This is a genomic window from Chryseobacterium salviniae (genome assembly GCF_035819015.1).
GTDB lineage: Bacteria > Bacteroidota > Bacteroidia > Flavobacteriales > Weeksellaceae > Chryseobacterium > Chryseobacterium salviniae.
In genome coordinates this window covers 115,343-173,013 of the sequence record NZ_JAYLAA010000001.1, presented here as the reverse complement: position 1 = coordinate 173,013, position 57,671 = coordinate 115,343, and the positions used below count along the sequence as shown (strand labels likewise).

The window sequence follows — 57,671 nt, the reverse complement described above, 5'->3', positions numbered from 1 at the left end:
GGGCTTTTATGCTTCTATCTTTGCTTTGATTTTTTCTATAACAGGATTGTTTTATGCTTTTTTTGTGGTTCAGGCAGCCATTTACTTTATTTTCTCAGGCGGCAAAACTGCTTATCCAGACTTTTCATCAATCAAAACCAAAGCTCCGATTGAAATGAGAACAGAAGGAACTTTAGACAAAATCAGCAATACTGTAAAAGCAAAATACCCAAATTCGTATGGTTTTTCCATTGATCTTGGCCATGAGCATATAGATGATCACGAACATCCTAACTTTGAAGTCTACGTAAAACATTTATCCTATTCCTATCATAAAAGCAGCAGCCTTATTTTTGATGAAAACTCCGGAGAATTGCTTCATACGCACGACATGAAAGACAAAAATTTCGGTGAAAAAGCAGTAGGCGCCAACTATGACATCCACGTAGGATCAATTCTGGGACTGCCTACTAAAATTATCGCATTTATTGTAAGCCTTATCTGTGCCTCATTACCGGTGACCGGATTTATGATCTGGTGGGGAAGAAGAAAAAAGAAAAAGATAAAAACAACATAATATTTTTTTAAATAAAATGCTGCTTAATCGTCTAATATAATATCTTTTTTATAATTTTAGCCTTTTAGAATTATTAAGAAGAGAAATGTCATTAGTAGATTTGTCAAAACAGGTTGCGTTGGGAATTGATATCGGCGGAACGAATACAAAATTTGGAGTGGTAAACCACAGAGGCGAAGTGCTGGAAAAAGGAAATATCCGTACCGATGCCTATCCTACCGTGGAAGAATATATTGACGCTTTATACGAAGCCGTTCATCCTCTGATCGAGAGCCACGGAAAAAATAAAAATTTTGATGGAATAGGAGTAGGCGCTCCCAATGCCAATTACTATACAGGAACCATTGAACAGGCCCCAAACCTTCCCTGGAAAGGAATTATTCCTTTTGCGGAACTAATGAAAGCCAAATTCGGGCTTCCTTGTACCATAACCAACGATGCCAATGCAGCAGCTATCGGAGAAATGCTCTTCGGTGCAGCAAGGGGAATGAAGGATTTTATTATGATTACCTTGGGAACAGGGGTAGGAAGCGGAATTGTTGCCGGCGGAAAACTGATCTACGGACATGACGGGTTTGCAGGAGAACTGGGACATACCATTGTAAAACCAGGCGGAAGGAAACACTGGAGCACAGGTTCCGAAGGTAGCCTTGAAGCTTATGCATCCGCTACAGGAATTGCCATTACTGCAAAAAAAATGCGTGCAGAATTCCCGGAATCGATGCTGACTCAATATCCTGAAGAAGCCATCAATTCTAAAACCGTACACGAATGCGCATTAAAAGGAGACCCTATTTCCATAGAAGTTTTCAGGTATACCGGACAAAAACTAGGCGAAGCGTTGGCCAATTTTGTCATGTTCTCTTCTCCTGAAGCGATCCTTCTTTTCGGAGGCGTTATAAAAGCCGGTGATTTTATTTTAAAGCCTACAAAACTTCACATGGAAAGAAATTTACTTCCTATTTTCAGAAATAAAGTGAAGCTGGTATTCAGTGAGCTTGATGAAGCAGATGCTGCTATTTTGGGGGCAAGTGCTTTGGTTTGGGAAAAATAATTAGAAATAATTTAATTTAAATACTATTGAGCATCCTTTTCTGGGATGCTTTTTTTAATTCCTCTATTTGTAGATAATAGTTCTTAAACGCAAAGAATAATCATTACACCCTTTTGATTCTAGAAGGTAATAAATTGCAACGCAAAGCTAAATAAACACAAGCTTCATCAATCGGCATACTGATTCACTCATTACTTCTTAAGGATACTAAAAAACTTTTTGCTAAAAACCTGCATTTTATACATTTTTCTTCTTTTTTAGTTACAAATAATTTGTCTTATCTATTAAAACAATTTGTGATTATACGATTTTCAGGCATATAATTTGAAAAACTTTTCCTTATTTTTGATTGGTTTTTTCTCCATTATTCCTTAACGAGAAAATTCAAATACAATAATCAACTTAGAATGGATAACAATAATTTAGAACAAATTACTTTCGGAGGCGGATGTTTCTGGTGTGTGGAAAGCTGTTTCAATATGCTGAAAGGTGTACAGTCTGCCATTTCAGGATACTCAGGAGGGCATAAAGACAATCCCACTTATGAAGAGGTATGCACAGGAGAAACTGGTCATGCAGAAGTAGTGCAGATCACTTATGATCCGTCGGTTATTTCTTATGAGCAGTTAATGGATGTATTCTTTTTCCTTCACGATCCTACACAACTGAACAGACAGGGCAATGACATCGGTACCCAATACCGTTCGGTAATTTATTATAAAGATGAAGCTGAAAAAGCAAAAGCCGAACAAGCCATTGAAACCTCTAAACAGTCCGGAAGATGGCAGGGAACTTATGTTACGGAATTAACCAAATTCGATAAATTCTGGCCGGCAGAACAGTATCACCAGGGATATTATAATGAAAATCCTACACAGCCTTACTGCAGTGCCGTGGTTGGGCCTAAAATCCAGAAATTCAAAAAGCATTTCGGCGAATTGGGAATGCTGAACGCGGAATAGTAAATAAATTCAAACCTTCAAGGTTTTAAAAACCTTGAAGGTTTAGAATAAATAAAGCGAAGAGATCAATTCTCTTCGCTTTTTTAAATAACTAATAGTAAGTCTATGAAAATATGTTAATATCCCGGATTTTGTGTAAAATCTTTTGAAGCATCAATCGTTGCCTGAGGAATCGGGAAAATTCTTCTGTAAGGCTGAGATGCCGGTTTTGCTGTCCCCGGAAGATCAAACTTTCCGAATCGGATCATTGCTTTTCTTCGGTACATTTCCCAGTACAGTTCAAACCCTGATTCTCTGAACAATATATTTGCATCAAGAGTAGTTAAGGCAACACCCGGAGCATTATTCTTTAAAGCGTCATTGGTTCTGCTGGTTCTCAGTTTATTAACATCAGCCAATGCTGCCGTTACATTTCCGCTTCTGAAATAAGCTTCCGCTCTCATCATGTAAATAGTACCCAATCTGTATAAAGGAACATCCATTCCACTTGTTCCGTTATTTCCGTAACCGGGATCAAATTCAAACTTGAAATTCCTTACCCCTCTGTTGATTTGGGACTGGGTAAATACGGCTTCCGAAGGATTATCAAAATTCAGTTCCGGCGTGAAATCGGCGGCAAGTGTCGTATTTTTTTCAGTGAATAATTTGTACACTTTAATTCTTCCGTCTGCCGTCATATCAAAACTACCGTTTGAAAGAATTTTAGGCCCGTACTGCTGCCCAACCTGCAAACCTCTGTTGAAATGGAACCAAGGCTTTCCTGTTCCTTCTACTTTGCTTGTTGATGGTACACTTACATCGGTTCCGTCATTTCTGAACCAGGTTCCGTCTTCGTACTGATACGATCTCTGGAAACGAGGGTCATCATGATTTCCGTTCCATGAATAATAAAATTCAGGAGTTACACAAGAAGCATTGGTTCCCCTGTTATCCGGTGACGGCTTCTGAATTCTTTCCATCGACATATAGGCAAGGTCATTATCAGAACCTTTATCAGAACCCGCAAATTTCTTCTGAACAACCGAGAAAATCATTTCCTTGCTGTTGTCATTATTAATATCAAAGTTGTGGAAATAATTGGATTCTAAACTGAATAAAGAATTATTAATCAATAAATTAGAATACTGAATTACTTTATCCATATCCGTTCCTCCTCCGTTCACAGCCTGTTCCGTGAAATTGAAAGAACTCGCCGTTTTATTTTTCAGAACAGCCCTGTTCAGGTACATATCTGCCAACAATGCATAAGCTGCCTGTTTTGTGAATCTTCCAGCATGGGTATTCTGGGTTTTGATATCTGCTAAATTAGGAATCAGCCCTTCTACTTCTTTAATCAGCTCATCAATGGTAGCGTCTGCTTTTCTGATCTGAATCGGCGCATTGATGTTATCCGGATCTCTATAAGGAGCCTGCCCGAACAAATCGATGGTTGTATACGTGTAGAATGCTAATAATCCTTTTGCTTCAGCCAAAAACAATGCTTTGTTGGTTCCCGTACTTTTGTTCGCACTTGAGATGGCCGTTAAAGACTTTGTAATCCCGAAATTCAACTGGTTCCAGGTGTTCTTTACTACGTCGCTGTTGGCATCCCAGGTAAACTCATGCATCGCTCTCCATTTACCGCCGTCTCCCCAGTCGCTTCCTCTTGTTGGTAAAAGCGCTTCATCCGTAGAATATTCCTGTAAGGCAAAAACACTTCCATGATCTACAAAAGTACCTTCTCCAAGCTGGCTGTAAGCCGCAGCCAAAGCCGCTTCAGGATCTGCCACTTCAGCACCCAATACTTCGTCGATTACTTTTTCATCCAGATTGGTACAGCCTGTTAAAGCCAATACTGCAACGGAGAATATGATTTTATTGATGGTTAAAAATTTAGATTTCATAATTTTTTAGCTTAATTAAAATTTAACAGTAGCTCCCAAAATGAATGTCTTTGCAGACGGATACGTTGTATAATCAATTCCCAGAGACTGGTTTCCTCCCACCTGCTTATTGGTGTCAACAAGCGGATCATACCCCGAATAATTGGTAATGGTGAATAGATTCTGTGCGCTGATATACAAATTGATGCTTTTCAGGAATTTCAGCTGATTGATATCAAAAGTGTATCCTAATCTTACGTTATTCAGACGAAGAAAATCTGATTTTTCAAGGTATAAAGAAGACAGCTGCGGCTGATTGGTGAAGCTTGCCCCGGATTCGTAATAACTTTTCAATACGTTTCTGTCTGAAGCTAAATTGTTGATGTTCAAATCTAAAGCAGTATTGTTTACCAGATAACCTCCGGTTTGCCCGATGAATGAGAAAGCAAAATCAAAGTTCTTATATTTCATGTAAGAATTGATCCCGAAAGTAAAATTAGGAATCGCTCCTTCAAAGATCTTTCTGTCATTCTGATCGATTCTTCCGTCTGAATTCAGGTCTTCATAAATGTATTTTCCATTCGCATCGATTCCCTGGTAATTATACATGTAGAACGATCCTGCTTCATACCCGTTTCTGTAAATATTGGCAGTAACCCCTGAAAGTCCCGGTCCGGAAACCTCTCCTGAATAAATAGCAGAAACCGGAAGGTCTCTCACCTCATTATTAACGGTTGCTCCGTTTACATCAACATTCCAGGTAAAGCTTTCGTTTCTTACAATTTCCGAGCCTAAAGAGAATTCGAAACCTTTATTCACGATTTTTGCATCGACATTTCTCCAAACAGTACTTGTAGGACTTAATGGGCTCGAAGGAATATTTAAGATAGGATCTTTTGTTGTTTTGTGGTAATATTCCAATGATCCGTATAACTTGTTTCGCCATAGGCTGAAATCTGCCCCGATATTGCTTTGCTCTACAACTTCCCATTTCAGGTCAGGGTTCACCGTTCTGTTAATAGATACTCCGTTAATCAAATTTAAATTAGAATATAAATAATATCCTGAACCCTGTGTAAGGGAAGAACTCGCCTGTGTAATCTTGTTCGGAACTTCCTGGTTTCCTGTTTGTCCCCAGCTTCCTCTTAATTTTAATTCATTAATAATTCGGGAATCCTTCAGGAAATTTTCGTTAGAAACCGTCCAGCCTACGGCAACAGATGGAAAGTAGCCGTATTTATTGTTATCTCCGAAACGCGTAGAACCGTCTGCTCTTAAAGATGCCGTTAATAAATATTTCTTGTCGAAATTATAATTAACCCTTCCGAAATAAGACTGCAATTCATTTTCCTGAGCATACCCTGCTCCCGGAACAAAAGCCGTTCCTGAATATCCCGGATTAATTTCCGGAGCAATTCCCGCTCCCTGCGCAGCAATATCTCTCACTCCGAAATACGTTCCTGTATTTTTGAATTTCTGATAAGAGAACCCGGCAAGTGCATTGAAATTATGCCTGTTCAGGTTAAAATCATAGGTCAGGTAATGCTCCAAAAGGACGTTGTAAGAATCAAGATTAGCTTGTACGTAAAGCCCTTTAGGAGTTCTGTCGGTAACGTTTGGATACATGGTTGTATTTCTTTCCGACATGGTTTTATCAACTCCTAAATTGAATTTATAATTAAGTCCCGGTAAAATTCTCAGTGTTGCTTCCGTATTACCCAATATCCTGAAGGTATTGGTTTTATCATTATATACACTCAGCAAATACAATGGATTGTAATGTGCATTCATATTGAAATTGGTAAAATTTCCGGTCTCATCGTATACGGAACGTGTAGGATTCGCCATGAGGGCGTGGATGATCAGCTGGCCATCGGATCCGGCATTTCCTCCATTCGGAATTCCGGTTTCTTTGATGTCACTCGCCGTAAGATTTAGTTTTACCTTTAATCTTTTATTATCGAAGAAAGATTCTTCTGCATTTAAACGGGCAGTTGTTCTCTTAAAGCTGCTGTTTAAAACAATACCATCCTGATCCATATGAGAAAGGGATGCGAAATAACTTCCTGTTTCCGTAGCTTTTGAGAATGAAACGGAATGATTGGATGAAACGGCATTTCTATAAATTTCATCCTGCCAGTCTGTATTTCCTCCGTGATCGTATAATTTGTTGATTCCTGCTGCTCTGTATTCTTCTGCCGTTAAAAGATCAAGCTTTTTAATGACGGAAGAAAAACCTAAATAGGTATCATAGGTAAAAATCGGCTCTCCTCTTTTTCCTCTTTTTGTCGTTACCAGCACAACACCATTTGACCCTCTTGCTCCATAGATTGCTGCAGCCGAAGCATCTTTTAATACCGTGATAGATTCTATATCAGAAGTATTTAAAAAATTTAACGGATTTTTAGCCTGTACATTTCCCAAACCTACATTCGGGCTTTGTGCGCTTACCGGATCATTATTCAACGGAACGCCGTCTACAACGAATAAAGGTGTGCTTCCGCTTCTGATGGACCCGATTCCCCTGATGGAAACATTCACTCCAGCTCCCGGTTCACCGCTGGTCTGTACAATACGTACACCTGCGATTTTTCCCTGCATAAGGTTGTCTACAGAAATATTCATCCCTTCTCTGAAGTTTTCTGCTTTCAATTGGCTGATGGCTCCTGTTAAATCAGATTTTTTTTGAGATCCGTATCCTACAAGGGTTACTTCTTCAATAGCTGTTTCTCCTTTCTTTGATTTCAGCTGAACCGAAACAGTAGTTCCCGAAATTTTTGTGGTCTGAATCTCATATCCTTCATAAGAAATGGATAATGTTTGCCCGACATTCGCAGAAATCGTAAAGTTCCCGGAATCATCGGTAGTAGCCTGGGTTCCGGTTTCAATAACAGTAACTGTTGCTCCTGCGATAGCGGCACCTTCCTGGTCGGTTACATTTCCGGTAATGGTTTCGCTTACCTGAAAAGCGGTAATGTAATTTGCAGAAAGGCTTTCTGCATAGGTTTGATTTGCCAACAGGAAAATCATTGCAACCGGAATTAGTTTTTTTAAACTAAAAGAGTTAATTTTGTGATACATATCATTAAGTAAAGTAATTACATGACGTTACATTGCTTGATAAATAGCCGCTGTTGTTGCCGCAACAGTGGTTTTTTATTTCTGCCCGTCGTTAGTTTTTATTTCGGGATACAAAGTAAAAACGTTTAACCTGAAAACAGTTTAACATAATATTATCTTAAAATCAATAAAATATCAACTCTTCATTTTTTCATACACTTGTTCTTTAATTATCAGCGACTTAGTAAACAAGGGAGTTGTGCTCATTTACATAATCTTAAAAAACACTTAACATAATATATAAGCCAGGCTTTCATTAGACTTCCTAATTTCGCCAAAGAAAATTGAAGCAATGAAAAAGGTAGTTTTGTTAGGATTATATTTATCTTCCCTACAGCTTTTCCAATCACAGACACATGATTTTAATGATTTAAAAATAAATCAGATACAGGTAATAGGTTCGCACAACTCGTACAAAAAGGCAATTTTACCGGAAGTGTATAGCTATTTATCCCAAAAAGACTCGTTAAATTTCCTTCCGAGAATTCAGTATGAGCATATTCCTATTCCCCAACAGCTCGACCTTGGATTAAGAAACCTAGAAATAGATGTTTATGCAGACAGCAAAGGCGGGAAATATGCGCATCCTAAAATTTTAGATCTGGTTAAAACCTCTCAGCCTTTCGATCCTGAAGGTAAAATGAAAAAGCCGGGCTTTAAAATGATTCATATTACAGACATTGATTATCAGACCCAGTATTATACACTTGAAGACTGCCTGAAAGATTTAAAAAAATGGTCTGATGCACATCCCGATCACGATCCGGTTTTCATCACTCTGGAACCGAAAGACGGAAATGCCAACCAGTTCGGAACAGAACCGGAACATTACACCTCAAAGCTTTTTGATGATCTTGATAATGAGATTAAAAAATATTTAGGAAAAAATAAAATTATTACTCCCGATGATATCCGCGGTTCTTACAAGACTTTAAATGAAGCGGTTTTACATAAAAACTGGCCTAAAGTAAAAGACGCTAAAGGAAAGTTCCTGTTTGTTCTCGACAACAACAGTGACAACAGAGACCTTTACATGAAAGGGCATCCTTCGCTGAAAGGCAGAATGATTTTTACCAATTCCGAGCCTGGAACTGCTGAATCTGCAGTATTATTCAGAAATGATCCTAATCCTGAAATTGCCACACTGGTAAAGCAAGGCTATATCATCAGAACCCGGGCAGATGCAGATACGATGGAAGCCCGAAAAGAAGATTATTCAAGATTTGAAAAAGCCAAAGAAAGTGGCGCGCAGATTATTACGACAGATTATTATCAGCCGAGCAAACTTTTTAAATCCAGCTATAAAATCAGTTTTGATAATAACTCTTACGAAAGAAAAAATCCCGTGAACGGAAATTAGAACATTTTTACTATTAGATTTATATTGGAAAGGCTTTCAGAGATCTGAAAGCCTTTCCTGCTTTTTCCGGCGGATCATTTCCGTATGCGGAATATCATCTTCCAGATATTTCTTTCCGGTATCTTCAAAACCGAATTCTCCATAGAATTTTAATAAATAATCCTGCGCGGAAATTTTTATTTCATCCGTACGGAAACGTGCCTCAATGGTTTCAATTGCATAAGCTATGAGCTGCCTACCAAGATTTTTGCCTCTCCCGTTTTCAGTAGTGAGCACTCTGCCTATTGAAGCTTCAGGATATTTTATGCCTTTATCAAAAATACGGCAGTTAGCAAGCACTTCACCGTCCTGTTCTGCCCAGATATGGACTGCCTTCTGATCATAATCATCCAGATCCGGATACGGACAGTTTTGTTCTACTACAAAAACATTGATTCTTGCTTTTAAAACATTATACAGTTCAGGAACCGTAAATTCTTCAAAAGTTTTGATTTTCCAGATAATATTACTCATCGAAACTTACATTATTATTAGCAAGGAATTCATTGGTATTCTGGATAAAATGGAGAATTTCGTCACAACCCTGCTTCTTTTCTGCTGAGGTTACATAGATTTCCGGAAGATCTTCCCATGTTTTATGAAGCTCTGTCTTGTAATCTTCTACATTTTGTAAAGCAGCGTTGGGTTTAAGCTTATCCACTTTGGTAAAAACAATGGAAAAAGGCACCCCGCTTTCCCCACACCATTGGATGAATTCCATATCAATAGTCTGAGGCTTGTGACGGGAATCTACCAGCACAAAAAGATTAACCAGATTTTTCCTGTTCAGAATATAATTGGTAATCAGCTTTTCAAAATCTTTACGGATCGATTTGGAAACTTTAGCATAACCGTAACCCGGTAAATCGGTAAGATACCAGCTCTCATTCACTAAAAAATGGTTAATGAGCTGTGTCTTTCCGGGTGTCTGCGAAGTTTTGGCCAGATCTTTATGATTCATCATAGCGTTGATGAGGGAAGATTTTCCCACATTGGATCTTCCGATAAAAGCATATTCGGGAATATTGGGTTCCGGGCAGTCCTGCCATTTACCGCTGCTCTTTACGAAAGTTGCTGTCTTAATAACCATCTTGAAAATATTTTAGAAAAACAAACCATTAAGAATGTTCTTAATGGCCTGCTTGTATTTTAATTTAAACTTTATCTTTTAACCAGCTGTACAGAATCTCATTGAATTCATCCGGCTTTTCCATCATGGCCGCGTGCCCGCATTCGTCTATCCAAAACAGATCGGAATTCGGAATGAATTTGTGCATGTCTTCCGCTACTTCAGGAGGCGTTACATTATCCTGCTTCCCCCAGATCAGGCAGGTCGGCGTAAGGATTTTTGGAAGATCGTGAAGCATATTGTGTTTGATGGCGCTTCTTGCCAGCATAACGGTTTTGATGCCTTTCATCCTATCGTTCACTACTGAAAAAACTTCATCCACAAGATCCTCCGTTGCAACAGCAGGGTTATAAAAAACTTCTTCCGTTTTCTTCCTGATATAAGAACGATCATTCTTTCTTGGAAAACTATCCCCGAAAGTTCTTTCATACAATCCTGAACTTCCTGTGAGTACAAGATTTTTGATAAGATCCGGTCTTGCCAGCGTTAAAATCAGCCCAACATGCCCTCCCATTGAGTTTCCTACAATAGTTACAGGCGATTCCACATGCGTTTCAATGAATTTGGCAATATATTTTGCTAATGTTGTAAGATTTGTATTGAGTACCGGCAAATCGTAGATTGGCAACTGGGGAACATATACTTTGAATCCCCTGTTTGAAAAAAAATCAACCATCTTATCGAAATTGCTCAACCCACCCATTAATCCGTGCAACAGCACCAATGGATGTCCTTCTCCCGCCTCAATGAAGGTGTATTTCTTTTCTTTTTTTGTACTAAATATCATAAAATGCCTTAATAAAGCCTTGCAAAAATACAAATTAAACCTCAAAAATATTTTGATAAGCCTAATTTAAAATAAAAATAATATACCAAACTCTATTTTAAAATATTTTTTCTTAAACTCTTTGCTATGGCTTAAATAACAACTTATACAACAACCTCCATACCAGTTTATTAAGCATCTGAAATTCAATCTTTAACAAAACTTATCAACATTAAGGCAAAAAGTGGGAAAAAGTGGGAACTTTTGGAAATTATTATATAAATTTGTCCCAAATGAAAAATTTCATTGGAACATATGAGTGTAAAATCGATGATAAAGGACGCTTAAAGCTACCTTCTTCTTTGATTAAACAAATGGAGAACTTCGACGATAAAACGTTTGTAGTCAAAAGATCCGTGTTCCAATCATGCCTGGAAGTTTATCCTATGAATGCGTGGGATAAAGTGATGGGTAAAATTAATAAACTAAACAGATTCATTAAAAAGAATGCTGATTTCATTAGAATGTTTACGGCAGGCGTAAAAACAGTAGAGCTGGATAATGCTGGAAGGCTTCAGATCTCAAAAGATTTGATGACTTTCGCAAACCTTCAGAAAGATATTGTCATTACAAGCGCAGGAGAACTCTTCGAAATATGGGATAAAGAAGCTTATGAAAAAGTAATTTCCATCAACGAAGAAGACTTTGCAAGCCTTGCCGAAGATGTGATGGGCGCTTTCGATGAAGAATAAACAAAGCTGATTATTAATAAAAGCTAAAAAACACAACTTAACATGTATCATAACCCCGTTTTGTTGAAGCAAAGTGTTGATGATTTGGTGACGAATCCAGACGGAACATACGTGGACTGTACCTTTGGCGGCGGCGGCCACTCAAGAGAAATATTGAGCAGGCTCTCTGATAAAGGAAAGCTTTTCAGCTTTGATCAGGATCTCGATGCGCTTAAAAATACCATTGATGACCCGAGGTTTACATTAATCAATCAGAATTTCAGATTCCTGGAAAATTCCCTGCTGATGCATGGTGTTTCTCAGGCAGATGGTGTCTTAGCAGATCTGGGCGTTTCATCCCACCAGTTTGACGAGGCAGACCGAGGCTTTTCCACAAGAAGCAATGCGCCATTGGATATGAGAATGAATGTCATGCAGAGCCTTGATGCCAAAAGAGTAATTAATGATTACGATGAAGAGCAGCTTGCCGATATATTTTATCATTATGGCGAGCTGAGAGAAGCGAGAAAGCTTGCGAGAGATATCGTTCATCACCGGAAAACCAAAAGCATAGAAACCACGGAAGACCTGAAAAAACTTTTCAGCTATATTCCGCCGCATAAGGTAAATAAATTTTATGCTCAGCTGTTTCAGGCAATAAGGATTGAAGTAAATCAGGAGCTGGAAGTATTGAAAGAGATGCTTGTTCAGGCTTATAATGTTTTAAAACCCGAAGGAAGACTGGTTGTCATCTCATACCACTCTCTGGAAGACAGGCTGGTAAAAAGATTTTTGAAAAACGGAATGTTTGAAGGAGAACCCGAAAGAGACATTTATGGAAATTATAAAAAAACATTTGAGCTGGTAAAAAGCAAAGCGATTATCCCGGATGAAAAAGAAATCGAGGAAAACTCAAGAGCCAGAAGTGCTAAAATGAGAACAGGAATAAAAGTTTAAAAGTGAATAGAAGAATTGTCAATATTGAATTAAATTGACAATTCATCAGCAAAACAACTCGAAAATTCCCCTCCTTTGGAGGGGTGGCGAAAATTCGAAAGAATTTTTGACGGGGTGGTTAACAAAAGTTAAATAATAAAATCAGACAAAGTCTGTGGCAAAAAGAACAACATATCGTCCTCAGAAGAAACTCACTTTTATAGACATTATAAAAGGAAATTTCCTGAACCGCGATGAGCTCAAAATACATTACCGGTATTTTCTCCTGTTGTTTGTGCTGATGATGGCCATGATTTACAGCAACCACCTGGTAAATAAAAAGATAAAAATTGTTAATGCCTTAAAGGAAGAAACAGAAGAATATAAATCACGAAACGCTTATGCACAAAGTAAGCTGATCAAAGTAAAAATGGAGTCTGAATTGGGGAAAGAAGTCGCCCGGGATTCTTTAATGACCCTGGAAAGCCATCCTCACAAATTGCTCATAAAACTGGACAGTACAGATGCAAAAACAAAATGAATACGATAACAAGCGTAAAAAAACGTTACGTTGGGGCTACCTCTTTGCAGTGGTAGCTTTGTGCGTGTTTGTCATGTTTTTAGCAAGAATTGTAATCCTTCAGAATACGAATGTTCAGGAAATTAAAGACGATTATATCAATAAAAATTACCGTGAAGCAACCCTTAAGGCTGCCCGTGGAAATCTCTTCGCTTCAGACGGCTCCATCCTTGCCACAACTGTAATGCGCTACGATATTTATCTTGATTTTAAAACAATGAAAGATACTATTTACACCAACAATATCGGTGCATTGACGGATTCTCTAAGCAAAATGTTCGGAAAACCAAGAGGTGAATTCAGGAAAAAATTTGATGAGCAGAGAAGAAAAAACAACCAGTATTACATGTTGGTAAAAGGTCTTGATTTTGATCAGTATGACAGAATCCGCAAGTTTCCTATCTTCAAAAAAGGTAAAAATAAAGGTGGATTTATTGTCGACAGGAACTACAAAAGAGAACTGGCCACTTCCGAAATAGGAGCCGGAACCATTGGGATGGATAACGGAAAATACAGTTCAGGACTTGAAGGTGCTTTTTCAAAATATCTAAGAGGAACCGACGGAAAAAGACTGGAACAGAGAATCAACTCCTCCCAGTGGAAACCGATTGACTTCTGGAAGGTTCAGGAACCAATTGACGGAGAAGATGTTTACACAACATTAGATCTTAGAATTCAGGATATTGCACACTCGGCCTTGCAAAAACAGCTTATCAACTTCGAAGCAAAACACGGAACCGTAATTGTTATGGAAGTAGAGACAGGGAAAGTCCGCGCTATGGTTAATTTAAGAAGAAACGATGACGGAGAATATGTTGATTCCTACAATTATGCTTTAAAAGACAACATCGAGCCGGGATCTACCTTTAAAACCATTTCCCTTCTTGCCGCAATGGACGATGGTTTTATTGACGAAAATACAACCGTAGATGTAGGAAACGGAGTCTGGGTATATGCCAAGCAAAGAATTTCAGACGGGCACGGGCACGGTACTTATGACATCAGTGATGTTCTGGCAAAATCCAGCAACGTAGGATCTGCAAAACTCATCACCAAATATTATGCTGAAAAACCGCAAATTTTTCTTGATCATTTAAAACGCTGGAAATTATTTGATAAAATGGATATCGAACTTCCGGGAATTACAAAGCCAAGAATTGTAACGCCGGAAAGCAAAAGATGGAATGCCGCAACATTAGCATCCATCGCCTACGGATATTCCACCAACATCAACTTATTACAGCTGACAACGTTTTACAACGGCGTTGCCAACAACGGTAAAATGCTGAAGCCTTTATTCATCGATAAAATCATGAAGGATGGTAAAGTATCCTATACCGCTAAACCCGAAGTAATGGTCAGCAGAATGGCTTCCGATAAAGCAATCAAAATGATGACACATGCTTTAACCAAAGCTGTGGAAAAAGGAACCGCAAAAAGTATTTTCACCCCGAACCTGAAAATGGCAGGAAAAACAGGAACCGCAAGATTCGAGTACTGGCTTCCTGGCCCCATGAAATACCGTTCCTCTTTTGCAGGTTTTTATCCGGCTGATAAACCAAAATACACCTGTTATGTAATGATCAGTGAGCCGAATACAGCAAAAGGGTTTTACGGAGCAACGGTTGCCGCACCGGTATTTAAAGAAATTGCAGGAAAAACATTCCTGAAAACACCGCAAAATATCGAAAGAGAAATGCTGGTCGACAAAAAGGTGAACCTTAATAAAATGGTTGAACCTAATGTAAAAGTAGCCGTTAACAATAAACAAATGCCCAATGTTGTCGGGCTGATCGGGAAAAATGTCATCCCACAGCTGGAGAATTTAGGCTATCGGGTCGATTTTAAAGGCGTGGGAAGAATTAAAGAACAATTCCCATTGGAAGGCACAACCATCAGTAAAAACCAGAGAATTTATTTATCTCTGCAAAATTAAAAGAATGATTCCTGAAAGGACAATTTAAAATAGGATAGGATGTAAATCCTATAAAAAAATGAAAACATGCAATTAGTTGATTTATTAAGAAGAATTCCAGTTATAGAAATTCATGGTGACGAAAGCCGTGAAGTTTCAGAATTGGTTTTCGACAGCAGAAAGGTTACCGACAACTCTTTGTATATCGCAATGAGAGGAACGGTGGTGGACGGACATTCATTTATTGCATCTTCTGTTGAAAAAGGCGCAAAAGCTATCGTCTGTGAAGAATTCCCTGAAAATCCGGATGAAAACGTAACCTATGTTAAAGTAAAAGATTCATCTAAAACCCTGGCACAGTTAGCTTCCAATTTTTACGGAAACCCTTCCGAAAAATTACAATTGATCGGCGTTACGGGAACCAACGGGAAAACCTCAGTTTCTACACTGCTTTTTGATGTTTTTAAAAATTTAGGGTATGATTCTGCATTACTTTCCACAGTGGAAATAAGAATTGCAGATCAGGTAATTCCTGCAACCCACACGACTCCGGATGTGATTACCATTAATAAAATTCTGGCACAGGCTGTGGAAGAAGGATGCGAATTTGCCTTTATGGAAGTAAGCTCTCACGGAATTGCCCAAAACAGGATTGAAGGGCTTCATTTTAAAATCGCCGGATTTACCAACCTTACTCACGATCATCTGGATTATCACAAAACTTTCGATGAATATTTAAAAACAAAGAAAAGGTTTTTTGATGAGTTAGATGCAAATGCTGTTGCCATCACCAATATTGATGATAAAAACGGGAACGTCATGCTTCAGAATACAAAGGCAACAAAAAAGTCTTATGCTCTGAAAACCATGGCAGATTACCACGGAAGACTACTGGAAGTAGACTTCAACGGAATGCTTCTGAATTTCAACGGAAAAGAATTCTGGACAACCCTGACAGGAAAGTTCAATGTCTATAATTTGTTGTTGGTTTTCGGAATTGCTTCAGAACTCGGTTTTGAACAGGAAGAAATTCTGCAGGCGATTAGTCAGCTGAAAAGAGTTTCCGGCAGGTTTGAAACGTTCAAATCAGATGGCGGAATTATTTTTATCGTAGACTATGCGCATACTCCGGATGCTTTAGAAAACATTCTGGACAGCATCAACGATATCCGAACAAAGAACGAAAGGCTGATTACGGTTTTCGGCTGCGGAGGCGACAGGGATCATGCCAAAAGACCTGAAATGGGGAATATTGCCACGAAAAAATCGACACTGGCCATCATCACCTCAGACAACCCGAGAACGGAAGATCCGGCAGCAATTATCAAAGAAATTGAAGCGGGTGTGGAACCTCAGAACTTCAGCAAATACACTTCTATACCGGACAGAAAGGAAGCGATTAAAATGGCGATAAAATTTGCGGAACCGAAAGACATTGTACTGGTTGCCGGAAAAGGGCACGAAAACTATCAGGAAATCAAGGGTGTGAAACATCATTTTGACGATAAAGAAACGATTAATGAACTTTGGAAATTGATGAGCAAGTAAAATTTATAATCGGTAATTGATTAATGCTAATTGGTTTTATCATTCATCAATCATCATTAATCATCTATTAAAATTTGAAAAAATGCTATACTATCTATACGAATATCTAACCGACCACGACATCCATATCCCCGGACTTGGATTGTTAAAATACATCTCTTTCCGTGCAGGAATGGCCGTTCTGTTTTCATTAACCATTGCCCTTATTTTTGGAAAAAGAATTATCAATTTCCTGAGAGCAAAACAAATGGGCGAACTGGTACGTGATCTTGGGTTAGATGGGCAGAAGCAAAAAGAAGGAACCCCTACAATGGGAGGGCTGATAATCATTCTGGCTACATTGATCCCTGTACTGCTATTCACAAAAATCACCAATATCTATATTGTCCTTCTCATTGTTTCAGTTATTTGGATGGGTGCCATTGGTTTCCTTGACGATTATCTGAAAAAAATAAAAAAGAACAAAGACGGCCTCAGTGGTAAATTTAAAATCGTAGGCCAGGTTGGATTAGGGTTAATTGTCGGAGTTACCATGTATTTCCACCCCGATATTACCGTTAAAAGAAAATATGCAGACGCCAAAGTCGTAAACCGCAATAATGTAGAGCAAAACTTCATGCCTACGGAAAAAATTGCCGTTTCTACCGTTCCTTTTGCTAAAAATAATGAGTTTGATTACAGTGGAATGCTGTTTTGGATGAATGATAAAGACGCTCACGAATGGGCATGGATTGTTTTCATCCCGATTGTGATCTTCATTGTAACAGCAGTTTCAAACGGCGCCAATATCACCGACGGAATCGATGGACTTGCAGCAGGAACCAGTACGGTTATTTTACTTACACTGGGACTGTTTGCTTACCTTTCAGGGAATATCATTTTTGCTGATTATCTGAATATTATGTTCCTCCCCAATATGGGTGAAACTACCATTTTTGTCGTTGCCATGGTAGGAGCCGTCATCGGTTTCTTCTGGTACAACACCTATCCTGCCCAGGTTTTTATGGGAGATACAGGAAGTTTGATGCTGGGGGGCGCCATCGCTGTTTTAGCGATTATTTTAAGAAAAGAATTGATGATTCCTGTATTGTGCGGAATTTTTTTAATAGAAAACATTTCCGTAATGCTGCAGGTAGTGGTTTTCAAATACAGAAAAAGAAAATACGGGCTGGAATATGCCCAAAATAATAGATTATTCAGAATGTCACCCCTTCACCATCATTATCAGAAAGGCGGTTTTCACGAAAGTAAAATCGTTAACAGAATGATAATCATCGGTGTTATGCTGGCAATTGTATGTCTCATTACATTAAAGATGAGATAAGAAATTAATTTAAAATTGAATGATTCGATTTAAACTCAGAATCATTCAGTCATTAAATCAAAAAGATATGAAAATAGTTGTTTTAGGAGGAGGAGAAAGCGGTTGCGGTGCTGCTTATTTGGCTAAAAAACAAGGCCTGGAAGTTTTTCTTTCAGACCAGGGATCTATTAAAGACCACTATAAGCAATTTCTTACAGAGAACGAAATCGAATTTGAAGAAGAAAACCACAATGAAGAAAAAATCCTGAATGCAGACTGGATCGTAAAAAGCCCGGGAATTCCCAAAAAGGCAGACATTATCCATAAAATTCATGATAAAGGAATAAGACTTTCGTCCGAAATTGAATTTGCTTCAGAATTTACCGATGCTAAAATCATCGCAATCACAGGAAGCAACGGAAAAACAACAACTACGTCATTAATCTACTACATCCTCAAAAATGACGGATTGAATGTAGGGTTGGGCGGAAACATCGGGTACAGCTTTGCGAAACAGGTTGCCGAGGAAAACTACGATTATTATGTATTGGAAGTAAGCTCATTCCAGCTTGACGATATTCAAAATTTCAGGCCATATATTTCCTTATTGCTGAATTTGTCACAGGATCATCTTGATCAGTATAATTACAACTATGAAGAATATGCTTTAGCCAAATTCAGAATAACCGAAAACCAGGAAAATGACAATTTCTTCATCTACAACAAAGATGACGAAATGAGCAAAAATATCCTTGAAAAACTGGAAGTTAAAGCGAAAATGATTCCGTTCTCCACAAAAGAAAAGCTGTCTGAAGGAGGTTTTGTTGATGATGAAAATATCATAGTGAAAATGAAAGATAAATTTTCCATGAAAATCGAAGAATTATCTCTCTTGGGAAATCACAATGTAGCCAATAGCCTTGCTGCGTCTATCGCTGGTAAGATATTGGAAATCAATGATGAAAGTATTAGAAATTCATTAATGACCTTTCAGGCCGTTGAACACAGGCTGGAATTTGTAACGGAAATTGACGGAGTAAAATACATTAATGACAGCAAGGCCACCAATGTTAACGCAACCTACTATGCTTTGGAAAGCATGAAAAACCCAACCGTATGGATCGTTGGCGGTGTAGACAAAGGAAACGACTATACCGAAATTGAAGAGCTGGTCAAAAGAAAAGTAAAAGCAATAGTATGCTTGGGAATTGATAATGAGAAAATTATAAATTTCTTTAGAGACAAAGAGTTTATTTATGACACTTCAAGCATGGAAGAAGCGGTAAAAATTTCAAAATCTCTGGCAAAAAAAGGAGATACGGTTTTACTCTCACCATGCTGTGCAAGCTTTGATTTATTTAAAAGCTATGAAGACAGAGGCCAGCAATTTAAAGAACAGGTATTAAAAAAATAAATAGAGTCCCCAAAACTCCCTCTCCTTTGGAGAGGGTTGGGGTGAGGATATTATGAACGAACAAGACACAGAAAACAGATTTGAATTCCTGAAGGGCGATAAAGTACTTTGGATGGTCATTCTTGTGATCTCCATCTTCTCTATTTTCCCGGTTTATTCTGCAAGCTCAAATCTGGAATATATCGTAAACAACGGGACCACAACAGGCCACGTTATCAAGCATATGTTCTTTGTGGTCTTAGGCCTTTCGATTATGAGAGTGGTAGGAATGGTGAAATACGAATACATCGGCAAACTCAGCAGCATCCTGCTTGGTTTAATGATTATTCTCCTGATTGTCACCATGTTTACAGGACAAACCATTGATGGAGCAAGTGCCTCAAGATGGCTAAAAATTCCGGGAACACCGATTTCGTTTCAGCCTTCTTCGTTTGCTTTCCTCATGCTGATTATTTACCTCTGCCGGTATCTGACCAAAAAAATCACCAGAGAAAGGCTTCCGATTGAAAACATCATGTACATTTTCGGGCCTATCCTGCTTGTTTTCGTTCTCGTAGCAAAAGACAACGGATCCACGGCACTCATGATTTTAATGGTTTCAGTGGTTGTGTTGGTTATCGGGCAGCTTCACTGGAAATATATTGCAGGCTTTATATCTGCATCATTTGTTGCAATTGTTTTGTTTTTGATTATTGCACTCAATACAAACCTCATCGGTGGAAACAGAGTACATACCTGGATGAGCCGTATTGAAACATTTACCTCAACCAAAGCAAAAACAGCCGACGTTGATGATGAAAGTCTGAAAGCCAAAAATTATCAGGTCATGCAGGCTAAGGCTGCCATTGTTCATGGCGGAATTACAGGAATGGGACCAGGGAAAAGTGCATTAAAGCAAATGCTTCCACAATCTGCCTCTGACTTTATCTTTGCCGTGATTGTTGAAGAATACGGGCTTATTGGCGCTGCTTTTCTGATCAGCATGTATCTGATTATGATGATCCGGATTGTAATGATCGCCAGCAAAATGCCTGCCTTCTTCGGATCGCTTCTGGTGCTCAGTCTTGGAGTGATGATCTTTGTACAGCTTTCGGTAAATATTGCGGTAGCCGTCAATCTCATTCCAGTCACCGGTCAGCCGCTCCCGTTGATCAGTTACGGAGGAACTTCCATGCTGGTAACCTATTTACAGTTGGGAATAATTTTAAATATAAGCTCCAGAATCCAGATTTATGATGAAGAAGGACTGGGCAAAAAACAAAGCATTGCCGAAATAAACGATATTGCTTAAGATGACAGGGAGTCCCGAAGGACGACATAAACCAGGATAGGATAAATCCTATTTAAAATAAAAAGAATCAGAATTTGATTAAATAATAAAAATGAACAATCAACCAGCCAACAGCCAGAAGCCAAGAGCCATCCGAGTTTTATTAAGCGGAGGCGGAACAGGAGGTCACATCTTCCCGGCCATTGCGATTGCAGACGAAATCAAAAAAAGATTTCCGGATGCAGAATTTTTGTTCATTGGCGCCAGCGGCAAAATGGAAATGGAAAAAGTTCCCCAAGCCGGCTACAAAATAGAAGGCATTGATATTGCCGGTATCAACCGTGGAAATATCATTTCTAATTTAGGCTTGCCTTTTAAGATTTTAAAAAGTTTATCTAAATCAAAAAAGATCATTAAAAATTTTGCTCCCGACTTTGCGATTGGAACAGGAGGCTTTGCCAGCGGACCGGCTTTGTATGAAGCAAGCAAATTGAGAATCCCGATTTTCATTCAGGAACAGAATGCACATGCAGGTGTGACGAATAAGATTTTAAGTAAAAAAGCAAAAGCAGTATTCACGGCATTTCCTAAAGTAGATGGTTTTCCGGGAGAGAAAACAAAGTTTTTAGGAAACCCAATCCGATCAACGATCATTTCAGGAATGCAGGAAACAAACCTTGCCAAAGAAAAAATGGGACTTGATAAAGATAAACTGACGATTCTATCTGTAGGTGGCTCTTTAGGTTCAAGAACATTGAACAACGGATGGAAAGAAAACCTTGAAAACCTGAAACAAAAAGGGTATCAATTGATCTGGCAGACCGGAAAATCAGATTACGGTGAATTGTCTTCCAGCCTCCAGCTTCCTGATTCCGTTCAACTGAAAGAATTCATCAAAGATATGGAAACGGCGTATTCTGCGGCAGATGTCATTGTATCACGAGCAGGAGCCATTGCCATTTCGGAGCTGGCGGTAGCACAGAAACCAGTTTTGCTGGTTCCTTTTCCTTTTGCAGCAGAAGATCATCAAACCAAAAATGCAATGAATCTGGTGGAAAAGAATGCCGCGAGAATGGTAAAAGACTCTGAAATGCAGGAAAAATTCTGGAATACGCTTTCAGAAATCTGCGAAAATGAAAATATAAGAAAAGAAATGTCTCAGAATCTGCAATATTTTGCCAGGCCAAATGCTGCCGAAGAAATTGTAAATGAGATTTTTAAGGTGATAAATAATTAAAGCACCTGTTATTCTGAATGAAACATCGTGAATGAAAATCTATAATGTTGAGATTCTTCGTTCCTCAGAATGACAGAATGAAAATTTGAATTAAATAAATGAACAATTTACAAACATATCAGAATTTTTACTTCGTGGGGATCGGAGGGATCGGAATGAGTGCTCTGGCACGGTATTTCCATGCTTCGGGCAAAAAAGTGTCGGGTTATGATAAAACCAACACCAAGCTTACCCAGGCTCTTATGAACGAAGGAATTGATATTGTTTTTAACGATCATATTGACGAAAAAATTACCTCCTTTCATAAAGAAAATACATTGGTGATTTATACACCTGCCATTAAGACTTTAGGAATTTTGGATTATTTCAATAATCATCAGTTTGAAGTCCTGAAACGTGCAAAAGTATTGGGGTTAATTACGGAAAATACAGATTGTATAGCCATTGCAGGAACCCACGGAAAGACAACGACTTCTACCTTGGTTTCGCATTTATGCAAAGAAGCAGATTTACCGTTTTCCTGTTTCCTGGGTGGAATTTCTGAGAATTTCAAGTCAAATTTTCTCTATAACGGAACGCAATACTCTGTAGTGGAAGCAGACGAATATGACCGCAGTTTTCTTACCCTCTCTCCGGATTGGGCAGTTATCACCTCCACCGATGCAGACCACCTGGATATTTACGGCGACAAAAATACGATCGAAGAAGGGTTTAAGCAGTTTGCCGCGCTTGTTCCGAACGACAAACAGCTTTTCGTAAGGAAAGGAATCGACATCGGAAGGCCGCATCTTACCTATGCTGTTAATGAAACTGCAGATTATTATTCAGACAACCTACGGATGGAGAATGATACGATCTATTTTGATTTTCACACTCCGGAAGAAACAGTAGGAGATTTTGCGTGGGAAATTCCGGGAATCCATAATGTGGAAAACGCAACCGTGGCTTTGGCAATTCTTCATCATCTGGGAGTGGATTTTGAGACCTTGAAAAAAGCAATTATCAATTTCAAAGGGATTAAAAGAAGATATACCAAACACAGATATGAGAACGGTAAAATTTACATTGACGATTACGCTCACCACCCGACTGAAATTAACGCAGTAATGAGCTCGATCAGAACTTTTTACCCGGAAAAAAAACTGCTGGTAGTTTTCCAGCCGCACCTATTCAGCAGAACAAGAGATTTCGCAGACGGCTTTGCAGAAAGCCTAAGCATGGCAGATGAATTGATCTTGCTTGATATTTATCCGGCAAGAGAGCTCCAGGAAAACTTTGAAGGCATTACTTCAGACTGGCTACTGGAAAAAGTGACTTTAAATAAAAAGGAAGTTTCGTCATTAAATGAGGCTTTCAATAAAATAAAAGAAAAAGAATTTGACATCCTACTCACGGTAGGCGCAGGGAATATTGATACGCTGTACGATCCTATTTGTGAGTGGATGAAGAAGAATTAATTTAAAAAACGCCAAGAACGTAAGAGAAATTTTTAGAAGATTCTAGCTAGTTCGCAAAGGCGTTTCACTCAGCAAATGATAGCTGAAAATATCATTTAGGAAAAGAAAAAAAACACAAATGACAGAAAATGAAATATCAAATATTGTTTTTGATGCAGGCATGAAAGTGCATCGTAAACTGGGAATAGGACTCTATGAAAACGTATATGAGCAATGCTTAATTTACGAATTGAAAAATAGTGGACTTAGCATTGAGAGTCAAAAAGATATTAGTCTCGATTATGAAGGTTTGATCATTGAGAAAGCATTCAGAGTGGATTTGTTGATTAATAATAAAGTAATTATAGAAATAAAAGCAGTTCCGGAAATTAATAAGTATCATTTCTTTCAACTTCTTAACTATTTAAGAGTTGCAGAAATGAAATTGGGAATGATTTTAAATTTCCATTCTACCTTATTTAAAGATGGAGTAAAAAGAGTAGTAAATAAATTATAAAACTTGGTTTAAATACCATAAATAAAAGTATATAATATAGTATAATGTTTTCGGCTATCATTCGCTGAGTGAAACGCCCTTGCGAGCAAAAAAGTAACAAATAACAATAGAAACAAAACTTTGCGAGCTTAGCGTTAAAAAATTTAAAAATGAAAAATAAATACAGAATATTAAAAATTGCCGTAACAGTAATTCTTCTCGGATTTCTGCTGAGCTTTTCACTGAAGAAATTTAGTGGACAGAAGATTACGGACAATAAAATTTCTGTAAAAATGAGTGACAAAACACCGGTGTATTTTATTGATGAAAAAGATATCTGGGAGATTGTAAAAAAAGAAAACCCCTCCGGAAAAGTAGGAGATCTTAATATTCCGGCCCTGGAAAAGAAAATCAATGCTCTTCCCGCCGTAGACAGTGCCAATGTATATCTTAATCTGAACGGAAAACTAAATCTGGATATCAAGCAGAGGGTTCCTGTTTTCAGACTCAACAAAGACGGCCGTGACTTTTATGTAGATGAAAAAGGCATAGAATTTCCCATCTCCAAAACATACTCTCATCCATGTATGCTGGTAACAGGAGATGTACAGAAAGACGAATACCAGAAGCTCGCAGAACTTGTGAAGAAAATTGATAATGATGATTTCAGCAAAAAATATTTTATCGGTATTTCCAAAGATAAAGGAGATTACAATTTGCTTACCAGCGAGGGTAATTATAAAGTCGAAATCGGAGATTTGGATAATATTGAATTTAAGGTGAAAGGCTTTAAAACCTTTGTAGAAAAATACCTGGTTTATCAGGATCCTGAGAAATACAGAATGGTATCCGTAAAATATCAGAATCAGATTGTCACTACATTAAATCCCAATTTTAAGGAAAACGACAGTATTCTGAGTGCAACGAACAAAGAACTGGCAAAAGCTTCGGCTGTTCCGTTAAAGAAACCGGATGATAAGCCCAAACGAGCTGAAATAAAAAAGACAAATAAACCAACCTCACCTTCATCAAAACAAAAAACAACAAGTAAGCCAAAGGAAACAAAAAAAACAGAGAAGAAATCTACGGCACCAAAACCGAAAACTAAGGCAAAAATTAAAATAGAATAAAAATCAAATCGATATAAACAATGGAAAATCAAGAGTATTCAGTAGGTCTGGACATCGGGACGACGAAAATCGTCGCGATTGTCGGAAGGAGGAATGCACACGGGAAAATAGAAGTTCTCGGTGTTGGGAAGGCTAAGAGTCTTGGTGTTCACAAAGGTATTGTGAATAATATTTCGCAGACCATTAATTCAATCAAAGCTGCTGTGTCTGAAGCACAGTCCAGCGCAGGAGTTCCTATCCGTAAAGTAACGGTGGGAATTGCAGGAAAACACATCCGTTCTTTGCAGCACTCCGATTATATTATGCGTGAACACCCCGACAAATTCATTACAGATGATGACATTGAAGCATTAAAAGACCAGGTAAAGAAGCTGGTCATGCTTCCCGGTGAAGAAATTATCCATGTACTTCCCCAGGAATATAAGGTAGACTCCGAAGGAGAAATTCAGGAACCCATCGGGATGCACGGAAAACGTCTGGAGGCCAATTTCCACGTTGTTGTGGGCCAGATGGGAAGCATCCGTAACATTGCAAGATGCGTGCGTGAAGCAGGCCTGGAAATGGAGGCACTAACTTTAGAACCGTTGGCATCTTCGGAAGCTGTTTTAACGAAAGAAGAAAAAGAAGCCGGAGTAGCCATTGTAGATATCGGTGGCGGAACTACGGATATCGCTATTTTTAAAGACAATATTATTCGTCACACCTGTGTAATCCCTTACGGTGGCGGTATTATTACGGAAGATATTAAAGAAGGCTGTTCCATCATAGAAAAACATGCAGAGCAGCTGAAAGTAAAATTCGGCTCCGCAGTTCCCGAGCTTGAAAAAGACAGTACCTATGTAACCATTCCGGGGCTTCACGGAAGGCCGGATAAAGAGATTTCACTTAAAACTTTAGCCCAGATCATCAATGCAAGAGTGGAGGAAATCCTTGAAATGGTGAATACGGAATTAAAAGCCTACGGTGCCTTCGAACAAAAGAAAAAGCTTATTGCCGGAATTGTTCTCACAGGAGGCGGATCCAATCTGAAGCATCTTCGACAGCTGGCCAATTACACCACCGGCTTCGATAGCCGCATCGGTTTTGCCAATGAATACATTGCAAACGATAAAAATCAGTATCTTAAAGGACCTGAATTCGCAACTTCCATCGGTTTGTTAATGGAAAGCTTAAAGATCAGGGACAAAAAACAGAATGCTGAACTCCAGGAACCCGTTCAGGAGCCTGTAGAAACAAAAGCTGAAACCGCAGCGCCAGCAACGGAAACCGTTCAGGAAACTGTGCAGCATACAGAAACCGTTCAGCCGGAGCAAAGTGCAAGCGAGCAACAGTCTAAAAGAGCAGCAAAACTGACTTTTGGGCAGTCGCTCATGGAAAAAGTGAAAAAATTCTTTGAGGAAGTAGAATAAAATATAAATGATGAAATGATAAGCGATACATGATCTTTCCTTATCAGCGATCATCAATCAATTATCAATAATAATTATAAAAATATAGTTATGGAAAATATAGGGACACAGGGGTTTTCATTTGATTTACCAAAAGGAAATTCATCAATAATAAAAGTAATCGGTGTTGGAGGCGGCGGAAACAACGCACTAAAACACATGTACGAAAAAGGAATCCACGGGGTAGATTTCGTGATCTGCAATACGGATGCCCAAACATTGGATAACAACCCGGTTGCCAATAAAGTGCAGCTTGGAACTACCATTACGGAAGGTCTCGGTGCAGGAGCCGATCCTGAAGTAGGAGAAAAATCTGCGATTGAAAGCATCGAGGATATTAAAGCCGCAATGGGCCAGAATACGAAAATGGTATTCATCACTGCCGGAATGGGTGGCGGTACAGGAACCGGTGCAGCTCCCGTAATTGCCAAAGTGGCAAAAGATATGGGCATTCTTACCGTTGGGATTGTTACCGTTCCTTTCAGCTTTGAAGGAAAAAGAAGACTGGAGCAGGCGGAAAACGGCCTTGACAAATTAAGAAATAACGTAGATTCACTGATTGTCATCAACAACGATAAATTAAGACAGCAGTTCGGAAACCTTGGTTTCAAACAGGGATTCTCAAAAGCCGATGAAGTGTTGACCAATGCAGCCAAAGGTATGGCTGAGGTAATCACCGGATATTTTGATGTAAACATTGACTTTAGAGATGCCAAATCTGTGCTTCAGAATTCAGGTACCGCCCTGATGTCTACCGGTGTTGCTTCAGGTGAAAATAAAGCTGAAGAAGCGGTTAAAAAAGCGCTTGATTCTCCATTATTGAATGACAATAAAATCACCGGAGCCAAAAACGTACTGTTATTGATCCGCAGCGGTGTGGAGGAAGTTACTATGGACGAGATTGGGGTTATTATGGATCATATCCAGAAAGAAGCAGGAAACACCGCAGATATCATCTTCGGGGTAGGTTCTGATGAAGAGCTGGGCGATTCTGTGAGCGTTCTGGTAATCGCTACAGGTTTTTCCAATGATAATAAAAAGTTTTCCGGACCTACCGAGAAAATTAAAATCAGCCTGAACGACAGTTTCGATGCACCGAAAGAATCTCCTTTCAAAACAAGACAGGAAAGAGAAGATGCACCGGAGCAGTCCTACGATTTCGGAGGCAAAAGCCTTTTCAGGCTTGACGACGAAGACAATGACGCTCCATTCTTCAGCTCATCTTCTGAAAAAAAAATGACTATTGAAGAAGAACCTGCCAGAACAGAAATAAAATTCACTGACAGAGAGGAAGATACCATTCATATGCCGGAACACAGCTGGAAAAATGAGGAAGAAGAATCATTCAGCCTGTTTTCTCTGGATGAGGAACCGGAAGATCCGAATGATCTTGAAATAGAATCTTTCAGGTTTGATTTTGATCAGAAAAAAGAAGAGCCGCAAACCGGGAATTCTTCCAAAAGATCTTCTGAAGAAAAGCCCGTTGAGTTCAGTTTTTTTGTCAACGAATCAAAGAATAATGAACCAAAGTCTGATTTCGGACAACCAAAAGCGGAATTTACTTCTTCAAACGAGGTTAATCAGCTTACGGAAGAACCTCTTCAGAAAGTGGAACATTTCTTTCAGCACCTGAAAGAAGAGCCTGTTGCAGAAACCCAATTTGAAACTCAGGCTCCAAAACCGGCAGAAGAAGAGTTTACATTCGTGAACAAAACGGTAGATCAGGAAAGAGTAATAGAACGCAGAAATAAATTAAAAGAATTCAATTCACGCTATCAGAGCTTCGACAGCTCCAGCGAATTTGAATCGGTTCCTGCCTTTAAAAGAAAGAATATCTCTATCGATGGGAATAATGCTTCAGAACAGAATATCAACACGTATCTGTCTGAAAACAATGGTTCTGTTCAGATCAGAGAAAACAGATTTTTAAATAAAGACGTAGATTAAATTTGAAAATGTAGCAATTTGAGAATTTGAAAATTATTCAATGGCAGAATCACATTAAAGTGCATCTGCATTTTCAAATTGTCTCATTTTCAAATTTTTAAATTAAAATATTGACATGAGCTTAGAAAACACTATAAATGAGGCGATAAAAACGGCCATGAGAGCAAAAGACAAAGTTGCTTTAGACTCACTACGTGCTGTGAAATCGCAGATATTATTGCTTAAAACAGAAGCAAGAGGATCAGAAGTTACCCCAGAGCAGGAAATTGCTATTCTGCAAAGGATGGTAAAACAACGTAAGGATTCTGCCGAACAATTTACCGCCCAGGGAAGAAATGACCTTGCGGAAGTAGAAGAAGCGCAGATGCAAGTAATCGAACAGTTCCTTCCGAAGCAGCTTTCTTCCGAAGAACTGGAAGCGGAAATGAAAAGCATTATTGCCGAAACCGGCGCTGAATCTATCAAAGATTTAGGAAAAGTAATGGGAGTAGCATCAAAAACTTTAGCTGGAAAATCTGACGGAAAAAGCATTTCCGAGATGGCTAAAAAGCTGCTTTCTTAGTTGTTGATTGTATATATTTCCGGAACATCTGCATCCGGCAACACTACAAACACATTTTTATAAGGATATTCAACCTTTGCATATCGATTTGATTAAGAAGCCCGGAACTTTTCCAGTTCCGGGCTTCATTTATTTTTTCTCCTTAGTAAAGAGCTCAAATTACAAAAATTGAACCCATAATGGTGAGGGAAGATCTAAAATACTTTTTCATGGTATTGTTTTCAGAATCTGTTCAAAGATAATTGTTTTTTAATGAAAATCATGTAAACAAATATTACATTTTAACTAAATAATCATTATTACAATTAGGATAAAAATTTATCCCTGTAAATCAAGTATTTAATGGTTTAGTGTAAAATAAACACAAATTAATTTGGTAGTGCGAGTTTTGTTTTACTAAATTTGCGTAACAATAACACAATCATGAAACATACAAATATGAAAATTGAATTAATAAAAGGCGACATTACAAAGATAGAAGCAGATGCCATAGTCAACGCAGCCAACTCTTCCTTATTGGGTGGTGGCGGAGTAGACGGAGCCATTCATCGGGCTGGAGGAAAACAGATTCTGGAAGAATGCAGGGCAATCAGAAACAGACAGGGCAAATGCAAAACAGGAGAAGCAGTCGTTACAACTGGCGGAAATCTCCCTGCACAATATGTCATTCATACCGTTGGACCGGTTTGGAACGGAGATGAGGAAAAATGCTCGAAATTATTGGCCAAATGCTATAAAAATTCTTTGGAATTAGCAGAAAACCTTGGAATCAAAACCATTGCTTTTCCTAACATCAGCACAGGAGTTTACCGTTTTCCAAAGGAGCTAGCAGGAAAAATTGCAATTGAAGAGGTAAAAAATTTCAAATCAGAGATCCTGAAAAAAGTAATTTTCATTTGTTTTGATGATGAAAATGAAGAAATTTATAGAAATTTATTAGAAAAATAAATTAATGCTCATTTGCTGAGTGAAACGCCTTTGCGAACTTAAAAACAGTTAGTAGTAAAACAAAATCTTCGCGAGCTTTGCGTTTAAAAAAATAACAAACAAATGAAAAAACTAACCATATTAACCGGAGCCGGAATCAGTGCCGAAAGCGGAATAAAAACCTTCAGAGACGGAGATGGTCTTTGGGAAAACCACAGCATCACAGATGTTGCCAGTCCGGAAGGATGGCGAAAAGACAGAGCTTTAGTCCTTGAATTTTACAACCAAAGGCGAAGACAGCTTCACGAAGTAGAACCGAATGATGCACACCGATTATTGGCAGAACTGGAAAAATATTTTGAAGTTCAGATCATCACTCAAAATATTGATGATCTGCATGAAAGGGCAGGTTCAACCAATATTTTACATTTACACGGCGAGTTATTCAAATCTTGTTCATGCAACGATAAAAACCTTGTGTATGAGCACAAAGATGACATTAACATCGGGGATAAAGCCGAAGACGGCGCACAGCTACGTCCGTTTATTGTTTGGTTTGGGGAAGATGTTCCCTTGATGAGAGAAGCCACAAAAATGGCAAGGGAATCCGATATTTTCTTGGTGATCGGAACCTCTTTGCAGGTATATCCGGCGGCCGGACTGCTTCATGATATCAAAGACGACTGCCTCTTAATCGTAATCAACCCAAATGAAACCAGTTTCGGGTACGGACAGAGAGCGGTTGTGATGAAGGAAACCGCAACGCAGGGAATGAAAATGCTTTTTGATAAACTGGTAAATCTTGCCTGATAAAATATTTAAAAACCATGAACGAAAAACACAATAAAAAAACAAGCAAATTCCTAAGTCTTGTTCTTCGCCACCAACCTGAAGTTATCAACTTAAATGTAGACGAAAAAGGTTGGGCCGGTGTAGAAGAATTAAAAGAAAAATCTGCTGAAAACAATATTTATTTCACACTTGAAGAACTTGATGAAATAGTAGAAACCAACGACAAAAAACGCTTTATTTTTAATGAAGATAAAACAAAAATAAGAGCCAACCAGGGACATTCGATTGTTGTTGACCTGGCGTTGAAACCTCAGCAGCCACCGGAATTCCTGTATCACGGAACCGCTGAAAACAATGTGAACTCTATTTTAGAAAAAGGAATAGAAAAAAGAAACCGGCAGCACGTTCATTTAAGCAGCGACAAAGACACAGCCTCAAAAGTCGGGATGCGCCACGGAAAGCCCATTCTTCTTACCATTATGACAGGGAAAATGCACCAGGACGGAATTGTATTCTATCTCTCTGAAAATAACGTTTGGCTGACGGATTTTGTAGATCCAGAATACATCTTGATTCAATAAAAAAGAGACTGTCTATTCAGGCAGCCTCTCTGTATTTTTATTTTGGAATACCTCTTTTCCAGGCAATTTCAGCTCTTTTAACGGCTAATTTTTCTTTCCAGTCCATGTATTTCTTTTTGAAATTTTTCTTCATGACATCATCAAACTTCCTTTGCACGGTAAGATTCCATAAAGAATGTGCTTTTACGGCCCAGGATTTGTCCCATGCTCGCAGGGAAATGGAGAAGCTTCCGTCCAGGTACTTCATCCAGTGCCACCATCCGGTCGGCATAAATAAAGTATCACCATGTTCAAGGAAACACTCAATGCCTTCTACTCCATCCAGTGCCGGGAATTTTGTAAAATCCGGATTTTCAATATCATAATCTTCCAGCGCATAGGTTGCATAAGGAATTTTATAGAGCCTTTCTTTCCACTTGTAATCGAAAAGCAGAATATGTTTTCTTCCGTTGAAATGAGTATGGAAGATATGCGCCATATCAATATCATAATGCAGAAAGGTTACAGAACCTTTTCCCCCGAAAAACATAGAGGGGTATTTATCCAGAAAACCTCCCATGAGATCTTTTGGGGAAATATAATCTTCCAGCAATTTTTTGGCGTGCTTGATAGGATCGAAAAAGAAAATTCTGAGATCCGTAGGTTCTCTCTGGATAAGATCTACATAATCTGTAAACTTCATTTTTGCCGCAGATGCGTTAATGGGAGCTGCAGGATCAGCCTTGGAACTGTCATAAAGCGGTACCTCAACATCTCCTACAACTTCCTTCATATATTCCATGGTCCATTTCTGATAAGCAGGCCACTTTCTCGCCATATTCTTGATCACCACAGGCTTTCTGGGCTTTAGATATTTTTCAATGAATTCTTGTTGTGTAATATCATCTACAATATCAATAGGCTTTAAATTGATTCCCATTCTTTAAAAAATTTAATGTTACAAAATTATTAAATAAAAATATATGTTAACAGATTTAAGCTTTTTTTAATCTATGATTCAAATCACTTTTGCCTATTTATTCTAAATAAATCTTATTTACAACAAAATACCCTGTAAAGTTTACAGGGTAAAAAAACACAATAATGAACAAAAAAGATTCATAAGATTGCTAATATAAAAACTTTATCCGATAAAGCTAATTCTTAAAAAGTTGATAAAACATGATTAAAAGTGCTATTTTTAAAAATAATTTTCTATAGCAGCAAACTGTTGTTAAAATCATGGAATCATAAATGTTGTTTTTAGCTTAAAATTTTCTTTTTTAAAAAAATTTTTACATTTTTTCCGCGCAAAAAAATGGGCATAATTTGCTGGTTTTCTTACACTCACCTCTTGAAAATTATTCTTACGTTTGTGAAATGACACAAATGAGAAATTCGCGAACAGGACGGCATTCTGCCTAATGTATTTTTCAAACCTGTCATACTGATGCATCATCCGGGCTGTACAATTTATTCTAGACAAAATTGAGCAGCCAGGAAAATTTAAGTTTAACGATTCTAAAAACAATTTTTATGAAAAAGAAAATTTTATTTTGCGCCATGATCGGAATCTCTGTTATGGCGTTTGCGAAAGTTCAGGCAGTTTGGACTTCAACCTGCGGTGTAAAACATTATACCACGTTTTCAGATAATGCTACCTATTCACAGATCATCAGCACAATACAGTCTATTAATGAGCTGGAGTGCGGGACAAGGCCAAGTGTAAGTCTTAATTTAAATTAATCAATTAATTTACTGGGGCGGATATCTCTCCGCCCCTTATATGAAAATTATGAAAAAATTATTTGTCACAATACTTTTTATATTCTGTCCTCTATATTTTTTTTCACAGCAAGTAAATTTTACACCTTCCATTAGGGTAAACTATGATGCTTCATTAAAACTTGGAGAAAAATATCAACAATTTCAAAAATTCGTATTAATAGGAAACTCCCAAGATTATTATTTTGCTGCTGTTCAAAATTATCTGAATGATACGGGACAATATAAATCAAGATCAGGCTTGGATTTGAAAATAGTGAGTGATTATTTTCAGGAGAGACTTATAAGAACTAATGCAATAACCAATATTTTTTTTAAATACGGAGAAGATAAAATACGATATGAAGAAAAGGTTGCTACGAAATGGGTACTCTACAGTGATACAAAAATAATTAATGGCATAAAATGCCAAATGGCCGCTACAAATAAATACGGAAGAAGATGGATTGCCTATTTTTCTAAAGATTATCCCCAATCTTTAGGGCCTTACAAATTTAATGGACTGCCTGGATTAATTTTTGAATTATATGACACAAGAGATGATTACCACTTTACACTAACAAAAGTTGAAAAGTTTACAGATGAATTTAGATTTAATCTTTTAGCTTTTAAAAACTATTCAAAAGCAAAATATTTGAAAGCGAAATATAATTTAGAAAATACTCTTGCGGCGTTTCCGGGGTTGGAAATAGGCGCAGAAGAAAGTAAATACTACGAATCTCTTTTGGAAAAAAGAAAAAAAATGTATAACAATCCTTTGGAATTAAAACCTTTTGAATAAATGCCCTTGTCATTCCGCAGGAATCTAAACAGTATTTTAATAATACATTTAATATAAATTCCTGCGGAATGACAAAATAATAATAACAATCATTAAATAATGCTATTTTTTCAATGCTTTGATTAGCTCTTCGAGTTGCGTACTAATTACTTTTGCTGCTTCAGAATCTGTGATATTAATAATAATTCCTTGCTGAAAATCTTTTTGTCCGATTGAATTGTCATGCAGTTCAAAATTATCTTGTGCATTCGAAACGGTTGATTTTTGGCCAGCTTCAAAAAGGTCTTGAATTTTTACCTGAAAAATCTCAGCCAGCTTCGGAATATAGCTGGATTTGATATCAGTGGCTTCGTTTTCCCAATTGGTGTACGTATTTCTATCCAGCCCCAGCATATCTGCGATTTCCTGCTGAGAAAGTTTGGTCTTGCTTCTAAGTTTTTTAAGGTTGGTTCCTACTCCCATAGTAAATCTGTTTTTTACAAATTTATACATTTAGCCAAATAATCAATAACAATAGGCTCAAAAATTCCCGTAAAAACAAAATTACAAAACAAAAAAATATAACTATATTTGTAGTGATAAATTAAGCTTTATTCTTTCTTTTGCATGAATATTTCCAATCTTGTAACAAAAAGCTTTAGCAACTAACTAATTAACATAAATAGTAAATTATGAAATTGAAACTTACTTTATTCGTCATGATTTTTTTCTCTATCCTTTCTTTCGCACAGAAAACGGTTTCGGGAAAAATTACGGATGAAGACGGAGTAGCCGTTCCCAGCGCAAGTGTTACCATAGAAGAGCCGGGCAAAGACGCCATTCTTGCGTATGCTATTACCAATTCTAAGGGAGAATACAAAGTAACTTTTACTTCTGCAGAGTCTAATGTAGACCTCAAGGTAAAGGCATTCAACCAAAGGCCGTTAACCAAACAGATCAGCAACAGCGATCAGACCCAAAACTTTAAAATGGAAGGTGAAGCTACGGAAATTAAAGAAGTGCAGCTGAAAACCAAGATGATTACAGCAAGAGGAGATACCATTTCTTATGACCTGAAAGCTTTCGACAGCAAAAGTGACAGAACGCTTGCTGATGTCATGAAAAAAATTCCGGGCGTTGAAGTGAATGCAGACGGAACCATACTTTATCAGGGTAATGCCATCAACAAATTCTATGTTAACGGAAAAGACCTTATGGAAGGCGGTTACGGAACCATCAACAATTCGCTTCCGAAAGATGCCGTACAAAAAGTTGAAGTTCTTGAAAACCACCAGCCCGTAAAAATCCTTCAGGATAAAGTTCCTTCGGAACAGGCTGCTATCAACATCAAGCTGAAAAATTCCGTTACCATGACGGGAAGAGGAGAAGTGGGAACCGGCTTCGGAGATCCCTGGCTGTGGAATGTAAAGCTTACCCCAATGTTCTTCGGGCAGAAAAGCCAGTGGGTGGTGAACTACAAAACCAACAATATGGGAGAGCAGGTAGAAAACGAAGGAAACATCCTTGCTTTCGGAAACCGGTTTGAGGGAAGAAGAATCAACGCTTCCCAAAATGACTGGCTGAATGTAGAAAATGCAAGCATCCCGAATCTTCCGGTAAAAAGATACCTGCTGAATAACGTACATTATTTGTCAGCCAATTACCTCACCAATATAGACAAGAAAAAGGAATGGGAACTGAAAGCCAATGCCAACTACACGAATAATGCGGTGGAAAGAGAATCTACTACCCAAACCTTATTCTTCAACGGAACCTCCAACAATCTGAATATTTTCAATAATTTTTATACCGATAAAGCGAAAGGAGAATTAATATTCACCAAAAATGCAAAAAAAGGATTCTTTAAAAATACCACGACCTTTTCCCAGTTTTGGAATGCAGACAGAGGTATTGTAGACAGAAGAGACGGGATCAACGGCATTCAAAGAAATGGAGAAGAAGCTTTGGAATCTCCCACAACTTCGTTCCAGAACTCACTGAGCACCATTCTTCCGTGGAAAGAAAAGATGGTGAATGTATTATCATTCATAAGCTACCAGACCGACAGGCAGGATCTTCGTGTTTCTCCTTCATCATATCTTAACATCCCGGGATTTACGTCTGATCTTTCCAGCAGTTCTGTTGATCAGCATTTAAGATTAAAAACATTTGAGGCCAATCATTCTGCGAATATCGGATTTTCTACAAAAGGCTGGACGTTCACTCCTGAAATAGGGTTTAATTTCGACTCTACGCATTTGGATTCTGATCTGTACAATATCACTTCAGATGCAGCGGCATCCCTTTCACAATATGGCAACGATCTTACCTATACCACCGCAACGCCTTATGGAAGCGTAGGAGTAAATTATAAAAATGATGCCTGGATGTTGTATGCCAACTTCCCGGTGAATTCTAATAATATAAAAGCTGAAGATCCTCAAAGATCAGTATACCGTGAGCTTAATAAAGTAACTTTTGAGCCGAGCATTTTTGCACAGTACACATTCGCTTCATTCTGGAAGGCTTCGGTAAGTGCCAACATCAATAATAATTTTGGTGAAATCAATACAGCATATGCAGGCTTTCTGATGACTTCTCCTGTGGGAATTAATGCGATGGATCCTAAAAACCCTATTCCGCAGAATAATAACAAATCTGCCGGAACAAGATTAGAGTACAGAAACCCGCTGAATAATATATTCTTTAATGTTAATTACCGATTTTCTGATGCAAAAAGAAACCTTATTTCCAGCCCTACTATTGTTTCAGGATATACTGTTATGAGCTATCTTGTTAGGGACAACCATGTTCTTACCAACAGCTATAGCGCTGAAATCGGAAAATATTTTCCTAAATTTAAAACGAATGCTTCCGTAAGCTACAGCAATAACACTACAAAATCTGATGCCATTCTGGACAGTTTATCTTACAACAATAAAAACACAAGACAGTCTTTTGGGATAAAATTTAATAATACCTATTTCAGCTGGATGAGCATAGACTACAATGCCCGGATTACAAAAACAAAGCAAACGAGTAAGGGAGACGTCGTTACCAATGCAACAACAACAGGATTCAACCATAATCTTGCATTGTTCTTCTACCCTATCGAAAACCATACTGTGGGATTCAGCTGGGACCAGACCGACACAGATACCCCGGACCAAAAATACCGTAACGGGTTCTATGATGTTTCTTACCAGTTCACATGGGCTAAAAAGAAAATTGATTTTGAGTTGAAATGGATGAACATTGCCAATAAAAAAGTATTTGAAACTTTTGAAATTGATGCTACCAGGACGACTGCTACAAGAATTCTCTTGAGGCCAAGCCAGGTAATGTTTACCGTAAAATTCAACTTTAAATAAAAAGTAAAAAACCAATCTCATTGAGGTTGGTTTTTTTTTCGATTAAATTCGGTATCAGATTTCTCTTTCGTGCAAAGTACTATAGAAGTTCGGGAAGCGGAGCTGTACGGTTGTTCCCTGGTTTTCGGAAGAACTTACGATCAGTTCGCCATGATGCATTCTGACGATGTTTCTGGCTAAGGGAAGCCCAATTCCGTAGCCTTCGTAATTCTTTGTATTGGAAGCTCTGAAGAAAGGATCATAAATTTTATTCATTTCTTCCTGTGGAATCCCGATTCCGTTATCTTTAACGATAATATAGACATCGGTATCGGTGGCTCCCAGAGATACTTTTACCTGCTGAAAATTGGAGTATTTGCATCCGTTCTGGATAATATTGGTAACCGCAAGATGAAGCAGCTGCTCATTTCCCTGTACTTTCAGCTTTTTAGGATTGTCGGGCAGCATGCTGATATCAAGAAAGATATTGTTTCTGGAATCAATTCTTCTCAACGTTTCAATAACATCCCACAGCAGCTGATCTATCCTTACTTTATCCATTTTCTGAATCTTACCATCGAATCCGGTTTGTGCGATCATCAATAAGGCATTAATCTTTTTATCGAGCTTTTCGGCTTCATCAAGGATAATCCCGAGCGTTTCTTTGTATTCGGTATTGGTTCTTGAGATTGAAAGTGCTACATCTGCCTCGCCCATGATGGAAGTAAGAGGCGTTCTCAATTCATGCGACACATTTCCGATGAGATGATTCTGGGTTTCAAAAGAGGTCTCAATACGGTTCAGCATATCGTTGAATGTATCCACCAATTCGTTCAGTTCTTTATTGTCTGGCTGCGGTTCCAATCTAAGGTGAAGATTTTCAGAGCTGATTTCTTTTACCTTTCCGGTAATTTTCAGAATCGGTTTAAATAATGTTTTAGACAAATAAAAAGAAAAGATCATGCTGAAAAACAGCGACAATACAATACAGGTAATTAATGTTCTTTTCAGAAACCCGAGATAATACACCACATAATGGTTTTTTGCAGAGGCAATGGCAATATAGCTTTTATCGTCGTGACGAAAGGTTTGTCCGATATAATAAAATTCTTTGTCATTATAATTTGCTTCCCCCTTTTTGACGATATTTCTGAAAAAAGAGGAAGGAATGTGAATTTCCTGTGAAATTTTATTAAAATTAGAATCTGCTGGAACCGCAAAAACATAGTCTCTTTCCATTGGCAGTTCTTCATCATTTAATCCGTTCAGGATATAATTTTCCGGAAGATCCAGGTTGTCTTTGCTTTTTTCCACCTGTATAATCGTGGTGGTACGGATTTTTAAAAGTTCGTAAAACCGCTGATGAGAAAAATTAACAATGGAAAAATATACCAACCCGCTGAAAAGCAAAATAATAGCCGTGAAAACCAGCATGAGGAGCACCATTGTTTTGGTCTGATTGGTAATGACTTTATTGAACATCTTCTATGGTTTTTTCAGAACATATCCCATCCCGATAACGGTATGGATGAGTTTATTATCTTCCTGGTGATCCAGCTTTTTCCTTAGGTAATTGACGTATACATCGACAACATTTGTTCCGAGCTCGTAGTTAACACCCCAAACAGCATCCAGAATTTCCGCCCTGGAAATTACTTTTTCAGGATTATTCAGAAAGTAAAGAAGGAGTTTGTATTCTGTTGAGGTGAGTGAAATTTCCTCACCGTTTCGGGTAACTTTTTTGGTATAATCATTAAGAATAAGGTCTGAAAACTGGTAGATGTGTTCTTGACATGCGTCCTGCTCCTCAGTTTCAGGTGCACTTCCGTTGGTACTTCTCCTGAGGAGAGATTTTACACGGGCTACCAATTCAATGAATTTAAAGGGTTTTACGAGGTAATCGTCTCCGCCGCTTTCTAATCCGAGGACAATATTTTCGGATGTTCCGAGCGCAGTTAAAAACAGAATAGGTACATGCTGATTGGTTTTCCGGATTTCTTTGCACACATCGAGCCCGTTCATTTCCGGAAGCATGATATCGAGAATAACGAGATCAAAATCATTGGAGTGAACAAGCTGGACACCCGTTCTTCCATCGAACGCCACAGAAACTTCATATCCGTTTTCCTGAAGCCCTTTTTTGATAAAGGACACTACGCTTGTTTCGTCTTCGATGAGAATAATCTTTTTCATGAGGATAAGGAATTATACAAAAATAGAAAAAAGATCGGGAAGTGCGGGTTATAATATTCTCACCTGCAGCACGAGCATTTTTAAATCTTCCTGAATATGAGACCATAAATCCTTCTAAATAGGGTTGCTATGATCGTATGATTAAAAACAGATATATGGGCCAAAGACTTTACGTATCTTAACATCATAATTCTGATCACTTTCAGCAATCATAATGTAATATGAATTTCCTCCCGGAAGTACCCGAACAATAATATGCCCAAAGGTACTTTTGTAATTATTGGTAAGCCAAAATCCTATTGTCTGCTTTGTTGCCTCCAGAATTTCTAAAGCAAAAATATCGATTTCTTTTTTTACAATGTTTCTGTTGATGAGCCTATGGACAACCTCTTCGCCAGGATGATTACTGCTCCATGACTGCTGGATTACAGCTTGCGGCTGAGAATTTCTAAGCCAGTTCTCATTAACAGCATCACGAACGCCATGGTGGTTTAACACAGCAACCTCAACTTTCCCTACAGCTTTACTGATTGGGGTTTCTACATCAACCCATTTTGGCTTTCCGGATTCCTGAATTCCCGTATTATCTCCACCTGTATAATAATCAAATTTCCCATAAGATATTTTTAAAGCCAGGCTCATAGGGTTTTCATCAAATTTATTGTTTTTATCCAATGCGTCTTTTGGCGTAAAATAGTTAATTGTTCTATTGGACTTACCCTTCCATATTTCACCGTTTTTTTTCAGCCCCGTTATTTTAAATAAAGGGTAATTTGGTTTATTATGTTTTAATATAATCTGTTCTTTGCTGCCTACTTCCAGACTTTCAATTTTTAATCCTTTTTGTTTTTTATATTCAAGAAAATTTAAATAATTAAGAAATAAACCCGGTTCCTTGTTATAATAATTTTTTAAATCCGTAGGGAAATCATAATGGGGGTAATTACGATCAATCAGAGTTTTTATCCGAGTAAGGTCTCCAATTTCTGTTATCCCTGAAATTCTATATTTTCCATATTTTGAAAAGGGTGTTTCATTATTTACTATTCCCATATGATCATCATGAAAATGTGTGATGACAGCATAATCAATTTCAACATTTTCTTTTGGTAATGTTCTTTTGATATATTCTACAATTCTTTCTGCGGCAGATTTCTGCGCATTGGGGTAGGGATCTGTCGCAGTCAGTGGGTTTCCCCATATTCTCTTGCTTTTATCGCCTATATCTCCGGCATCAATGAGCATATTAGTTCCATCGGGCATAATAACAAAAGTGGAATTTCCATTCCCATATAGAATATGATGAATGTCTAAATACCCTTCCTGCCATACAGGAGTTTGTAAAAAATCCTGTTCTTGTGCAGTCATGCATACTGATGTAAGAAAAATGCCTATCAGCATTATATATTCTCTGATAAATTTCATAGTCGTCAATTAATTAAATGTATACCTCAGTCCCAACATAATTCTATATCTAGAACTTGCTGCCGGATTTATTGCAGAATTTAGACTTGTATCGGGAACAAACTCACTATTACTTAATAAAGAGGGATTTACCTGAAATGTTGTTGGTGAAACGGCTGTAATAGGCATCGGGTTTGACAATACCTTGTAGGTTCCCCAATTTTTGTTCAGCAGATTTGTGAAATTGAGGATGTCTACCGTAAACTGTAATGTATTTTCAGCTTTATTTTTGAAGAAAAACCCTGTAAAATCTTGTGACAAACGCAGATCTATCTGGGAATACCAGGGATTAAGCACTCCATTTCTTTCTGCAAACTGCCCTCTTCTGCTTTTAAGGTAGCCTGAATTTGATATAAATTTATCAAGAGCTTCCCATTGTTGCTGAACAGTTGCATTTGGAGAGGCGACCAAATTTATCTGTGATAAATCTCCGGGAACGAAGATTAGATCATTACCTATTACAGCATCGCCATTTACATCACCAGTACCACCATAAACATATGAGCTTCTTCCCTGCTGAGCGGCTTCAAAGAAAAGCCCGATAGTTGTGCCTAATTTTCCGCCCAGGTATTTTAATTTATAGCTTCCTCCTAATACAAGCCGGTTTTTTAATTCGTATTCACTATGCGACAATACAGGCTTATTACCATTTCCTACTACAGGTAGGGCATTATACGCTCCAGCCGGAGATGTGCTTCTGAAGCTAAATCCGTCCTTTGCTTCCCCGTAAGTATATGATAAATTAATAAAGAAATCGGAGCTAAACTGTTTGTTTAATGTTGCAGTAATAAAATACTGATAACCCATATCAATATTTGTCAACAGATAGGCCCCGGTAACGTTTTGATTTATTCTGTTACTTGTGAAACGTTCCCTTCCATTTAAAATGGTAGTTGTTGCAGAATTGAGGTTAATATTTTGATAGAAAGGAGCGTTCATATCTTTACTATAGATTCCTTCTAAGCTGACAACAAAATTTTTAGGTAATTTCCAGTCTATTCCTAAGGTACTTCTCCACACCTGTGGCATTTTAAATTTTTTGGAAACAAAAGCCAACTGGTATGTTGTGTTTACCATAGGATTGCTGGGAATATATGCACTCGGGTTTGTGCTGAATGGATAGTTAGCTGCTGCAGGGCCTGTTGCGAAAATTGACCCCTCGTTTAAACCATTTGTTCCAAATGCTGCCGAAATGTAGGTAAAGGGAGAATTACCCGTAAATATTCCGGTTCCTCCTCTTAACTGTAAAGAACGGTTGTTGGATAAATCCAAATTAAACCCCAATCTTGGAGAAAACAGAACTCTGGCACCGGGAATATTACCTGTACTGTAGTTCATCTCCGCACCGTTGGCATCCTGAAATTTCATATGCTCAACATTCTGGTTAATTGCTACATTTCCTTTAAATGACACCATCTCAATCCTTTGCCCGAAAGTCAGTTTGAATTTTTTGGAAAGAGCATATTCATCCTGTGCATAAAATGAAAACTGATTCATCCCTGAACCAATGTAAGTTGTTTCATTTCCCGGCTGCAAAGTATAGTTAATAGAATATGCAGAGGGTTTTCCTAATCCTGAACTTATCCCAACAGGAGTTGGTGACCCTTGTGGAGCTGCATTATAAAAATCGGCAAGAGAATTAAATATATATGTACCCTGAGGATTCAAAGTAAAAGTATTTGAAAAATCAAAATTCTGAATCCCTAATCCTGCTGAGATCAGATGTTTATTAAGCTTATAAGAAAAATCATTTTGAATCTGAAGAATCTTTTGTTCAATAGTGTTTCCTCTAGCCGCATTATTTGTTCCAAAAGTGTAGGTTTTGCCTTTATCGTTAATAGTAACGAGAGGAAAAATATCCCCAAGATATTTTCTATAATCAGGCATTGAAGTATATGATATAAATGCTCTGTTCGTTATTTTATCGGATATGTTGGAATTTAATTCTCCTGTAATTGAATAGATTTCATTAAATCGTTGATATCCATTATTGCTAAACCCAACTGCGTTTAAAGTGCTTGTTGATCCGAAATCACTGCTGCTATTAAGCTGATTATAACGTAAACTGAACTTATTTTTGTCATTAATATTCCAGTCTAATTTTGCAAGGAGTTTCTTACTCTTATTGGATATGCCATAGTTTTCATATTGCCCGGGATTGTAATTGTAGGTATTTATTAAGAAATTACTTAGGGCGTCTAAATCCGATGCCAAAAGATTGGAAATATTGTCTCCTGAGGCATCATTTCTGCGTGCTACATAGGATGCTCCCGGCATCGTGCTTTCTACGGATTCGAAATTTGTAAAAAAGAAAAGTTTATTTTTTACAATAGGCCCCCCGAATCTGAAACCATAAGTAGTTTCGGTAAAATCGGTTCTGCCAACCGTAAGGTTTCTTACCTTATTTCCGATTAAATTTTCATTTCTAAAAAACGTGAAAACAGATCCTCTGAATTTATTATCTCCACTTCTTGTTACCACATTGATACCGCCTCCTGTAAAACCACCCTGTTTAACGTTATAAGGAGACAAGTCTACCGAGATTTGCTCTATGGCATCTAAACTGATGGGCTGTGAATTTGTATTACCTCCAGGCATATTGGCAGATTCCATACCTAGCCCGAATGTATTGTTAAAAGCAGCACCATCAACAGTGATGCTGTTGGTTTTTCCTCCCTTACCAAGCATGCCTACGGAGCCTGCCTGTGGAGTGAGTCTCGTGAAATCATTTATACTACGCGATATGGTGGGCATACTGCTTATCTCATTTAGCCCTAATGCTATTCCCGATCCATTTTTTGAAGAGGTTAAAATTTTGCTTCTTTTTCCTTTTACAGTTACTTCTTCAATTGAAGCCGTCTTTGAAAATAAAATAGAATTGATTAGCAAATCTTCTCCGAGAATAACTTTTACGTTAGTAATCTCATCCGTTTTGTAATTGTCTTTTTTTATTGTTATAATATAGGGCCCTCCAACACGTAAGTTTTGAAGTGTAAAGTTTCCACTTTCACCTGAAGTGGTAAGATATTTACTTCCCGATGCCTGATGAATTGCAGAGATTATTGCTCCTGAAAGATTTTCGTTTTTTTCATTGGATACAGTTCCTGAGATGCTTCCGGTAGTTACATTTTGCCCATAGGCTGAATTTATCAAACAGAAGACCGCAATACTAAATAAATTTCTTTTCATAATAAATTAGGTTTATTTACATCATTTATTACGTGCTATTTTAGAATCGTGAACCCTAAAAATTATCTTTTAATAATTACTTAATATAGCTTCTGTTTTATTAATAATTCATTAATGTAATTCAGATAAAAGTATAAGAGCGTAAATTATTGAGCAGATGGAAAGCTCTACTTAATTTCATAGGATTGCCTATCTTTTTTAGTTACTTCAATGCCCAAATCCTTACCAATCTTTTTCATAATAACTTCAACAGAGTCCGTTGCTTTAAATTTCCCTGAGTACATTAAAGATTCAAATTTCTCATCGTCAAAACTGATGATAATATGGTATTTATCTTCAAGCTCAGTAAAGACAGTGGTTAAGGGCATATTACTAAAAACATAATCCGGCTGTTGAGGGTTTACAAGAATTGCCGGCTTTGGCTTTACTTCAATTTTTTTGTTTGAGGTATCAGGGTCTTGATTTATAATTTGTGATTGCTTTTTGATAAAATCATATTCAAGCTTTTGGCTGGTAATCAAATAGGTATCATTCATTGGTAACACCTCTTTTTTTAGCGATTTCACCAATACTTTACCTTTAATCAACTGAACAAAAAATTTATTTCTGGTCTGAGTATCAACAATAAACTGCGTACCTAATACTTTTGTACTGAAGTTTTCAGTTTTTACGATAAAGGGTAGTGCAGGATTTGATACTACATCAAAATAGGCGTTCCCTTTAAGGGCTACTTCACGGTTTTTAATTCCGTATCCAGGATTAACAGTGAGAACAGAGTGTGGTTTTAGAGTGATTTTTGTATTGTCTGAAAGTTTATATATTTTAGTTACTTCATTCGTTTTAATAACAAAATTTTTAGCAATAAGATCTTGGTTCTTCTTATGAGTAAAAAAGAAGGGTATACATAAGAATAGAAGCAAAATTGCGGCTGCCCAGTAATATGGCTTCAAATGATGCTTTTGTTCAGCGGTAACTGACTTTTTGATCTCCTTCCACATTTTTTTATCGGCCACAGCATTAATTTCCTCCTTTTTATTTTCTGTGAGCACATTATCCCAAAGTACTTTTATTTTATCTTGATTCATATTACAATTTAAATTAAAATACAGTTTTTCTTAGATTTTTCTCAATGTAGCTAATTACCTTTTGAACGTGTTTTTTAACTGCCGTTTTAGATATCTGCTCTTCTTCAGCGATTCTCGAATAACTGCAGTTATCAAGCTTATTTCTCAAAAATATTTCTCTACTTCTTTCAGGAATTTCATCCAAAAGTTCTTTTATTCTCTCTAAGTGACGGGTATAATAATCATCATCAATATCAGCTGAGCTTTCGGTATCGTTTAGTTTATTTTCATCAATCTCGTTAAAGAACGGATGTTTACTTTTTCTGTAAAAGTTTGAGATTTCCTGCTTCGCAGTTTTATAAATAATGGCGTCGATAATGTCTATGGTTGTAAGCTGATCTCTGTATTTCCAAAGATGGATAAAAATTTCCTGTACCACATCTTCAATATGGTCATTATTTGGAATAAACTTTTTAACGAAGAAGTAAACCTTCTTTTTATTCTCAGTATAAATTTTTTTAAAATCTTTCATTCAAAAATTCCCAAAATTAATTTGAAAAGATAGTGCAAAGTTAAAAAATCAATGTAAATACAAGTTTAATTAAATTTATATGCAAAAAAGGTTAAGTTGATGATCAGCTAATATATAGGACTTCTTTTTTTCTTTTCCTGCTTAGGCTCACTCACCACCGCCGGGCTTCTGCCTTCTGGCTTCTGCCGGGTTGGCAGCTGGTCTTTTTTGATGGTTCCTTTACTTTCGCTCCAATCCCAAAGTTCCAGAAATTGATCTGCAATGCTTTCCAAAATTCCTTTTTCTTCTTTTTTAGATTTTGGTTTTTGTTTTGCGGGAGAACCTTTGGCTTTGGGAACGGAATATGGAGACTTCTGTCCTGGCTGTGGTTTGAAGCCTTTGGAAAAGGGTTGTTGATGGCTATATTTTCTGTAGCATTTTTTATGGTAATAATGTTATCATAGAAAGACTATTTTCTATTATTTTTTTAGATTTATTTATATTCTTTATTTGATATATCCTTCCTTTGAAATAGTATAATTCCTTATTTTTTTTCTACTATCTTTTGAGTTTTTTCTTTTATATAAAGTAATGTTATAATCTTTTGAAATGCTAAAATCTTCAATAGATTCACCATCCATTTTTGCAATTTGTATTGAAGAAATAACTTGCTGTTTCTTTGCAATAAATAAATAGTATCCTTCGATATCAGAATCCGTATATGCTATAATAATTGGTTGATATCCGTTGTAAGGTGGAAGCATAAAAACCCTCGAGGGATTTTCTTCTATTGCAAAATAAGACAATATATTGTTTGATTCTTGAGGAGAATAAAAGTGATAATTCTGCTTACATTTTTCATCATCATCATAACATAAATTATAATAATCTGAAAAATCAAATGGTAGTTTAACGTACTTATATTCTTTTGTAGAATCATTTTGAATTGCTAAGTTACTTTCTTTAGTTTTAGTGAAAAAATAATATTGTTCATCGTAAAAAACCAATAAATCCTTTGTAATAAACATTTCGTAAAAGGGAAATTGGCATCCTTTTTTTGAAATGTCAGATTCTGAATTTTGTATTATCTGTACATTTTCATCTATATTTATATTAAATAAAGATTTTAATTGCGTTTTTATGAAATTTGCATTTTTAGTACTTCCTATATAGGATGAAAAACTTTCATTTTCTTTAATGATTTCCCCATTACAAATAGTTGTTGTAGTTTTACTATTGATAACTTTTATCGAATCTTTACCCAATAAAATTTGAAAATCAGAATATTTATCAGAAGTGTTTTTAGTAGAAAAATACCACACTTCATAATCCTTTTCATGATTTTTTTCTACAGGTGAATTTATTTCTATCTGTTTTTCTTTATTATTAGGAGTAATACTTTGATTATTCTTTGTTTGCTGACAACTTACAAAAGTAAAAAACAAAAGACATAGACAAATTTTAATGTGTTGAATCATAGTTTCCATTTATAAAAATTTCATAATTTTGTTTTCTCCTTGTTCTATTTTCTATATCCAAAAATTCTTTTGCTGCATCTTCATATTTTTCATCTAATAAATTTTTATAAAGCTTTGGAGCTTTTCCGCTACTTAGAAAGTATTGTCCACAATTAAATAATAAATCTATTAATGCATCAAATTCTCTTTGATATAGTTTTACGGTAACATCTCTTTGTACTGCCATTTCAAACTCTTTTAAATCCTCTCTAAATAATTGTGTTGCTTTTGCTTCTGAAACACCATCTTTAAATTCGGCTGGAATAATAATGTCTTCACATTTCTTCTTTTTAATTAAATGTCCATATCCAACCGTGCAGTAACCTTTTGAATCATTATATGGCATTTTTCGGTATTTTTCCCAATCTTTTATGAACTCAGTAATTTCATCGCTCGCTTTTAATGTTTTAGGATCAACTCTTTCGTCTTTCCCTTTTTGCTCTATTTTATTAACTGCCGATTGTCCACCGCCTAAACAACTACAAGTTTGTGAAAAACCAAGTTTTAATGCTAATTGGAAAATTGAATCTCCATTCACACCGTTATTGTATTTAACAAAATATTCATCTTTAAGATACTCTAAATCAAATGTTCTTACATCATAATGCACCCAAGTTGTTGCTATAAATTCCTTACCAATTCTATTTCTTGTACTTGGTTCTAATGCGATAACATTTTTTCCCTTCCATCTATATTCAGCTTTAGTATATTTTACCAATAAATCTCTAACAGTGTCTGCCGTAGATTCTGTGTTAGAAGTATTTGATATACCATAAATATGTAAATCTAAAGCTTTTCCCATATGATTAGTACTTTTTCTTCCTTTCTGCCTATTATTTGCATTGCATCTATATCCTGAAAATATTAAACCTACTCTAAGTTTTTTTGATTTTTCTTGGTTTGCCAGATAGAATTTTATTGCTTTTTCTACCCAAATGAGAGTTCTGTGAATCCCAGGGTATTCATATTTTCTGTACATCTCTAATATTTTGGAATTTCCTCTTTCATTAGAATTCAAACCATTTCCAAAACCCTTACATTCTTTACACGGGCATTTTCTCTCATTAATATCAACAGGATACCTACTTCCAAACTCATCAATAGCCCTCAAAACATTTCCACAAACTTTACCTGTTTCAGGTACTTTCATATAATCTCGTTGGAACTGTTTTATCATTTTTTCAGTCCTGTCAGTAAACTCATCCGTAGGAACATTACCTCCGAACCCGGCAAGACGTATATTAATTTCCCTGATAAGTTCGCTCTTATCTCCTTTCTTTATACAATATTTTTCTCCGCAATTTCTAACAGGTTGCTGCTTAGGCTCACTCACCACCGCCGGGCTTCTGCCTTCCGGTTTCGGCAGGGTTGGCGGCTGGTTTTTTTTGATGGTTCCTTTGCTTTCGCTCCAATCCCAAAGTTCCAGAAATTGATCTGCAATGCTTTCTAAAATTCCTTTTTCTTCTTTTTTAGATTTAGGCTTCTGTTCTGCGGGTGAGCCTTTGGCTTTGGCAGGTATTGATGAGGTTTTTGATTTCGGAGTTTGAGGAAAAGGATTATTCACCTCGACATTATCCGTTGCATGTTTTTTATGGAAATAGTATTCTACCGTTACATAAAACTCTAATTGTTTAGGATCTGCTTCGCCCTGCATGGCTTTCTGCATTAAGGCTTTCGACAGGAGAAATTCGGTAACGGCGATGCCGTTGTGGTCTACTTTCGTTTTTTGTGTGGCAATGGGCGTATTGCTTTTGCTATGTCCGCCACCTTTAGCATCATCTTCCCAAAGGGTAAAAACAAGTTCTTTATTAAACAGGTTCACCGCATAAGCTCTTGCACGGAGCTTTTCCATGAAGCTGAAGGTAGTTCCTCTGGAATCATCCACATAAAACAGCTCAACCTTACTTATTCTCGGTATTTTGTCGCGTTTTGGGGTAATCATTAATCCGCCTCCTTCAGGCTTATAAAGATAAGCTTCCAAGCGGAAGGTATGCCCTAATGCTTTTTCACCAAATGTGAAATCACCGGTTCCTTTTTTCTTAATGTTGGTGGTGGTAAATTTCCCGTTGCTTCTTTTTATGAAGAGTTCCCAGGTTACACGGGAAGGGTCTTTTTCTGCATCCGGAGTATCGGGATACCACCCTGCAATATGGTAGCTGTATTTTTCTCCAACCAGGGGAGATGTGTTTCCTGAAACCGCTGAAACGCCTTTTTTACTCATATTTTTTGTGTTTTTAAATTACCACGCCATTCCATAATTAGTTCCGGATTCTTCCTGAAACTCATCAAAGTCTATAATAGGATTGTAAACATGCTGTTCCTGAGTGCTTGCTTTTGTAACATGGCTCTTTCCGGGTTCGCTTTGCTGTCCGTGCTTCAGGATGGTGATTTTCCCTCCGGAAGTACACAACAGTTCGGAGATTTCTGTGATGCAGCTTTTATTCATCACTTTTACTTTTTCGTAGGCCTTCGTCCATTTCCCTGCCGGTGCATACGTGCACGGAAGATATCCTCCGGATGAAGGTTTGAGCCTGCATTGCCCGAAAGGCTGCGCAGGAGGATCGAATTGGGTGTCATCTTCGGTTACGGCAAGATAGTCTGCCTCCCCGCCTGCATCGTTCCAATAGTGCTTTTGATGGCTGGTTACCCTGAATTTCGGAAATTTAAAACCCTGATTGCATTGGCATGTCCCTTTCTGTACGACAAAGTATTTTCCTTCATGCAGTCCGGAACTGCCTGTGGTATTTTCGTTTTCTTTCTTTGTATCTGTCTCTTCTTGTTCGGATTCATGGCTTCTTTCCACGGATGGGGTTTCATCATCATATCCGTTAAAAGGATGGGAAACTTCTTCGTTTTCTTTAAGGTATCGTGCTTCCTGAGGAATCAGCAGTTCTTTTCCGGGAACCAGGTCGTAGCCCAGCAGGTCTTCCAGGGGACAGTGCGTATTATGAAAATTCCGGAGCGTCTGTGCATCTTTTACAGAAAACCGCTCTGCTACGGATGAAAGGGAATCGTCCTTCTGGATAAGGTATTTTTTCATCGGATGTGGTGTTTTTTATGTGGTTAAATTTAATAAATTAATTCTTTCGGTGTAGAATTAATTGGTAGCTGCTGAATGTTTTATCTTTATTTTTTAAAATAATTTGGGCTGCTGCTTTTAAAAGCTGCCGTGTCTGCTTATCTGTTTCGTATTTCAAGATTATCTCCCCGGAACCCCAATCTTCAGAACGCTCCGGAAATCTTCGTCCTGCAAGCAATTCCTGTAAGGAATATTCGTCTTTTGTGTTTCCGCGGAGTATTGTCTGAATGCAATCGCGAGATTCGTGATATTCAGCTTCCATCAAACAGGTAACAGGAAAGGAATTCTGAACGATATATAAGGTTTCTTCCCACGGCTTATTTTTATGAAACCATTCCATTTTAGGAAACAGGAACTGATAAATCAATGCCGAGCGGAACTTTTCAAGCAGGAGCTTTTCATTGTTAAAACAATCCCTGAACTTATTGATATAGTTCTGAGAAATTTCACCAACAAAAAAGTTGTCCGGGTCTTCTAATTTCTTTCTGCATTTTCGTACGATTTCTTTATAGTGATAAAAGCCGGAAATACTTCCCTGTGCGGCAACGATAAAAGCTATGGGATAAAGCGCTTCCATACAGGATAGTGAAAGCATACTTATTTTATCATCGGGAATTTCATTATTTTTTTTAAATCCAGAGCTTTCTGTTTCGATGATAAATCCTTGATCTTTTGTTTCATGAACATTCAATGAAACGTTGTAAGTTATTATTACATTTTCTGTTTCTGATTTTTGAAAATGCTCACTAACTTCGTAATTGTTTGCATAGAAATTTTTAAACAGATAACGCGACGGACGCATTTCTTGTTTTAAGATATTATTGCTATTTTCTCTCAGTTCCCGGATTTTTTCCGGAGGCGGGATGAGTATTGTATGAACATTATCAAGGTTATGCCCGATAAGCTCATCCAGACCGCAGTAGGTATTATGGTACTGTTTCAGTGCTTCGGCAGATATTCCTGTTTGCAAGGCGACAGATTCTAAGGTGTCTCCTTTTCTGACCTGATAGGTGATGATGCTGATGTTCATCATTTATGTTTTTAAATAAATTTGGTTTTTTATTAATCTTTGCCAGCTTATCTTCGGTTTTCCCCGCTTATTTTCATTTGGCATCTTATCGTATAATTTAAGATTATTCCGGGTTCAGCTCCGGTTATGAATTTATCATTTCCTGAGTAAATTGAAATCCTTTCCCTGCGGCAGAATGAGCCTTTATCAAACAGATCATGTCGTCTTTGGATTTCATTATAATGCGTTCCCATTATGAAAGGCTTCTCCGCATTTCCACCCTCAAAACCGACCAGCACTTCCTCGCCGATTTCGGGAATGAAATGAAATCCTTTTCCAATTAATTTTTCACCAACATGTTTGAAAAATTATCATATTGCTGTTATTTTACTTGTCCCTCTATCCTCTCTATTTCTCCTGTTTGAGAGTTTATTTTTAATTTATAAAGTTTCCAAGAACGATTCATTTTATCATTTTGTGGATTTGTTGAAACTCCAAATACATAGTCTTTACCACTACAAAAAAGAAATACCGGTTCTAAATAAATGTCTTCATTTTTTACATAGTCTAAATAAATGTCATAAGCTTGTTCATAACTTACTTTAGCATTTTTCTCAAAAACAGAAAACTCTTCTGTATTATAATAAATTCTATCTGAATTATTCATTGTTTTTTTTTTACAATCAGTTAATAATATTGAATACAATATTAAAAAAAGGACTCTTACCTTCATAAAATTTATGTTAATTATAGTTGCCAATCTACACTCTCATGTTTAATAATAACTTCTTTAGAAGGCTCTAAAAAATGATCTTTTGATGTGCTAAAAACATTTTTTAAATCAAATAAAATTCCACTTGGTTTTTGTGTTTCATCTGGCATATAAATTCCCCCCTCTTGTAATGCTGTTTTTACAGCCGTTGTACATTGCTCACCTTTCCAAGACCAAACACTATATATTTTAAGATGCTGATATCTCTCTTCCCACCACTTAACCATTTTATTACTCTGGCTTCCTTTTACATAAAATTCTATTTTATGAACCTCACCATAAACATTGCATATTGACCAATGCTGTAATATAAAGGCTAATACATCATTTAATTTTACATCTTCTGGATTAATTCCTTGAGAATAGCTCACTCTATTTCCGGACACAATTTTTGAGGTTACCAAGTCTCCCTGAATTTCTTTTCCAGTTATAGGATCTTTCATAACCTCTCGAACACTTATTGGATCTGGATCATTTCCCCAACCCCCATCATCATCATATAATTGTATACTGATTTCTGATGATATTTTTGTAACAGGATCAATATCTGGGATCTTTTGGGTAATAATATTGAAATAAACCGTATCATCAATCTTTGCCTCCGTAATCCTATTGCTTCCTTGTGCATCATAACTCCACCATCCCTCCAAAAAATATTTGGTGGGTTTTTCTTCATACTTTTCAGGCGTTCCGAAAACAGTTCCATCTGTAGCAGTAAAATGGCTGAATTGTCCGGCATAAGCTTCAAACTCATCTTCACATAAAACAAACCCGACCGTTGATCTTCGTTAGGAAAATCAGTATATTTAAAATTTATTTTAGAGTTATTATAAAGTCTTGTAAATTCTATTCTTTTAGGGCTTTCTAAAATTGGATGCTTTTTGCAAGTAATTTTTTTATTGCAAAGCCATTTGGGGTGATTTGGATTATTACAGAGTTACAAGAAATAAACATTATTAAAAAACAAATAATAAAATTTTCTTTTCATTTTTTCTTAGATTTGGGTTTTTCGGCTACCATATCTATATAATTTTGCAGATCACTACGCATTATTCTTATTTGATTTTGTGAGTAAACTACTCGAGTATTATGATAATCCATCGTATTTTTTGTTTTGCCTTGTACGAACATTAATAATTAGAAGAATTTAATTTAGTTTTTTCAAAAAAACTCTTTAATTCCTCGGTGAAAGGTGTCTCAATAATATATTGGTTAGGATGGGTTTTATTTGAAGATTCAAACCACTCTTTTATACTTTTGTGTTTTTTTATTGCATTTTTCTCTTTTGAAATTAAATTTATTTCACCTATGTTTTTTTCAAAAAAAGGTAAGTCATCTGCTAATATATTATTCCACAGATGAGCAATCACAAAATATTTCTTTTCTTTTCTCTTTAGAAAAAAAATATTATAGTATTTTTTTTCTTTTTCTATAATATTACTAATACCTGAGCACTCTTCACCATTAATGTTTTGATAGAAATCATTATTATTTGTTTCTATTTTAACTTTTAAATTCTTGAAATTTGTATTATATCTGTTTTTTAAAATATTTAAATCACCCCCAAGTTTTATACTGTTTTCAATATAAAATTCACTTTTTTGATCGCTAACGTATTGATAATCTTTCGATTCTACTATTAAGACAGCGTCACTGTTCATTACCATTTTGTATAACGGAATTGGTACCTGTGAATAAATCAATACCTGTCCAAAGATTAGAAATATAACAATGAGAAACTTATGTATTACTTTCATATTAATAATTTTTTATATCATTACGCATTATTCTAATTTGATAGCAACTCCATCAATCACTTGGCACACTACTCGGACGGTACGGAAAACACGGTAATCCTTCTTCGTACACCAATGAGTCTTTTTTATACAATCTTTTTCCTATAATTTTTCCTTTGTCATCATGTAGCCTTAACGTATCTGTAAAATATCCATCTTTGGTGTACATTTCAAAATATAAAGCTCCATTGCTGTGTAATTCTTTCCAAAGTCCTGTGCCTTTTTTGAAAATAGTTTCGTAAATGATTTTTCCGTCAGCATCAAAACGTCTGTAAATACTATCTCTTAAGCCGTTTTTGAAATATTCCTCCCGCCATATTCCTCCTTTTGCATAAACGGTTCCATTATCATCAAAATCCGCATCTCCGCTTAACCATTTGCCTTCTTTGTAACCATCTATAATTTGGCCTTTTCTTAGTCCTCCTTCTTCAAATTCATCTTCACATAAAACAAAAGCCAACCGTTGATCTTCGTTAGGAAAATCAATATATTTGAAATTTATTTCAGAGTTATTATAAAGTCTTGTAAATTCTATTCTTTTAGGTTTTTCTAAAATTGGATGCTTTTTGCAAGCAATTTTTTTATTACAAAGCCATTTGGGGTGGTTTGGATTATTTACAGAGTTACAAGAAATAAACATTATTAAAAAACAAATAATAAATATTAATTTTCTTTTCATTTTTTCTTAGATTTGGGTTTTTCGGCTACCATATCTATATAATTTTGTATATCACTCCTCATTATTCTTATTTGATTACTTAAATATACTACTCTTGTATTATGATAATCCATCATATTTTTTGTTTTGCCTTGTACGAACATTAAATAATTAGAATGAACTTGTTCTATAACTTTGTTATAATAATTTAGATTTTCATTAAGTAGCCTTATAAGATCTGTTTTAAAAAACCATTTAATTAATTCGGATTCAACATAATTATTTACCTTTTTAGTTCTTAAGTCTGATATTGCCTTCCTATTATCCTCAATGTAGTTTTCTATTTTTTTAATATTCTCATTCCAAATAGAAAAATATTCTTTCTTAGTTTGAGTCTTCCCTACCAAATCGCTATCTTTAAAGTTGATATAATATGCTTTTTTAGCGTCTCTTTCTCTCTTTTCTTTTTCTACTTCAGATTGTCTAGCTCGATTATACTTTTCCAATGCAGAAATAATATTATCCCTTATTGCAGTTAAATTATACCAACCATAATACGTTTCTGTGGAACTAGCTACATTACTAATATATTTTTTTATTCCAGCTCTATATCCATTATTTTTTGTTCCATCTGGATTTTTTTCTGGTTGTCCATTTCCCAAAATACTTTCTCTTGCAATTTTATAAGCCTCCTTTTCCCGTGTATCAAAGAACAAATGCGGAAGTCCCAGCATATGTCCAATTTCGTGTGCGTAAGTATCTTTGGATTCTGTATTACTAGAATATACCATTAATGCATAATGATTAAGTGGTGAAGTACGGCTATATGCTCCTGTTGCTTCATCAGAAGATTCAAAATCACTTAAAATGATGACTCCTCCTTCATAGGTTTTGCCTTTTGCTTTTAGCTTGTTTTTGTATTCGGTAATGGTAATTCCATCCATTTCATTTGGCTTATCCGGCAACCCTAAGTCTTTTTGGTTATCCACGATAACATCTGTGGGCACAGGTATTTTTGCACATTCTTTTTTTACAGGATCCCAGCTAGCTGCTCTGCAATATCCGGTAGCTGGGTCTATATCATGTTTCTGTTTATTAATATTAGCAAAGTATTTTTTATTAGTCCAGTCAGTTTTGTCAAACGCGTAGAAATAATCATCCAGATCACCTGTTCCCAATGTATCAAACATCGTTTGATTTTCTATTTCCACTTCATAGCCTGCTTGGTTCAGGGAATTTTCATTAAGATATTCTTTTATTTTATTATCCTTAAATTTCTGGAACAATGCCTGAGCCTTTGCAGCAGGAGCACCATCAGAGGAAACCAAGGATATTACCCTAAACTTCAGTTTCAGCACTTTATTTTCCATCATAAAAAATCCCCCAACAGGAATTCCCTTTTTCCCGGAAACCGAGTTTTCCTGAAGTATCGTATATTTTTTTTCTGGAGATTCCTTCAGGCATTTTATCTTAAGCTCTACAACTTCTTTATCTGAAGATATTTTAATCTCTGCCCTTTTGGTTGCCGCATCTTTGGTTCCGCCCACCATTTCAAAGCTGTAAAATTCGTCATCTGTAAGGTAGATTTTCTCATCTGTAAGTGTTCCTCCTTTAGGGATATTTACTTCTAAGGATAGAGAAATTTCCTGATTAGGTTTTATTAATACAAAAGGGCGGTCAACTCTGCCATCGGTACAGGGTTTCAGAGAATCCGGAAATTTATAATTTTCTTTTATAGCGGCTTTTGCTCCAGGCTCATCTGTACTTTTTGCAATAATATCGCCCAAATCATTAGCTGTAGCGCCTTTTTTATAATAATATTCTACATCAGAGAAGCCAACGTCTTGTATTTTCTGTATTTCCTCAGAAACAGGGTCGATATCTATCCAATCAAAGCCAAATTCTCCTTTATAGTTTGTTGGATCTTTTATTCTAATTTTCAAATAATAATCCACCAAATCTGCAGAAGGAGGATTTTCCGGGTTCCCACCATGCAATATTACAGTTTCGCTTTTTTCTTGGTAAAAAACAGCGCTGCTTTCTATAATGCTACTTTCTGAGTGGTAAGAAAATTTTTCTGCAATGTCAAAAATTTTACCTTTTACAAATCTTGTTCTACTCATAATAAAAAATTCATTATTTAATGAGCTTTACCTTTTTCGCCACTTCTGTTTTCAATATCATTTTTGGCGTGTTTTGTAATGGTGCTGTTGCTTGAAGTTTCTATTCCTTTTTCATTATTCACTACGGTTTTCCCTTTCTTCGTCTCGCTATGCACATCACCTTCAATCATTTCTGTGAGCTTTCCTGTGATAAACAGGCTTGCATCGCCCACCACAGAAGTCATTTTCATAGCGCCAATAGATTCGGTGTTGTTCATCCCGATGCTGTCGGATTTGTTCATCCCGACTGTTGTGGCCATATTCTGACCTACACTGATATTGAGATTTTTACCAACAGTAAAATTCATGTCATTCGGCGCATTCACATTAATATTCCCTTGCCCATCCATCAAATACGTATTCCCGCTCGGATCTTCTATGAAAACAGAGCCTTCTGCGTCATTTAGAATAATCTTAGTTCCAGACCTTGTGTGGATTACCTTTTTATCATTTCCACTAGTGTGGTAAGAACTTGTTTCTGATCCATTATAATGCGTTCCCATTACGAAAGGCTTCTCCGCATTTCCACCCTCAAAACCTACCAGCACTTCCTCGCCGATTTCCGGGATAAAATAAAATCCCTTCCCGGCACCTGAATGAGGCTGTACCAACCTGATCCATGGCGTCTTTTCTCCTTTTTCCTCCTGCCATGGAAATTGTACCCGTACACGTCCCATTCCCATAGGATCATCATTTTCTACCACTCTTGCGGGCTGCGCTTCGCCTCTCGGTACAGCTTCAGTGTCAATATACGGTGCAGCGTTGAACAAATCGGGAATCCCGACAAATTCGTTGTAATAATCATCACCGCCTTCATGAACGTGCCTGATTTCTATGATGCGGTACGTTTCCATAGCTTTCCCGTTGATATCAGTCAGCTTCGCTCTTCCCCCAATTTTCAGCTCCGGATCTTTGCTTCGGCCTTTTACCAGCATCAGGTTTTCACGACGCTCTTTCTCCAACCGAACGGCCTCTTCCAGTTCTTTGTCTGAATTTTCGCTGATTCCTGCCTGACTGAAGAACATTTTCGGCTTTTTCTGAAATATCTTTCCGGACGCATTCACAGCGATCGTCTGAAAAATATTTTCCTTAAATTCAGATTTTAGTGCACTGCTGTTTTTTTCAACTTTTGACCCGCTAAGCGTATCGTAAGCGGTGTAACTAAAGTCCTGGGGCTTTATTTTCAGGTCAAACTCAATATGGATAAGATCAACGTTTTCGGCAAGGTCAATTAGAGGCTGAGTCGCTGTCCCGAAAATTAATTGTTCTCCATTATAATAGA

General features: G+C 37.0%; 49 protein-coding genes and 1 pseudogene (2 of these 50 running past the window's edge). 25 read left to right on the top strand and 25 right to left on the bottom strand.

Translation table 11 applies throughout. From position 1 onward, the window contains the following. From SOP96_RS00810 to msrA, 3 genes are all read left to right on the top strand, one after another. Positions 1-556: the 3' end of a PepSY-associated TM helix domain-containing protein gene (locus SOP96_RS00810; RefSeq protein WP_326319345.1), read on the top strand. The gene continues 656 nt to the left of window position 1, outside the view; the window shows 556 of its 1,212 coding nt (coding positions 657-1,212); its start codon lies off the left edge, out of view; its stop codon occupies positions 554-556. Positions 557-641: 85 nt separating this feature from the next. Further along, entirely contained in the window at positions 642-1,610 is a 969-nt protein-coding gene (locus SOP96_RS00805; RefSeq protein ID WP_283420814.1) for an ROK family protein, read from the top strand. A gap of 407 nt (positions 1,611-2,017) precedes the next feature. Continuing rightward, the gene (msrA, locus tag SOP96_RS00800) at positions 2,018-2,572 is read left to right on the top strand and encodes a peptide-methionine (S)-S-oxide reductase MsrA (RefSeq protein ID WP_326319344.1); all 555 of its coding nucleotides are present in this window, start codon (positions 2,018-2,020) and stop codon (positions 2,570-2,572) included. Between the two features lie 116 nt (positions 2,573-2,688). Here msrA and SOP96_RS00795 read toward each other — a convergent pair whose 3' ends face one another. Both SOP96_RS00795 and SOP96_RS00790 read right to left on the bottom strand, forming a co-directional pair. Beyond that, positions 2,689-4,455: a RagB/SusD family nutrient uptake outer membrane protein gene (locus SOP96_RS00795; RefSeq protein ID WP_326319343.1), complete on the bottom strand. Its 1,767-nt coding sequence runs from the start codon at positions 4,453-4,455 to the stop codon at positions 2,689-2,691. Between the two features lie 15 nt (positions 4,456-4,470). After that, positions 4,471-7,515: a SusC/RagA family TonB-linked outer membrane protein gene (locus tag SOP96_RS00790; RefSeq protein ID WP_326319342.1), complete on the bottom strand. Its 3,045-nt coding sequence runs from the start codon at positions 7,513-7,515 to the stop codon at positions 4,471-4,473. Positions 7,516-7,846: 331 nt separating this feature from the next. On the opposite strand from SOP96_RS00790, the gene SOP96_RS00785 reads away from it, so the two are divergent. Next, positions 7,847-8,914: a phosphatidylinositol-specific phospholipase C1-like protein gene (locus tag SOP96_RS00785; RefSeq protein WP_326319341.1), complete on the top strand. Its 1,068-nt coding sequence runs from the start codon at positions 7,847-7,849 to the stop codon at positions 8,912-8,914. Between the two features lie 36 nt (positions 8,915-8,950). Here SOP96_RS00785 and SOP96_RS00780 read toward each other — a convergent pair whose 3' ends face one another. The 3 genes from SOP96_RS00780 to SOP96_RS00770 all read right to left on the bottom strand — a co-directional run bounded on the left by SOP96_RS00780 (position 8,951) and on the right by SOP96_RS00770 (position 10,869). After that, positions 8,951-9,427 carry a GNAT family N-acetyltransferase gene (locus tag SOP96_RS00780; protein WP_326319340.1) on the bottom strand — a complete coding sequence of 159 codons (477 nt, stop codon included), beginning with the start codon at positions 9,425-9,427 and terminating at the stop codon, positions 8,951-8,953. Then, a complete protein-coding gene (gene yihA, locus SOP96_RS00775; protein WP_326319339.1) occupies positions 9,420-10,043 on the bottom strand; it encodes a ribosome biogenesis GTP-binding protein YihA/YsxC in 624 nt (207 codons plus the stop codon). Before yihA ends, SOP96_RS00780 begins: the two co-directional genes overlap by 8 nt. Positions 10,044-10,107: 64 nt before the next feature. Next, on the bottom strand, positions 10,108-10,869 hold the full coding sequence (locus SOP96_RS00770; RefSeq protein WP_326319338.1) for an alpha/beta fold hydrolase: 762 nt from the start codon (positions 10,867-10,869) through the stop codon (positions 10,108-10,110). 272 nt (positions 10,870-11,141) lie between these two features. Here SOP96_RS00770 and mraZ point away from each other — a divergent pair, with 272 nt between their 5' ends. From mraZ to SOP96_RS00680, 18 genes are all read left to right on the top strand, one after another. After that, complete coding sequence (mraZ, locus tag SOP96_RS00765) at positions 11,142-11,600, top strand: division/cell wall cluster transcriptional repressor MraZ (RefSeq protein WP_326319337.1); 459 nt, start codon at positions 11,142-11,144, stop codon at positions 11,598-11,600. 42 nt (positions 11,601-11,642) lie between these two features. Continuing rightward, entirely contained in the window at positions 11,643-12,536 is an 894-nt protein-coding gene (gene rsmH / locus SOP96_RS00760; RefSeq protein WP_326319336.1) for a 16S rRNA (cytosine(1402)-N(4))-methyltransferase RsmH, read from the top strand. A gap of 154 nt (positions 12,537-12,690) precedes the next feature. After that, positions 12,691-13,056: an FtsL-like putative cell division protein gene (locus tag SOP96_RS00755; protein WP_326319335.1), complete on the top strand. Its 366-nt coding sequence runs from the start codon at positions 12,691-12,693 to the stop codon at positions 13,054-13,056. Further along, entirely contained in the window at positions 13,040-15,031 is a 1,992-nt protein-coding gene (locus SOP96_RS00750) for a penicillin-binding transpeptidase domain-containing protein (protein WP_326319334.1), read from the top strand. Before SOP96_RS00755 ends, SOP96_RS00750 begins: the two co-directional genes overlap by 17 nt. 66 nt (positions 15,032-15,097) lie before the next feature. Continuing rightward, on the top strand, positions 15,098-16,558 hold the full coding sequence (locus tag SOP96_RS00745; protein ID WP_326319333.1) for a UDP-N-acetylmuramoyl-L-alanyl-D-glutamate--2,6-diaminopimelate ligase: 1,461 nt from the start codon (positions 15,098-15,100) through the stop codon (positions 16,556-16,558). An 82-nt stretch (positions 16,559-16,640) separates the two neighbouring features. After that, on the top strand, positions 16,641-17,882 hold the full coding sequence (mraY, locus tag SOP96_RS00740) for a phospho-N-acetylmuramoyl-pentapeptide-transferase (protein ID WP_326319332.1): 1,242 nt from the start codon (positions 16,641-16,643) through the stop codon (positions 17,880-17,882). A 67-nt stretch (positions 17,883-17,949) separates the two neighbouring features. Beyond that, positions 17,950-19,275 carry a UDP-N-acetylmuramoyl-L-alanine--D-glutamate ligase gene (murD, locus tag SOP96_RS00735; protein WP_326319331.1) on the top strand — a complete coding sequence of 442 codons (1,326 nt, stop codon included), beginning with the start codon at positions 17,950-17,952 and terminating at the stop codon, positions 19,273-19,275. 52 nt (positions 19,276-19,327) lie between these two features. After that, positions 19,328-20,566, top strand: a complete 1,239-nt coding sequence (locus SOP96_RS00730; protein ID WP_326319330.1) for an FtsW/RodA/SpoVE family cell cycle protein — start codon at positions 19,328-19,330, stop codon at positions 20,564-20,566. 91 nt (positions 20,567-20,657) lie between these two features. Continuing rightward, positions 20,658-21,782: an undecaprenyldiphospho-muramoylpentapeptide beta-N-acetylglucosaminyltransferase gene (gene murG, locus SOP96_RS00725; RefSeq protein ID WP_326319329.1), complete on the top strand. Its 1,125-nt coding sequence runs from the start codon at positions 20,658-20,660 to the stop codon at positions 21,780-21,782. 98 nt (positions 21,783-21,880) lie between these two features. Then, a complete protein-coding gene (gene murC, locus SOP96_RS00720) occupies positions 21,881-23,239 on the top strand; it encodes a UDP-N-acetylmuramate--L-alanine ligase (RefSeq protein ID WP_326319328.1) in 1,359 nt (452 codons plus the stop codon). Between the two features lie 118 nt (positions 23,240-23,357). Then, the gene (locus SOP96_RS00715) at positions 23,358-23,735 is read left to right on the top strand and encodes a GxxExxY protein (RefSeq protein WP_326319327.1); all 378 of its coding nucleotides are present in this window, start codon (positions 23,358-23,360) and stop codon (positions 23,733-23,735) included. 149 nt (positions 23,736-23,884) lie between these two features. Continuing rightward, positions 23,885-24,844 (top strand): cell division protein FtsQ/DivIB, encoded by a 960-nt coding sequence (locus SOP96_RS00710; protein WP_326319326.1) that lies wholly within the window; start codon positions 23,885-23,887, stop codon positions 24,842-24,844. 20 nt (positions 24,845-24,864) lie between these two features. Next, a complete protein-coding gene (ftsA, locus tag SOP96_RS00705) occupies positions 24,865-26,253 on the top strand; it encodes a cell division protein FtsA (protein WP_326319325.1) in 1,389 nt (462 codons plus the stop codon). 90 nt (positions 26,254-26,343) lie between these two features. Continuing rightward, on the top strand, positions 26,344-28,239 hold the full coding sequence (gene ftsZ, locus SOP96_RS00700; protein WP_326319324.1) for a cell division protein FtsZ: 1,896 nt from the start codon (positions 26,344-26,346) through the stop codon (positions 28,237-28,239). Between the two features lie 115 nt (positions 28,240-28,354). After that, positions 28,355-28,801 (top strand): GatB/YqeY domain-containing protein, encoded by a 447-nt coding sequence (locus SOP96_RS00695; protein ID WP_326319323.1) that lies wholly within the window; start codon positions 28,355-28,357, stop codon positions 28,799-28,801. A gap of 438 nt (positions 28,802-29,239) precedes the next feature. Next, a complete protein-coding gene (locus SOP96_RS00690) occupies positions 29,240-29,749 on the top strand; it encodes an O-acetyl-ADP-ribose deacetylase (protein ID WP_326319322.1) in 510 nt (169 codons plus the stop codon). Positions 29,750-29,851: 102 nt separating this feature from the next. After that, positions 29,852-30,538 carry an SIR2 family NAD-dependent protein deacylase gene (locus SOP96_RS00685; RefSeq protein ID WP_326319321.1) on the top strand — a complete coding sequence of 229 codons (687 nt, stop codon included), beginning with the start codon at positions 29,852-29,854 and terminating at the stop codon, positions 30,536-30,538. 17 nt (positions 30,539-30,555) lie between these two features. After that, positions 30,556-31,101, top strand: a complete 546-nt coding sequence (locus tag SOP96_RS00680) for an RNA 2'-phosphotransferase (protein ID WP_326319320.1) — start codon at positions 30,556-30,558, stop codon at positions 31,099-31,101. Positions 31,102-31,138: 37 nt separating this feature from the next. On the opposite strand, the gene SOP96_RS00675 is transcribed toward SOP96_RS00680, so the two are convergent. Then, a complete protein-coding gene (locus tag SOP96_RS00675) occupies positions 31,139-32,020 on the bottom strand; it encodes a cupin-like domain-containing protein (protein ID WP_326319319.1) in 882 nt (293 codons plus the stop codon). Positions 32,021-32,616: 596 nt separating this feature from the next. Between SOP96_RS00675 and SOP96_RS00670 the strand changes: the two genes are divergently transcribed. Together SOP96_RS00670 and SOP96_RS00665 are read left to right on the top strand one after the other, a co-directional pair. Continuing rightward, complete coding sequence (locus SOP96_RS00670; RefSeq protein ID WP_326319318.1) at positions 32,617-32,826, top strand: hypothetical protein; 210 nt, start codon at positions 32,617-32,619, stop codon at positions 32,824-32,826. Between the two features lie 49 nt (positions 32,827-32,875). Further along, positions 32,876-33,646, top strand: a complete 771-nt coding sequence (locus SOP96_RS00665) for a GLPGLI family protein (protein ID WP_326319317.1) — start codon at positions 32,876-32,878, stop codon at positions 33,644-33,646. A 102-nt stretch (positions 33,647-33,748) separates the two neighbouring features. On the opposite strand, the gene SOP96_RS00660 is transcribed toward SOP96_RS00665, so the two are convergent. Beyond that, entirely contained in the window at positions 33,749-34,108 is a 360-nt protein-coding gene (locus SOP96_RS00660) for a helix-turn-helix domain-containing protein (RefSeq protein ID WP_326319316.1), read from the bottom strand. Positions 34,109-34,317: 209 nt separating this feature from the next. On the opposite strand from SOP96_RS00660, the gene SOP96_RS00655 reads away from it, so the two are divergent. Then, the gene (locus SOP96_RS00655) at positions 34,318-36,996 is read left to right on the top strand and encodes a carboxypeptidase regulatory-like domain-containing protein (protein ID WP_326319315.1); all 2,679 of its coding nucleotides are present in this window, start codon (positions 34,318-34,320) and stop codon (positions 36,994-36,996) included. A 54-nt stretch (positions 36,997-37,050) separates the two neighbouring features. On the opposite strand, the gene SOP96_RS00650 is transcribed toward SOP96_RS00655, so the two are convergent. The 18 genes and pseudogenes from SOP96_RS00650 to SOP96_RS00565 all read right to left on the bottom strand — a co-directional run. Then, complete coding sequence (locus tag SOP96_RS00650) at positions 37,051-38,457, bottom strand: sensor histidine kinase (RefSeq protein WP_326319314.1); 1,407 nt, start codon at positions 38,455-38,457, stop codon at positions 37,051-37,053. 3 nt (positions 38,458-38,460) lie between these two features. Then, positions 38,461-39,168, bottom strand: a complete 708-nt coding sequence (locus SOP96_RS00645; protein WP_326319313.1) for a response regulator transcription factor — start codon at positions 39,166-39,168, stop codon at positions 38,461-38,463. Positions 39,169-39,309: 141 nt separating this feature from the next. Next, positions 39,310-40,593 (bottom strand): ComEC/Rec2 family competence protein, encoded by a 1,284-nt coding sequence (locus SOP96_RS00640; protein ID WP_326319312.1) that lies wholly within the window; start codon positions 40,591-40,593, stop codon positions 39,310-39,312. A 9-nt stretch (positions 40,594-40,602) separates the two neighbouring features. Next, positions 40,603-43,821 (bottom strand): TonB-dependent receptor, encoded by a 3,219-nt coding sequence (locus tag SOP96_RS00635; protein ID WP_326319311.1) that lies wholly within the window; start codon positions 43,819-43,821, stop codon positions 40,603-40,605. Positions 43,822-43,988: 167 nt separating this feature from the next. Further along, a complete protein-coding gene (locus SOP96_RS00630) occupies positions 43,989-44,906 on the bottom strand; it encodes a FecR family protein (RefSeq protein WP_326319310.1) in 918 nt (305 codons plus the stop codon). 13 nt (positions 44,907-44,919) lie between these two features. Then, on the bottom strand, positions 44,920-45,417 hold the full coding sequence (locus tag SOP96_RS00625) for an RNA polymerase sigma factor (protein ID WP_326319309.1): 498 nt from the start codon (positions 45,415-45,417) through the stop codon (positions 44,920-44,922). Positions 45,418-45,524: 107 nt separating this feature from the next. After that, entirely contained in the window at positions 45,525-45,689 is a 165-nt protein-coding gene (locus SOP96_RS00620) for a hypothetical protein (RefSeq protein ID WP_326319308.1), read from the bottom strand. A gap of 213 nt (positions 45,690-45,902) precedes the next feature. Then, positions 45,903-46,883 carry a hypothetical protein gene (locus tag SOP96_RS00615; RefSeq protein ID WP_326319307.1) on the bottom strand — a complete coding sequence of 327 codons (981 nt, stop codon included), beginning with the start codon at positions 46,881-46,883 and terminating at the stop codon, positions 45,903-45,905. Continuing rightward, a complete protein-coding gene (locus SOP96_RS00610; RefSeq protein WP_326319306.1) occupies positions 46,858-49,134 on the bottom strand; it encodes a glycoside hydrolase family protein in 2,277 nt (758 codons plus the stop codon). Before SOP96_RS00610 ends, SOP96_RS00615 begins: the two co-directional genes overlap by 26 nt. Positions 49,135-49,152: 18 nt before the next feature. After that, positions 49,153-49,953, bottom strand: coding sequence for a DUF4280 domain-containing protein (locus SOP96_RS00605; protein WP_326319305.1), 801 nt, complete (start codon positions 49,951-49,953; stop codon positions 49,153-49,155). Positions 49,954-49,990: 37 nt separating this feature from the next. After that, on the bottom strand, positions 49,991-51,025 hold the full coding sequence (locus SOP96_RS00600; RefSeq protein ID WP_326319304.1) for a LysM peptidoglycan-binding domain-containing protein: 1,035 nt from the start codon (positions 51,023-51,025) through the stop codon (positions 49,991-49,993). Between the two features lie 212 nt (positions 51,026-51,237). Next, positions 51,238-51,339, bottom strand: a pseudogene (locus SOP96_RS19955) (phage baseplate assembly protein V); the annotation flags it as partial. A 44-nt stretch (positions 51,340-51,383) separates the two neighbouring features. Then, complete coding sequence (locus SOP96_RS00590; RefSeq protein WP_326319303.1) at positions 51,384-51,668, bottom strand: hypothetical protein; 285 nt, start codon at positions 51,666-51,668, stop codon at positions 51,384-51,386. A gap of 80 nt (positions 51,669-51,748) precedes the next feature. Continuing rightward, positions 51,749-52,423, bottom strand: a complete 675-nt coding sequence (locus SOP96_RS00585; protein ID WP_326319302.1) for a hypothetical protein — start codon at positions 52,421-52,423, stop codon at positions 51,749-51,751. A gap of 480 nt (positions 52,424-52,903) precedes the next feature. Then, positions 52,904-53,530 (bottom strand): hypothetical protein, encoded by a 627-nt coding sequence (locus SOP96_RS00580; protein WP_326319301.1) that lies wholly within the window; start codon positions 53,528-53,530, stop codon positions 52,904-52,906. 52 nt (positions 53,531-53,582) lie between these two features. Beyond that, positions 53,583-54,248: a toxin-antitoxin system YwqK family antitoxin gene (locus tag SOP96_RS00575; protein WP_326319300.1), complete on the bottom strand. Its 666-nt coding sequence runs from the start codon at positions 54,246-54,248 to the stop codon at positions 53,583-53,585. Further along, a complete protein-coding gene (locus SOP96_RS00570; RefSeq protein ID WP_326319299.1) occupies positions 54,245-56,350 on the bottom strand; it encodes a zinc metalloprotease in 2,106 nt (701 codons plus the stop codon). Before SOP96_RS00570 ends, SOP96_RS00575 begins: the two co-directional genes overlap by 4 nt. A 17-nt stretch (positions 56,351-56,367) precedes the next feature. Continuing rightward, positions 56,368-57,671, bottom strand: partial view of a type VI secretion system Vgr family protein gene (locus tag SOP96_RS00565; RefSeq protein ID WP_326319298.1) — the 3' portion only. 601 nt of this gene lie beyond the right edge of the window; the window shows 1,304 of its 1,905 coding nt (coding positions 602-1,905); the start codon falls outside the window, past its right edge; the stop codon is at positions 56,368-56,370.

Bases quoted from the DNA above. Each gene is read 5' to 3' on its own strand.
- SOP96_RS00805 (WP_283420814.1), top strand. From the start codon at position 642: ATGTCATTAGTAGATTTGTCAAAACAGGTTGCGTTGGGAATTGATATC.
- msrA (WP_326319344.1), top strand. From the start codon at position 2,018: ATGGATAACAATAATTTAGAACAAATTACTTTCGGAGGCGGATGTTTC.
- SOP96_RS00795 (WP_326319343.1), bottom strand. From the start codon at position 4,455: ATGAAATCTAAATTTTTAACCATCAATAAAATCATATTCTCCGTTGCA.
- SOP96_RS00790 (WP_326319342.1), bottom strand. From the start codon at position 7,515: ATGTATCACAAAATTAACTCTTTTAGTTTAAAAAAACTAATTCCGGTT.
- SOP96_RS00785 (WP_326319341.1), top strand. From the start codon at position 7,847: ATGAAAAAGGTAGTTTTGTTAGGATTATATTTATCTTCCCTACAGCTT.
- SOP96_RS00780 (WP_326319340.1), bottom strand. From the start codon at position 9,427: ATGAGTAATATTATCTGGAAAATCAAAACTTTTGAAGAATTTACGGTT.
- yihA (WP_326319339.1), bottom strand. From the start codon at position 10,043: ATGGTTATTAAGACAGCAACTTTCGTAAAGAGCAGCGGTAAATGGCAG.
- SOP96_RS00770 (WP_326319338.1), bottom strand. From the start codon at position 10,869: ATGATATTTAGTACAAAAAAAGAAAAGAAATACACCTTCATTGAGGCG.
- mraZ (WP_326319337.1), top strand. From the start codon at position 11,142: ATGAAAAATTTCATTGGAACATATGAGTGTAAAATCGATGATAAAGGA.
- rsmH (WP_326319336.1), top strand. From the start codon at position 11,643: ATGTATCATAACCCCGTTTTGTTGAAGCAAAGTGTTGATGATTTGGTG.
- SOP96_RS00750 (WP_326319334.1), top strand. From the start codon at position 13,040: ATGCAAAAACAAAATGAATACGATAACAAGCGTAAAAAAACGTTACGT.
- SOP96_RS00745 (WP_326319333.1), top strand. From the start codon at position 15,098: ATGCAATTAGTTGATTTATTAAGAAGAATTCCAGTTATAGAAATTCAT.
- mraY (WP_326319332.1), top strand. From the start codon at position 16,641: ATGCTATACTATCTATACGAATATCTAACCGACCACGACATCCATATC.
- murD (WP_326319331.1), top strand. From the start codon at position 17,950: ATGAAAATAGTTGTTTTAGGAGGAGGAGAAAGCGGTTGCGGTGCTGCT.
- SOP96_RS00730 (WP_326319330.1), top strand. From the start codon at position 19,328: ATGAACGAACAAGACACAGAAAACAGATTTGAATTCCTGAAGGGCGAT.
- murG (WP_326319329.1), top strand. From the start codon at position 20,658: ATGAACAATCAACCAGCCAACAGCCAGAAGCCAAGAGCCATCCGAGTT.
- murC (WP_326319328.1), top strand. From the start codon at position 21,881: ATGAACAATTTACAAACATATCAGAATTTTTACTTCGTGGGGATCGGA.
- SOP96_RS00715 (WP_326319327.1), top strand. From the start codon at position 23,358: ATGACAGAAAATGAAATATCAAATATTGTTTTTGATGCAGGCATGAAA.
- SOP96_RS00710 (WP_326319326.1), top strand. From the start codon at position 23,885: ATGAAAAATAAATACAGAATATTAAAAATTGCCGTAACAGTAATTCTT.
- ftsA (WP_326319325.1), top strand. From the start codon at position 24,865: ATGGAAAATCAAGAGTATTCAGTAGGTCTGGACATCGGGACGACGAAA.
- ftsZ (WP_326319324.1), top strand. From the start codon at position 26,344: ATGGAAAATATAGGGACACAGGGGTTTTCATTTGATTTACCAAAAGGA.
- SOP96_RS00695 (WP_326319323.1), top strand. From the start codon at position 28,355: ATGAGCTTAGAAAACACTATAAATGAGGCGATAAAAACGGCCATGAGA.
- SOP96_RS00690 (WP_326319322.1), top strand. From the start codon at position 29,240: ATGAAAATTGAATTAATAAAAGGCGACATTACAAAGATAGAAGCAGAT.
- SOP96_RS00685 (WP_326319321.1), top strand. From the start codon at position 29,852: ATGAAAAAACTAACCATATTAACCGGAGCCGGAATCAGTGCCGAAAGC.
- SOP96_RS00680 (WP_326319320.1), top strand. From the start codon at position 30,556: ATGAACGAAAAACACAATAAAAAAACAAGCAAATTCCTAAGTCTTGTT.
- SOP96_RS00675 (WP_326319319.1), bottom strand. From the start codon at position 32,020: ATGGGAATCAATTTAAAGCCTATTGATATTGTAGATGATATTACACAA.
- SOP96_RS00670 (WP_326319318.1), top strand. From the start codon at position 32,617: ATGAAAAAGAAAATTTTATTTTGCGCCATGATCGGAATCTCTGTTATG.
- SOP96_RS00665 (WP_326319317.1), top strand. From the start codon at position 32,876: ATGAAAAAATTATTTGTCACAATACTTTTTATATTCTGTCCTCTATAT.
- SOP96_RS00660 (WP_326319316.1), bottom strand. From the start codon at position 34,108: ATGGGAGTAGGAACCAACCTTAAAAAACTTAGAAGCAAGACCAAACTT.
- SOP96_RS00655 (WP_326319315.1), top strand. From the start codon at position 34,318: ATGAAATTGAAACTTACTTTATTCGTCATGATTTTTTTCTCTATCCTT.
- SOP96_RS00650 (WP_326319314.1), bottom strand. From the start codon at position 38,457: ATGTTCAATAAAGTCATTACCAATCAGACCAAAACAATGGTGCTCCTC.
- SOP96_RS00645 (WP_326319313.1), bottom strand. From the start codon at position 39,168: ATGAAAAAGATTATTCTCATCGAAGACGAAACAAGCGTAGTGTCCTTT.
- SOP96_RS00640 (WP_326319312.1), bottom strand. From the start codon at position 40,593: ATGAAATTTATCAGAGAATATATAATGCTGATAGGCATTTTTCTTACA.
- SOP96_RS00635 (WP_326319311.1), bottom strand. From the start codon at position 43,821: ATGAAAAGAAATTTATTTAGTATTGCGGTCTTCTGTTTGATAAATTCA.
- SOP96_RS00630 (WP_326319310.1), bottom strand. From the start codon at position 44,906: ATGAATCAAGATAAAATAAAAGTACTTTGGGATAATGTGCTCACAGAA.
- SOP96_RS00625 (WP_326319309.1), bottom strand. From the start codon at position 45,417: ATGAAAGATTTTAAAAAAATTTATACTGAGAATAAAAAGAAGGTTTAC.
- SOP96_RS00615 (WP_326319307.1), bottom strand. From the start codon at position 46,883: ATGGAAACTATGATTCAACACATTAAAATTTGTCTATGTCTTTTGTTT.
- SOP96_RS00610 (WP_326319306.1), bottom strand. From the start codon at position 49,134: ATGAGTAAAAAAGGCGTTTCAGCGGTTTCAGGAAACACATCTCCCCTG.
- SOP96_RS00605 (WP_326319305.1), bottom strand. From the start codon at position 49,953: ATGAAAAAATACCTTATCCAGAAGGACGATTCCCTTTCATCCGTAGCA.
- SOP96_RS00600 (WP_326319304.1), bottom strand. From the start codon at position 51,025: ATGATGAACATCAGCATCATCACCTATCAGGTCAGAAAAGGAGACACC.
- SOP96_RS00590 (WP_326319303.1), bottom strand. From the start codon at position 51,668: ATGAATAATTCAGATAGAATTTATTATAATACAGAAGAGTTTTCTGTT.
- SOP96_RS00580 (WP_326319301.1), bottom strand. From the start codon at position 53,530: ATGAAAGTAATACATAAGTTTCTCATTGTTATATTTCTAATCTTTGGA.
- SOP96_RS00575 (WP_326319300.1), bottom strand. From the start codon at position 54,248: ATGAAAAGAAAATTAATATTTATTATTTGTTTTTTAATAATGTTTATT.
- SOP96_RS00570 (WP_326319299.1), bottom strand. From the start codon at position 56,350: ATGAGTAGAACAAGATTTGTAAAAGGTAAAATTTTTGACATTGCAGAA.